Below are 57197 nucleotides of genomic sequence, written 5' to 3'. Positions count from 1 at the left end.
CGCTGCGCCACACAGGATGGGCATACCCACCGCAATCGTCTTAATTCTCGCGTATATCCCTGTACCTCGCCGTTTCGCTTCAGGGCGAACGGCATAGAGATGGCCTACGGGTCGCGGAGTTAATAAAAATGAAACGCATGTTGTTTAATGCTACGCAGCAAGAAGAGCTGCGCGTAGCGATTGTCGACGGTCAGAAACTGATCGATATCGACATCGAAACCGCCGGACGCGAACAGCGTAAGTCCAACATCTACAAAGGCGTGATCACCCGCATCGAGCCGTCGCTGGAAGCGTGCTTCGTCAGTTACGGCGAAGATAGGCACGGTTTCCTCCCTTTCAAAGAAGTAGCCCGCACTTATTTCCGTGAAGGCGTCGACGTTCGCACCGCCTCCGTCAAGGAAGCGCTGCGCGAAGGCCAGGAAATCATGGTCCAGGTCGAGAAGGAAGAGCGCGGCAACAAAGGCGCCGCCCTGACCTCGTTCGTCTCGCTGGCCGGCCGCTATCTGGTCTTGATGCCTAACAACCCGCGCGGTGGTGGTGTATCCCGCCGCGTCGAAGGTGAAGAGCGCCAGGAATTGCGCGAAACCATGGACAAGCTGGATCTGCCGCCAGGCATGTCGGTCATCGCCCGCACCGCCGGCATCGGCCGCAACGTCGACGAGCTGCAGTGGGACTTGAACTACCTGATGCAACTGTGGCGCGCGATCGAAGGCGCCGGCAAATCGGCCTCGGGCGCATTCCTGATCTACCAGGAGTCGTCGCTGGTGATCCGCGCGATTCGCGACTACTTCCAGCCCGATATCGGCGAGATCCTGATCGATACCGACGATATCTACGAACAAGCGCACCAGTTCATGAGCCACGTGATGCCCGACATGGTGCACCGTGTAAAGCGCTACAGCGACGACGTGCCGCTGTTCTCGCGTTTCCAGATTGAACATCAGATTGAAACCGCGTACTCGCGCACCGTGCCGCTGCCATCGGGCGGCGCCATCGTCATCGACCACACCGAAGCGCTGGTCTCGGTCGACGTCAACTCGGCCCGCGCCACGCGCGGTTCGGACATCGAGACCACCGCCTTCAACACCAACTGCGAAGCGGCCGAAGAAGTGGCCCGCCAGCTGCGCCTGCGCGACTTGGGCGGCCTGATCGTGATCGACTTCATCGACATGGAAGTGGCCAAGAACCAGCGCGAAGTCGAACAGCGCCTGAAGGACGCGCTGCACCACGACCGCGCCCGCGTTCAAATGGGCAAAATTTCGCGCTTCGGCCTGATGGAACTGTCGCGTCAACGCCTGCGTCCGTCGCTATCCGAAGGTTCGCACGTGACGTGCCCGCGCTGCTCCGGCACCGGCCACATCCGCGACACCGAATCGTCGGCTCTGCAAGTCCTGCGCATCATCCAGGAAGAGGCGATGAAGGAAAACTCGGCTACCATCCACGTGCAGGTTCCCGTGGACGTCGCCGCCTTCCTGCTCAACGAAAAGCGCGGCGAAGTGCTGAAGATCGAAAACCGCCATCGCATCGCCGTCATCCTGATCCCGAACAAGCATCTGGACACGCCGCACTACAAGCTCGAGCGCATCAAGCACGACGACCCGCGTCTGGAAGACAGCCAGGCCAGCTATACCCTGGCCGAGACCGCCGAAACCGACATGGCCTACAGCAAGCGCCAGAAGGAAGAAGCCAAGCCGCGCCAGGAAGCCATGGTCAAGACCATCACCCCTGACCAGCCGGCCCCGCTGGTCGAGCGCAAGCCTGCCGAAACCGTCATCACGCCGGCGCCCGCCCCTGTGCCGGCCCCGGCCGAGCAAGGCTTCTTCGCCAAGCTGTTCAGCTTCCTGAGCCCGAAACCGGCCCCCGTCGCGCAGCCGCAGCAGCCAACCATCGTTGTCAAGGCGCCATCGCCGGACCGCGGCGACCGCAACGCTCGTGGTCCGCGCGGCCGCAGCCGTAACGGCAAAGGCGCCCGTGGCGAGCGCGAAGAGCGCGAACCAGGCGCGGCCCGTCCGGTAGCGGACGAAGCCAAGCCGGTCGACGCCACCGGCCGCCCTGCCCGTCCACCACGTCCGCCGCGCGAGCCGCGCGAGCCGCGTGAAAATGCCGGCGCCGGCGTCGGCGTGACCGCCGAAGGCCAGGCACCGCGCGAGCGCGCCGAGCGTCCTGAACGCGCAGAGCGTCCGGAACGTGCCGAGCGCACCCCGCGTCCACCACGCGAGCCGCGCGCCGACAAGGCACCGGTTGAAGCCAAAGTGGAAGAGCTGGCATTGAACACCGGTCTGGCATCGACCGGTCCGGTGACCGGCGCCGACGCCGCCACCAGCATCCTGAAAACCGCGCCGAACGCCGGTCCAGAGGGCGATGAGAACGAAGTGACGGCCGACGGCGAAGAGCCGCGCCGCCGTCGTCGTCGTGGCGGTCGCAACCGCAATCGCCGCGACCGCGAAGGTGGCGAGGGCGTCGAAGGTGTTGACGGCCAGGAAAACGAAGTCGCCGGCGAAGCTGGTGAGCAAGGCGAGCACAAAGCGCCGAGCTTCAACGTCGCTCCGGTCGCCGAGGCTGACGCCGCGGCATCCGCCCCAGCACCAGTCGAAGCATCCGTAGCCGCCGAGCCGGTCGCCGCGAAAGTGGAAGCGGCAGAGCCAGCGCCAGCCGTCGAGGCCGCCGTTGCACCTGCACCTGCACCTGCACCTGCTCCAGCCCCGGCCATCGAATCGGCCAAGGCTGCCGAGCCGGTAGACGCCGGCGTGGAAGGCACCGTAGTTATGCAAGCCGAATCGCCACTCGCAGCGGCAACTCCGGTTCAAACCGAGGACGCCTTTGCCGCACCGGTCGCCGAGCCGGTCACCGCACCGGCAGTGGTTGCCGAAGCCGCCGCGCCAGTGGCAGCCGAGGTCGCTCCGGTTGAAGCGCCAGTGGAAGCCAAGGTCGAAACTCCGGTGCAAGCCGAAGTCGAGACTGCGGTGGCCGCGCCAGTGGTTGCCGAGCCAGTCGCTGCCGCGCCTGCGCCTGTGCCAACCCCGGCACCGGTGGCAGCACCGGCACCGGCACCAGCCCCTGCGCCAGCCCCGGTAGCTGCTCCTGCAGCCGCCCCGGTCGACCTGCAAGCAGTGCTCGGTTCCGCCGGCCTGACCCTGGCAGCCACCGATCCGGCCAAGCTGCGCGCGGCGCAGGAAGCCGCCGCCAAGGTAGCGGCCCCGGTGCGCGTTCCACGCGAGCGCAAGCCACTGCCTCCTCAAGCTGACGAACCGCTGGTTCAAGTCGACACCCGCCGCTAACCGTTAAACCGGTCCGGTAGCAACAAAAAAGGGAAGCCGCGTGCTTCCCTTTTTTCATCCGGCACGGCAATTGCGCGGTCGTGCTATCGTAGCTCCTTCGCGGTAAGCGAATTTCCTAAACAGCAATAGTGTAGAGTCATGGCAGAAAAAATCATCATGATGGCCGAGCAGCGCCGCAGCGCGCCCGCCATTCCCGCGATCCTGGAAGCGCCGACCGGCTTGCTGAGCGATCAGCTGGCCCGGCCGCTGCACGACCTGCGCATCTCCGTGACCGATCGCTGTAACTTCCGCTGCGTGTACTGCATGCCGAAGGCGGTGTTCGACAACGATTACCAGTACCTGCCGCATACGTCGCTGCTGTCGTTCGAGGAAATCACGCGGCTGGCGAAAACATTCATCGCCCACGGCGTCGAGAAAATCCGCCTGACCGGCGGCGAGCCGCTGCTGCGCAAGAACCTCGAGCGCCTGATCGGCATGCTCGCGGAACTCAAGACCATCAACGGCAAGCCGCTCGACCTGACCTTGACCACCAACGCCTCGCTGCTGGCGCGCAAGGCGCAGTCGCTCAAGGACGCCGGCCTGCAGCGCGTGACCGTGTCGCTCGATGCCCTCGACAACGCCACCTTCCAGCGCATGAACGATGTCGATTTCTCGGTCGACGATGTGCTCAAGGGCATAGATATGGCGCACCAAGTGGGACTGGGACCGATCAAGATCAACATGGTGGTCAAGGGCGGCATGAACGACGACCAGATCCTGCCGATGGCGCGCCACTTCAGGAACACGCCGTACATCCTGCGCTTCATCGAATACATGGACGTCGGCGCCTCCAACGGCTGGAAAATGGACGAGGTGATTCCGTCGGCCGAGGTGGTGCGCCGCATCCAGGCCGAGATGGCGCTCGAGCCGGTCGCCGCCAACTATGCCGGCGAAACGGCCTCGCGCTGGCGCTACAGTGACGGCGGCGGCGAAATCGGCCTGATCTCCAGCGTCACGCAAGCGTTCTGCGCGGACTGCTCGCGCGCGCGCCTGTCGACCGAGGGTAAGCTCTACACCTGCCTGTTCGCCACCAGCGGCCACGATCTGCGCGCGCTGCTGCGCGAAGGCCGCAGCGACGCGGAAATCAGCACCGTGCTGGCGCACCTGTGGCGCGCGCGCGGCGACCGCTATTCCGAACGACGCACCAACAATACCGACGGCCTGCCGCGCAGCGCCAACAAGGTCGAAATGTCCTACATCGGAGGCTAGTGTCGTGAAGAGCAAGATCACCGGGTTGATACTCGCGGGCGGACGCGGCACCCGCATGGGCCGCGTCGACAAGGGCTTGCAGCCATTCCGCGGCACGACCATGATCGCCCATGTGCTGCGACGCCTGGCGCCGCAGGTCGACACCGTCGCCATCAACGCCAACCGCAATCTGCCGCAATACCAAGCCGCCGCCGGCGCCGACACCGTTGTCATGCCCGATCGGATGATCGGCTTCGAAGGCCCGTTGGCCGGCCTGCAGGCGGGCCTGCATTACTGCGCCACCGAACTGCTGCTGACGGTACCGTGCGACTCGCCCTTCCTTCCGGCCGACCTGGCCGCGCGCCTGTACGCCGCGCTGGAGGCGCAGGAAGCCGACCTGGCCGTCGCCGTGACCATGGAAACCGACGAACAGGAAGGTGGCGAGCCGTATCGTCAGCCGCATCCCGTATTCAGCCTGCTCAAGGCCAGCCTGCTGCCGCAGCTGGAGACCTACCTGGCCACCGGCGCGCGCCGCGTGGAGGGCTGGCACAAATCGCTGCGCGTGGCCGAAGTCATGTTCGACGACGCCTCCGCTTTCCGCAATATCAATACGCTGGAAGACCTGAAGCGCCACGAGCCCGAGCAGGTGCCAGCCGCCGCGCCACAAGCGGCTGCGGCGACGATGTCTGGCGACCCGGACGCCCTGCCCGTCGACGACGCGCGCCGCCTGATCGCACAGCGCATCACAGCGGTCGCCGCAACCGAAAAAGTGGCCTTGTTCTCCGCGCTGGAACGGGTGCTCGCCGAAGACATCATCTCGCCGATCAACGTCCCGGCCTACGACAACTCGGCGATGGACGGCTACGCGCTGCGCGGAGCCGACTTGCCGCTCGATGCCGGAGCCGGCCCGGTCACGCTGAAGGTCATCGGCGCCGCCTACGCCGGCCGCCCGTTCGACCAGCCGGCGGCGCCCGGCGAATGCGTCCGCATCATGACTGGCGCCGCCATGCCACCCGGTTGCGACAGCGTGCTGCCGCAGGAACTGGCGGCGGCCATCGGCGAATCGGACGTCACCATCGCGCACGGCACAATCCGCGCCGGCGCCAATCGCCGTTTCGCGGGCGAGGATTTGAAAGCCGGCGGTGTCGCGCTGGCGCAGGGAAAAATCCTGCGCCCCGCCGATCTGGGACTGGTGGCATCGCTCGGCATCGCCGAAGTGACGGTGAGGCGCCGCCTGCGCGTGGCGTTCTTCTCCACCGGCGACGAACTACGCTCGCTGGGCGACACGCTCGATACCGGCTGCGTCTACGACAGCAACCGCTACACCCTGTTCGGCATGCTCACGCGCCTCGGCTGCGAGGTGGTCGACCTTGGCATCGTGCGCGACGATCCGGCGGCGTTGCAGGCGGCGCTGCAGGCGGCCTGCCGCGACGCCGACGCCATCATCACCTCGGGCGGCGTGTCCGAGGGCGCGGCCGACTACACGCGCGACATCATGGCGCTGCTCGGCGACGTCGCCTTCTGGAAGCTGGCGATGCGGCCGGGCCGCCCGCTGGCTTTCGGTGAGGTGCGCAACGGCGGCGACGCCGCCTGGCTGTTTGGATTGCCGGGCAATCCAGTGGCGGTGATGGTGTCGTTTTATATGTTCGCGCGGCCGGCGTTGCTGCGCATGATGGGTGTCGGCGAAGCCCAGGCGATGCCGCAGACTGTGCGGGCGCGCGCCACGGAGGCAATCCGCAAGCGCCCCGGCCGCACCGAGTACCAGCGCGGCATCGTCACCACCGGCCCTGGTGGCGAGGCCTTGGTACGTCTCACCGGCGCGCAGGGCTCGGGGATACTGAGCTCGATGACGGAGGCGAATTGCATCGTCGTGCTGCGGCATGAGCAGGCCAGTGTCGCCGTTGGCGACGCGGTCGATATCATCCTGTTCGACGGTTTGATTTAACGCGGCGACTATCCATCCTGCCGCAACCGCAGCAGGGCCTCCGCCGAGTTGGCGAACAACGCCGCGTCCTTCTCGATGCGGCGGAATGCCCGCCCCAGGCTGGCGCGCATGAAGGTGCTGTGCGCGTAGCGCGTGACCTTGCTGTAGTAGCGATCCGAGAGCTTGTCGACCGCCTCCACATATTGATCCATCAAATCCGGCGCGATCGAGAAGTTATCGTAGTTGATCACCGCTGGCACCTTGCGTCCCAACGGCGACAGGCGCTCCGACACCAGCTCGCAAATACGCTCGATGGTGGCCGCGTCGCCGACCTCGAAGCCTTCGAAATTCACGAAGAACAGTTCCTGCCTGTCGTCATACACCAGCCGCTGCTCCAGCGGCTGCGCCAGGAAGTCGACCCGCCAGTTCATCGGCGATGGCCCGAAAATACGCGCGTCCATCAACTTCAGCTCCGCGCTGATCGAAGGCTTGAAATCCATCTGCGCCAAAATGTCGCGCTCCAGATCGACGCCGGGCGCGATCTCGATCAACTCCAGTCCCGACACCCCATCCTCCAGCACCAGTTTGAACACGCAACGCTCGGTGACGAACAAGGCTTCCTGGCCGCGCCGCGCGGCATACTCGCCGCTATAGGTGCGATGCTCGACTTCGTCGATGAATTTACGCGTGCGTCCCTTGTCGGCGGTGAAGGTGCCGACAAATACCACCTTGCGCGCGTTCTGGCTGATGTTGATGAAGCCTCCGGCGCCGGCCAGCTTGCTGCCGAATTTGCTGACGTTCAGATTCCCATGCCGGTCGGCCTGCGCCAGGCCGAGAAAAGCCACATCGAGCCCGCCGCCGTCGTAAAAATCGAACTGGTAAGGCTGGTCGATGACCGCGTCAGCGTTGGTGGCCGCGCCGAAGTTCAAGCCGCCGGCGGGCAGGCCGCCGATCACGCCCGGTTCGGCCGTCAAGGTCACCAGGTCGAGCAGCTTCTCCTCCGCCGCGACATTGGCCACACCCTCCGGCATGCCGATGCCCAGATTGACGACATTGTTCGGCCGCAGCTCCATCAAGGCGCGGCGCGCGATGATCTTGCGCTCCGACAGCGGCATCGGCGCCACCGCCGACAAGGCCGCCCGCAGTTCGCCGGCGAACGCCGGGTTGTAAGGCTCGGCGAAAGTCTGCATGTGATATTCGGGCTTTTCGGCCACCACCACGCAGTCGACCAGGATGCCGGGGATCTTGACCTGGCGCGGATTGAGCGTGCCGCGCTCGGCGATCCGCTCGACCTGCACGATGACGATGCCGCCCGAGTTGTGCGCCGCCATCGCGATCGCCAGCGCCTCCAGCGTCAGCGCCTCGCGCTCCATGGTGACGTTGCCGTTGGCGTCCGCCGTCGTGCCCCGGATGATCCCCACGTGCACCGGCTGCGCCTTGTAGAACAGGTACTCGTTGCCGCCCATGGTCGCCACCTCCACCAGCTCCTCGGTGGTGCGGTCGTTGATCTTGCCGCCGCCGTGGCGCGGATCGACAAACGTCCCCAGGCCGACGTGCGTCAGCAAACCGGGTTTGCCGGCTGCGGTGTCGCGAAATAGCTGGCTGATGACGCCTTGCGGCAGGTTGTACGCTTCGATCTTGCCGTCGATGGCCAGCTGCTGCAGCTTGGGCACCAGGCTCCAGTGACCGCCGACGACCCGTTTGAGCATGCCCTCGTGCGCCAGGTGATTGAGGCCGCGATCCTTGCCGTCGCCCTGCCCTGCCGCGTAGACCAGGGTCAGGTCGCGCGGATGGCCGCCGCCGTCGGACGACGGCGCGAGGAAGCGCCGCTCCAGCGCCACCGCGATATTCTCGGCGAATCCGACGCCGACAAAGCCGCCGGTGGCGATGGTGTCGCCGTCGCGTATCAGCCCGACCGCGTCGGCCGCGCTGACGATCTTGTCGCGTTGGACGGCCGGCATGCCGACGGTGGAAAAATCAAGGCTGCGTCCTGGCATGATCGGCTCCGTTATTTAGTCCGTTTCAAGATCGGTTTTATCGACTTCAGGCCCCAGCAGCAGCTGCGCCGCCTCGCTCGGCAGCGCCTCCACCGTCTTGAGCTTGCGCGCCATTTGCCGGCTGCGGGTTTCGGCCGATTCGATGTTCTTGGCGGCGCGCTCGAGGGTCAGCTTGGTCGCCGCCAGCACGTCGCCGAACTTGGCGAACTCCGTCTTCACCGCGCCCAGCACCTGCCACACTTCCGACGAGCGCTTCTCCAGCGCCAGGGTGCGGAAGCCCATCTGCAGGCTGTTGAGCAGCGCCGACAAGGTCGACGGCCCGGCGATGCTGATGCGGTGTAGCCGCTGCAGTTCATCGGCCAGGCCGGGACGGCGCATCACTTCCGCGTACAGGCCCTCGGTCGGCAGGAACAGGATGGCGAAATCCGTGGTGTGCGGCGGCGACACGTATTTTTCCGAAATCGTTTTGGCCTCGCCGCGCACCGCCCGTTCCAGCTCGCGCCCGGCCAACGCCACGCCCTCGGCGTCGGCGCGGTCGGCGGCGTCCAGCAGCCTTTCGTATTGCTCCTTGGGGAACTTGGCGTCGATCGGCATCCACACCGGCGCCCCACCCTCGATTTGCCCCGGCAGCTTGAGCGCGAATTCAACGCGCGCGCCGCTGCCAGCGATGGTTTCGACGTTCTTGCCGTACTGCTCCGGCGTCAGCACCTGCTCGAGCAGCATCTCCAGCTGCACCTCGCCCCAGGTGCCGCGCGTTTTAACGTTGGTCAGCACCCGCTTCAAATCGCCGACGCCCAGCGCCAGCTGCTGCATCTCGCCCAAGCCCTGGTGAACGCGCTCGAGCCGCTCGGACACCTGCTGGAACGAGGCGGTCAGCCGCGTCTCGAGGGTCGCGTGCAGCTTCTCGTCGACGGTTTTGCGCATCTCTTCGAGCCGGGCGCCGTTGTCGGCCTGCAGATCCTTGATCTTGGCCTCCAGGGTCGCGCGCACCTCCTGCATGCGCGCCGCGTTCGACTCGGTCAGCCGGGCCAGCGCCTGGTTCATGCTGTCGGCGAACTGCTTCAGGCCCCGGCTCTGTTCTTCGCGCCCGACCAGCCCCTGCGCCTGCAACTGGCGGCGCATGTCCTCGAACTGCTGCACGCTGGCCGCGTGCGTGGTTTGGGCGGTGGTTTGCAGCTGCATGCGCACTTCGCGCTCGACCCGCTCGATGCGCTCGGCGAGGCCGCCGTCGGCCTGGGCGCCACCGGCGCGCGCGCGCAGCAGCGCGACCAGCTGAAGCACCAGCACCAGCGCCAGCGCCGCCAGCAGGACAATAAATTCGGTGTGGGTCATGGCGTCAATCCGGCTTGTTGCGCATCCAGTCGGCGGTCTGGTAGAACGACTCCATCAGCCGCACCCTGAGCGCCTCGTCGATGCCGACATCCTCCATCGCCCACGCCATCGCGCGCAGCCACTGGTCGCGCTCCTGCGTGCCGATGGCGAACGGCATGTGCCGCATCCGCAGGCGCGGATGGCCGTGCGCTGCGATGTACAGGTCCGGCCCGCCCATCCAGCCGCTGAGAAACATGAACAGCCGCTCGCGCGCGTTGTCCAGCGTGGGCGGATGGGCGGCGCGCAGCAGCGCGAACTCGGGCTCGAGTTCCATCAGGTCGTAAAAACGGTCGACCATCTCGCGCACGCGCGATTCGCCGCCGATCACTTCATACAGGGTTTGTGGTTCAGTCATAGCCGCCATGATAGCGCACCATAGCGCACGTTGCCGCACCGCGCCGCCCCATGCGCGCGCTCACACCAGCGCCAGCCGGTTCAAGCGCCGCGTCGACGACCAGCTCTCCAGATCGACGCGCGAGCGGATGTCCTCGCACGCCTGGACGATGCGCGCCAGTTGCGTATCGTCCAGGCCCGAGTTGAGCGTGAGCCGCACCAGCGAGCGGTTTTTGGCCGTGGCCGGCGCGCAAAACATGGCGCCGTAGATGCCGTGCGACTCCAGCAGCTTGCGCAGCGCCAGCGTCTTCGGCTCCGGTCCCGGTTCCAGCGCGATGATCTGTTCGCTGCCCTCGCCGACGTTATAGCCTAGCGCACCCAACTCCTCGCGCAACGCCAGCGAATGTGCGCGCAGCGCGGCGCGGCGGTCGTCGGCGGCCGCGACAAAATCGATGGCGGCGTCGAACCACGCCAGTTCGTGACCCAGCAGGCAGGAGCTGAAAATGGCCGGCCGCGATTCCGACAGGAAGTAACCTTTGAATTTGCTGGAACAGGTGATGAAGCCGGCGCGCCCGGCAAACGCCTTGGCCAGCGACGCGGTGCGGAAATGGACGCGCTCGCCAAGCCCCTGCGCCGCCACCAGCCCGGCGCCGCGCGGCCCGTGCGTGCCCAACGAATGCGATTCGTCGACGATCAGCAGGCAGCCGTGCTCTTCCGCGATCTCCACCAGCGCGCGCAGCGGTGCCAGGCTACCGTTGGTGCTATACAGCGCGTCGACGGCGATCAGCCCGCGTCCATGGCGCGCCAGCTGCTTGCGCAGATGCTCCATATCATTGTGCAAAAAGGACACCGGCGTCGCCGCAGCCGACTGCACGCCCTCCCATAACGACGCGTGGGCTTGCATGTCCAGATACACCGGGATGCCGGGCGCGGCCAGCGTCTGCACCAGGCCGACATTGGCGGCCCAGCCCGATTGCGCCAAAATGCCGTCCTGCGCCCCCATCAGCGCGGCGAACTTGCGCTCGAGGCGATGCTGGGCGCTGCCCTCCTGTAAATACACGGCCGACATCAGCATTTGCCCATGGCTGTCGCGCAGCGCGGCGATCTGCGCGCCCACCAGCGCCGGCTCCCCGCCCAGGCACAGGTAGTCGTTGCCGGCTAAAAACACAGCGCCGCGCGGCGTCGGCTGCCACGCATGCGGATGCTCGCCTGCCAGCAGCCGGGCGATACGGGTCACGTAGTGCTCGTCCATGCGGGCGTTTACATAATCGGGCATCACCTGCTCGGCGGACAAGGTGAAGGCGCGCGCGGCGGACAGGGCGGAAGCGGCCAGGCCGCGCGGGAGGTTGCCAGCAATAGCGTTTGACATCTTGTTATCTCCTTAAAAGTTGAAAGGTTGCTATTTTGTGAATCTCATGTCGCACCTTGCAGCAAATAAAGAGCGAGAGATTGATACAAATCAACTTTGGATTTGATATGGCTGAGGACGCTTGGGTTTCAGGCGATGATGCAAGCTTGATATACGTCACATCGACCATGAAGCATCCCCTGCAAGCACGCTGGAAACGTTGGCAACACGGAGTGGTCCAGTCGCTGCTGCTGTATCATGGCCGTGAGGACCATGCGACCGTGCGCGTGCTGCTGCTCGCTTGCATCGGCACGGTCGGCATGCCGCTGTACTACGTGATCTGGCAGCACTTTTTTCCCCAGGAATACGAAAGCCTGCCGCTGCGCATGCTCGGTATCCTGCTGTGCGCGCTCGGGCTGTTCGCGCGCCAGTTCACGCGCCGCATGCTCGAGCTGTACCTGCTGGTCGCGCTCAGCTACATCTTTCCCTTTTTCTTCACCTTCATGTTCGTGATGAACCATGCTTCGGGCGTGTGGGCGGAGTCGTTGTTGATCGGTCTGGTCGTGCTGTTCCACTTCGACACCAACCTGGCGTTGCGGGCTTATCTGATCGGCACCGCGCTGGCGTGCGCCGCCGCCGTCGCGCTCGGCGAAACCGCCATCCTGCTGAGCAAGCCGGTGCTGCAGCAATTGCCGGTGCACTGGTTCACCATCGCCGTACTGTCGGCGGCCAAGATCAGCCGCAATGTGCTGGCGCAGGAAAAGCTGGCCGGACTCGGCGCCGGGCTGGCCACCGTGGCCCACGAGCTGCGCACGCCGCTGACCAGCGTCGACGCCAACGTGCGTGGCCTACTGAGGTTGTTCTCGGACATCAACGGCCGGGTGGCCGAGGACCGGCTCGGCACGATCGACGCGCTGGCCCGCATCCAGTTCGAGGTGCGGCACATGAACCACATGATCGACCTGTTCCTGCTCAGCGCCACGGCGGTGCGGCAGAACCTGCGGCCGGTCGAGACGGTATCGATGGATACCGTGGTCGAGGCCGTGCTCAAGCGCTACCCGTTTTCCAGCACCGGCCAGCAAAAGATGGTCACGCTGGAGCTGCGCCACAACTTCCGTTTCGCCGGCCAGGCCGAGCTGTCGGTGGTGATCCTGCTCAATTTGCTGCGCAACGCGCTCAAGGCGGTGCAGCGCGCCGGCAAGGGCCGCGTGCGCATCGTCGTCGACGGCGCCCACGAGCCGCCCCGCCTGCTGTTCATCGACACCGGCTGCGGCATTCCGGCGCCGCAAATGGCGCTGATCTTTCGCCGCTTCTACTCCTACCCGCCGCACAACGGCGCCGGCATCGGCCTGGCGCTGTGCCAGGAAATCATGGAAGCGTGGAACGCCAACATACGCTGCGTGTCGCGCGAGAGCGCGTACGCCATCTTCGTGCTGGAGTTTCCCCAGCAGTTGTCCTCTTCAAGGTGAATCAATGCATCTGCCCGTCTACTCCCATCCGACGCTGACCGTGCTGGTCGACGACAGCGACTCCTTTCTCAAAAGCCTGTCGTTCCAGCTTGATCCCATGCTGGCGAGCAAAACCTTCCACGACACCTCGGCCGCGCTGCAATGGCTGCGCCAAAGCGAGGCGGACGATGGCGTGCTGCTACAAGTGAACTTCGACATGCAAAACCTGACCGGCGACCAGTGCACCATCGCGCTCGACCTGGAGCGCATCTACCGCATCGGCGAGCAGCGCCGGCGCTTCTCGACGCCGTCGGTGCTGGTGATCGATTACTCGATGCCGCAACTGAACGGTCTGGAATTTTGCGAGGCGGTCAGCCAGCTGCCGTGCAAGAAGATCTTGTTCACCGGCACGGCCGACGAAAAAATCGCCGTCAACGCCTTCAACCGCGGCCTGATCGACCGCTACATCAAGAAGAGCGACGACCACGCGCTCGACATCCTGGAAGTGGAGATCGCCGCGCTGCAGCGCAGCTATTTCGACGACAAGTCGGAAACCTTGCGCGAGCTGGTGCTGCTGCACAATTACCACTTTCTCGGCGATCCGGTGCTGGCCGGCCTGGTGCAGCATCTGATGGCGTCGATGGGATTTATCGAGCACTACATTTTCCCGAATCCGACCGGCATCCTGTTCCTCGACAAGCACGGCAAGGCCAAGCTGATGATGATCGAGACCGAGCAAGGCATGTACGCGCAGTATGAAATCGCGCGCGACAGCGACGCGCCGCCGTCGCTGCTGGACGCACTGCTGGCGCGACGGGTGTTGCCGTTCTTTTCGGACGCGCAGGGGGATGGCATGTACTCGCGCCAGGTCGGCGACAGCTGGCATCGCTACTGTGCGGCGCCGCAGGTGTGCCAGGGGCGCGAGACGTATTATTGGGCCTTGTTCGACCTGCCGGCGCATTATTTCGACCAGCAGCCGTATGCGCATGCGCAGTTTTTGAAGGAACACGCGGCGCTGGAAAGCCTCGCCGCGTAGGGCGCTGTTACGCCTCGCGCAAGGTCTGCAGCGGCGGCTGACGCAACACGTTGCGCAAGCCCAGCCAGCCACCGGCAATCGCGCACACTGCGCCGGCCACCAAGCCAACCATCCATACCGACGGACTGAACGCCCACGCGAACTTGAACTGATACGTCGCCAGGGCCCAGCCCATGGCCGCCGCGCCGGTCGCCGCCAGCACACCCGACAGCGCGCCGACCAGCGAGAACTCGATCAACTGCGCCTGCGACAATTGCTTGCGCGTCGCCCCCAGCGCCCGCAACAAACCGGACTCGCGGGTGCGCTCGTCCTGCGAGCCCATCAGCGCCGCGTACAGCACCAGCAAGCCGGACGCCAAGGTGAAGATGAACAGGAACTCGATCGCCGTTACCACCTGGTCCAACACCGACTGCACCTGGCGCAGCAAGCCGCCGACATCGACAATGGTCAGGTTCGGGAAATCGCGCGTCAACGCGTTCATCACCGCGCCCTGCTGCGGCGGCAGGTGGAAGGCGGTGATCCAGCTCTGCGCCACTTCCTTCATCGCCGCCGGATTAATGATGACAAAGAAATTGACCCGCATCGAGCCCCACTCCAGCTTGCGCAGGCTGGTGATGGTCACGTCCACCGGCGCGCCGGCTATGTCGAAGCGCAACTTGTCGCCCAGCTTCCAGCGCAAGGTCTTAGCGATGCCCTCCTCCACCGAGGCCTCGGCCGAGCCTGGCGTGTCGGCAAACCATTTGCCGGCGCTGATCTTGTTCTCTGCCTGCATCTGCGCCATCGTCGACAGGTTGAACTCGCGGTCGGCCAGGCCGCGCGCGCGGTCCTCGGTGTAGGTCTCGGCCGTGACCGGCTGGCCGTTCACCGCCGTCAGGCGGCCGCGTATCATCGGATATTGCGGCGCATAGCTGACGCCGGCCGCCTCCAGCCGTTTGGCGACCTGTTCGCGCTGTTCCGGCTGGATATTGATAATAAAACGATTCGGCGCGTCCGGCGGCGTGGCGTTGCGCCAAGCCGACATCAAATCCTCGCGCACCACGGTCAGCACCAAGAGCGCCATCATGCCCAGCGCCAGCGACACCACCTGAACAATGGTCGCGCCCGGACGCCGTTGCAGCGAGGTGATGGCGAAGCGCCAGCTTTGATGGTCGATGGCGCCGCGCAATGGCTTGAGCGCCTTCAGACCCAGCCAGGCGACCAGCCCGAACACGACAAACGCACCCAGGAAGCCGGCCGCCGTGTAGGCCGCCAGTTGGGCATCGCCAGCCTGCCACAGCAACAGCAAGCCGAAGCCGCCCATGCCGAGTCCGTAAGTGGCCAGCGCGGCGACCTGCGGCGCGTCCTGCTCGCGGCGGATCACGCGGTTGTGCGGCACCTTGCGCAATTGCAGGATCGGCGGCAGCGCGAACGCGGCCAGCAGCAGCATGCCGATGGCCAGGCCCTGCAGCGCCGGATAGATCGTCGGCCCCGGCAGGTCGGCCGACACCAGCTTGCCCAGCACTTCCAGCAGCACGTAGTGCGCGCCGAACCCGACCAGCACGCCGATGGCGCTGCCGGCCAGGCCGACCATCAGGAATTCATACAGATACATGCCGGTGACCTGGTTTTGCGTCAGGCCCAGGCAGCGCAGCATGGCGCAGGCGTCCAGATGGCGCTGCATGAAGCGGCGCGCGGCCATCGCCACCGCCACCGCCGCCAGCATCGCCGACAGCAAGCCCACCAGCGACAGGAAACGGTCGGCGCGGTCCAGCGTGTTGCGCATTTCCGGACGACCGTTTTCCAGCGACTCGACCCGCACACCTTTGATGTTGCCGGCCTTGATCTTGTCATCCAACCATTTCTGCAAGGAAGCGGCCTCGGCGGCACCGTTCTTCAGCGCCGTTGGCGCGGCCACCAGCAAGCGGTACGTCACGCGCGAGCCGGGCTGGATCAGGTCGGTGGCCTGCAGATCCTGCAACGCCAGCATGACGCGCGGCGCGAAGGCCAGGAAGTTGGCGCCGCGATCGGGCTCCGACGCGATCAGCTGGGCGATCTTGAAGTGCTTGTCGCCAAGCTTGAGCTGGTCGCCAACCTTGGCGTTCAGGCTGCCCAGCAAGCCGGCGTCGATCCATACCGTGCCGGGCGCGGGGATATCGGCAGCCGGAGTGCCGTAGCTTTGATCGGCCTGGGCCGGATCGGTGGTCAGTTTCAGCTTGCCGCGCAGCGGATAGCCGAGGCCGACCGCCTTGAGCGAGGCCAGCATCGAGGTCGACTGTTCGCCCTCGCCGGCCTGCGCCATGCTGGGGAAGACCACGGTGTCGGTCACCACCAGGCCGCGACGCAGCGCCTCGGCCCGCCACGCCGGATCGACCGGGTTGTCGGCGCTGACGACGACGTCGGCGCCAAGCAGCTGGTGCGCATCCCGGTCGAGGCCGCTACGCAGGCGGTCGACAAAGAAACCGGTGGCCGACAACGCGGCCACGGCCACCGTCAGCGCGATCAGCAGGAAGCGCAACTGGCCGGCGCGCCAGTCGCGCGCCGTCATTTTTAGGGCAAGCTTGAACATTGGGGTGACCTTGGTGTCTATCTAATAGCGCTTAAACGGCGGCAGCGGCGAAGTACGCATCGACCTCGTCGAGGAACTGCTGTTTTTGCGCCGGCGGCAGGAAGGCGGCCGCAAAACCGTTGCGCGCCAGCCGGTGCGCGTGCGACAGGCCCAGCGGCAAGGCTTCGAAGGTGGCGATGAAGTTGTCGTTCATGTAGCCGCCGAAATAGGCCGGGTCGTCCGAGTTGACGGTGGCCACGATGCCGGCGTCGAGCAGTTCGAGCAGGTTGTGCTCGCCCATGTGCTGGAACACGCACAGCTTAACGTTCGACAACGGACACACCGTCAGCGCGATCTGCTCGCGCGCCAGGCGCTCGGTCAGCGCGGCGTCGTCCAGGCAGCGCACGCCGTGGTCGATGCGTTCGACCTTGAGCACGTCGAGCGCCGTTTCGATATACGCCGGCGGTCCTTCCTCGCCGGCATGGGCGACCAGGTGGAAGCCGAGTTCCTTGCAGCGCGCGAACACGCGGGCGAATTTCTCGGGCGGATTGCCGAGCTCGGATGAGTCGAGGCCGATGCCCAGGTATTTATCGCGGTAAGGCAACGCTTCCTCCAGGGTGGCAAAGGCGTCCTCCTCGGACAGGTGGCGTAGGAAACTCAGGATCAAGGTGGCGCTGACCGGGCTGTCCTGGCAGGCGCGGTGGATGCCGTCGATGACGGTCTTGATTGGCACGCCGCGCGCGGTGTGCGTCTGCGGATCGAAGAAGATCTCGGTGTGGCGCACGTTGTCGGCCTCTGCACGCTTGAGGTAGGCGGCCGTCATGTCGTAGAAATCCTGCTCTTGCAGCAGCACGCTGGCGCCCGCGTAGTAAATATCGAGGAACGATTGCAAGTCGGTGAAGGCGTAGGCCGCGCGCAGATCCTCGACCGAAGCGTAGGGCAAGCTGACGTTGTTGCGCCGGGCCAGCGCGAAGATCAGCTCCGGCTCCAGCGAGCCCTCGATGTGGATGTGCAGTTCGGCTTTGGGCATGCCTTCGAGGATGGCGCGCAATTGTGGATTCAACATGTTCTTTGTCCTGATACGGTGACGATACGGATGACGATACCGGCCATCTTATCTTATCCCGGCGCGGGGCTCACGGCGGCCTTCAACGCGACGTCGAGCGCGGTGCGACAAGGGGCGCGGACTTGCGGCAAACTTTATCTATTTGAGGCGCGATCAGCACGGCGCGCATAGGCATGATACTGTGGCATTAGTGTGGTAAAAACGTGCTAAAAAAATGCCACAAAATCCACGGAAATTCTCGGAGATGACGCAATAATATTCTTTAAAATCAGTATGTTACGAAAGAGTATTAACGATATTACGACATATCTTTTGACTTCCTGCACCAATAGAGCAATAATAAATTTCATAGACGTAAGAAGCATTACGACGAACACATAAAAGCCGTCCACCGGCATGCTGCCAGCGGCAATAAAGCCAGCTCAAAGGCACGGGCAATCCGTGTCATCAAAGGAAGCTGGAGACAAGAAAAATAAGATAGAAGGGAACACACATATTAGGGCCAGGGCAGCCGCAACTGCCGGTGACCCGTGACTAGTAGGCTTACATTAAAGGACACCCAAATGACCATTTTTGACAACTACGCAGCACGGTACGAACGGACCAAGGAGGAAGAGATGTCCATGAAGGAATATCTCGAACTCTGCAAAAAAGATCGACTTACCTACGCGAGCGCCCCCGAGCGCATGTTGGCCGCCATTGGCGAACCAACCCTTGTCGACACCCGCAACGATACCCGGCTGTCCCGCATCTTTGCCAACAAGGTCATCAAGATCTATCCCGCGTTCCGCGAGTTCTACGGCACCGAGGAAGTGATCGAGCAAGTGGTCTCCTACTTCCGCCATGCCGCGCAAGGGCTGGAGGAACGCAAGCAGATCCTGTATCTGCTGGGACCGGTTGGCGGCGGCAAATCGTCGATCGCCGAAAAGCTCAAGTCGCTGATGGAACATGTGCCGTTCTATTGCCTCAAAGGCTCGCCGGTCAACGAATCGCCGCTGGGCCTGTTCAACGAGCAGGAAGACGGCGCCATCCTCGAAGAAGACTTCGGCATCCCGCGCCGCTACCTGCGCAACATTCCCAGCCCGTGGGCCGTCAAGCGCCTGCACGAATTCAACGGCGACATCAACCAGTTCCGCGTGGTCAAGCGCTACCCTTCCGTGCTGAAACAGGTGGCCATTTCCAAGACCGAACCGGGCGACGAAAACAACCAGGACATCTCTTCGCTGGTCGGCAAGGTCGACATCCGCAAGCTCGAGGATTATTCGCAGGATGATCCGGACGCCTACAGCTACTCCGGCGGCCTGTGCCTGGCCAACCAGGGCTTGATGGAATTCGTCGAGATGTTCAAGGCGCCCATCAAAGTCTTGCATCCATTATTGACGGCCACGCAGGAAGGCAACTACAAGGGCACCGAGGGCTTCGGCGCGATCCCGTTCGACGGCATCATCCTGGCCCACTCGAACGAGTCGGAATGGAAAACCTTCCGCAACAACCGCAACAACGAAGCGTTCCTTGACCGTATCTACATCGTCAAAGTGCCGTACTGCCTGCGCGTGACCGACGAGATCAAGATCTACGACAAGCTGGTGGCCAACTCGTCGCTGTACCAGGCGCCGTGCGCGCCCGGCACCCTGAAGATGATGGCGCAGTTCGCGATCCTGTCGCGCCTGAAGGACCCGGAGAACTCCAGTATCTTCAGCAAGATGCTGGTCTACGATGGCGAAAACCTCAAGGACACCGATCCGAAGGCCAAGTCCATGCACGAGTACGTCGATTACGCCGGCGTCGACGAGGGCATGAACGGGCTGTCGACGCGCTTCGCGTTCAAGATCCTGTCCAAGGTCTTCAACTTCGACAACACCGAAGTGGCGGCCAATCCGGTCCACCTCTTATATGTGCTGGAGCAGCAGGTCGAGCGCGAGCAGTTCCCGCCCGAGACCGAGCAGAAATACTTCTCGTACATTAAAGAGCACCTGGCGCAGAAATATGTCGAGTTCATCGGCAAGGAAATCCAGACCGCGTACCTGGAAAGCTATTCCGAATACGGCCAGAACATCTTCGACCGCTACGTCACGTTCGCCGACTTCTGGATCCAGGACCAGGAATACCGCGATCCGGACACCGGCGAGAGCTTCGACCGCGAGTCGCTGAACAACGAACTGGAGAAGATCGAGAAACCGGCCGGCATTTCCAACCCCAAGGATTTCCGCAACGAGATCGTCAACTTCGGCCTGCGGGCGCGCGCCAATAATGGCGGCAAGAATCCCGCTTGGACCAGTTATGAGAAATTCCGCACGGTGATCGAGAAGAAGATGTTCTCCAATACGGAGGAACTGCTGCCGGTGATCTCCTTTAACGCCAAGGCCAGCGCCGAGGATGCCAACAAGCACGCCGACTTTGTCGCGCGCATGGTGGAAAAAGGCTACACGGCCAAACAGGTCCGCTTGCTGTGCGAATGGTATTTGCGCGTGAGGAAGTCGTCCTAAGCAGTATTCCGGCAATCTCGCGCGGCCCTACCGCGCGGCCGCCCGCGCCCCGGTCCGCCGAGCGCGGCGGCCGGCGCGGCGCCGACCCATAGCAGCAGGAGGCATCTTTTGACTTACCTCATCGATCGACGTTTGCAGGGCAAGAACAAATCCGCGGTCAACCGCGAACGATTCTTGCGGCGCTACAAGTCGCAGATCAAGGACGCGGTGGGACGGGCCATCAAGGGCCGCTCCATCACCGACATTGAAAACGGCGAAAAGGTTTCGATCCCCGTCAAGGACGTGGGCGAGCCTTCGTTCGGACACGCCCATGGCGGCGTGTGGGAAACCATCAACCCCGGCAACCAGGAATACCAGAAAGGCGACCTGATTAATCGCCCCAAGGGCGGTGGCGGCGGCGGCCGCGGCAAGGCAGGCAATAGCGACCAGATGACCGAGGATGACTTCATCTTCGAACTGTCCCGCGAAGAATTCATGAACTATTTCTTCGAGGACCTGGAACTGCCGCACATGGTCAAGACGCAGCTGACCGCGACGACCGAATTCAAGAACCAGCGCGCCGGCTACAACATGTCCGGCACGCCGTCCAACATCCACGTGCTGCGCTCGCTGCGCGGCGCGCTGGGCCGGCGCATCGCCGTCGGCGGCAACTCGCGCAAGCGGCTCGAGGAAGCCGAGGCCGAGCTGGAACAACTGCTGCTCGACGGCGAACCGCTCGACGCCCCGCACGTGGTGGAGCTGAAGAAACTGATCCACCACCTGCACACGCGGCTGCTGGCGATACCCTTCATCGATCCGTTCGACCTGCGCTACAGCAACCGCATCAAGGTGCCCAAGCCGATGACGCAGGCGGTGATGTTCTGCATCATGGACGTCTCCGGCTCGATGGACGAGACCCGCAAGGACACGGCCAAGCGCTTCTTCATCTTGCTGTACCTGTTCCTCAAGCGCGCCTACGACAAGATCGACGTGGTCTTCATCCGCCACCACACGGCCGCGGCCGAGGTGGACGAGGAGGAATTCTTCCACTCGCGCGAGTCCGGCGGCACGGTGGTGTCGTCGGCGCTGCACCTGCTCGACAAGATCATCGAGGAACGCTACGGCGCCGGCGCCTGGAACAGTTACGTGGCGCAAGCGTCGGACGGCGACAACTGGGACAACGACTCGGTGCTGTGCCGCCAGATGCTGATCAACACCATCATGCCCAAGGTGCAGTACTACACCTATGTCGAGATCACCGACGGCCCGCCGCAAAACCTGTGGGAGCAGTATTCGCAGATCCCGGACCACCACGCCAACTTCGCCATGCAGAAAATAGTCACGCCGGCCGATATCTATCCGGTGTTCCGCGAACTGTTCAAGAAACAGCCGAAATAAGGCGGCCGCGCCGGCCGCCCACCTAGCGAGCGCCCCATGAACGACATGACGCACCAGCCTTCCCCCAAGCCGCGCCATCCGCGCGCCCTGCCCGAGCAGTCCGAGTGGACGTTCGAACTGATCGAGCAGGCCCACCAGGAAATCCGCCGCGTGGCCGAGAACTTCGGCCTCGACACCTACGCTAACCAGCTGGAAATCATCACCGCCGAGCAGATGATGGACGCCTACACGTCGGTCGGCATGCCGGTGTCGTACAACCATTGGTCGTTCGGCAAGCATTTCCTGTCGACCGAAAAGGGTTACAAGCGCGGCCAGATGGGCCTGGCCTACGAGATCGTCATCAACTCCGATCCGTGCATCGCCTATTTAATGGAGGAAAACAGCCTGACCATGCAGGCGCTGGTGATCGCGCACGCGGCCTACGGCCACAACTCCTTCTTCAAGGGCAATTACCTGTTCCGCACCTGGACCGACGCCGAGGCCATCGTCGACTACATGGTGTTCGCCAAGAACTACATCGCCGAATGCGAGCAGCGCCACGGCATCGACGCGGTCGAAACCCTGCTCGACTCCTGCCACGCGATCCAGAACTACGGCGTCGACCGCTACAAGCGGCCGGCCAAGCTGTCGATGATGGAGGAACGCGCGCGCCAGAAGGAGCGCGAGGCCTACGTGCAATCGCAGATCAACGACCTGTGGCGCACCCTGCCGCGCCGCGAAGAGGAGGAAGCGGAGAAAGCAGCGCCGCGCTTCCCGCCCGAGCCGGAGGAAAACCTGCTGTACTTCATCGAGAAGTACGCGCCGCTGCTGGAGCCCTGGCAGCGCGAGATGGTGCGCATCGTGCGCAAGATCAGCCAGTACTTCTATCCGCAGCGCCAAACCCAGGTGATGAACGAGGGCTGGGCCACGTTCTGGCACTACACCATCCTCAACCAGTTGTACGACGAGGGCGTGGTGGCCGACGGCTTCATGATGGAGTTCCTCAAGAGCCATACCAACGTGGTCTACCAGCCGCCCGTCAACAGCCCCTACTACAGCGGCATCAACCCGTACGCGCTGGGCTTCGCGATGATGACCGACATTCGCCGCATCTGCGAGAACCCGACCGCCGAGGACCGCGAATGGTTCCCCGACATCGCCGGCAGCGACTGGCGCAAGACCTTGGACTTCGCCATGCGCAACTTCAAGGACGAGAGCTTCATCGCCCAGTATTTGTCGCCCAAGCTGATCCGCGAGTTCCACTTCTTTGCCGTGCTGGACGACGACAACAACGAGAAGCTGGCCATCTCCGCCATCCATGACGACCTCGGCTATCGTTACGTGCGCCAGCAGCTTGCAGAACAATATAATCTTGGCAATCGGGAACCCAACATCCAGGTCTGGTCGGTCAACACCCGCGACGACCGGGCACTGACCTTGCGCCACACGCAGTTCCAGCGCCGTCCGCTCAACCAGCAGGCCGGCGAAGTACTCAAGCATGTGGCGCGCCTGTGGGGCTTCGATGTCCATCTGGACACCGTGGCGCCGAACGGCGAAGTGGTCAGCACGATGGAGGTCAAACGGGAGAAACGTGCCCGGGGAAGTTGACCGACATATATATAGTACTGTCGCGAGCGCCGTGCGATGTCAGGCACGGCTCTTGCAAGGTATGAATCGGGGTCAGGGGCGGTGCTCTGGCCCCGGTTTTTTTTGGGGAATGCATGACGTGATCGGGATGTCAACAGGTTTTTGAATGTTTCCACTAATTACCTCCCGCAATAATTTCGTGCATGAAACTTTCCCGGCCAAATTATCAACTGTTGGTAGTAAAATTACCTTGATAATATTCCGTGAATGGCCTTAAGGGAAAACTAAGTAACGTGATAGTGACCTGTGCCCCATTTATGCGCCGCGCACGCTTGCCCGGTGAACCATTCTGGTGCAAAGTGAGCGCTACCACATAGGAAAACCCTATGAAATTTAACCGGTTTTAGGGATGAAAATTCTATGTAAAATCAAGAATTCGTATGTATAATTCGCCGACGTCCCGGATGCGGCTGTTGTTTTATGTCGCCATTTTGGGGTTTAGTAGCAACAAAAAGAGTTGGTATTGGAGAAAGCAGGCATGAATTTCACGCACAACGAGAAAAGCACCGGGAAGAACTTTACAGGCATTACCATTGTCGTTTTGTTGCACGTCCTGGTTGCTTATGGAATCATAACGGGCCTGGGAACCCGCCTGGTGGCAAAGATGGTCGCCCCAGTGGAGACAAAGATCATCGAGGAAGTAGCGCCTCCTCCACCAAAAGAACTCCCACCACCGCCACCTCCGCCAGAGATGAAGGCTCCCCCGCCACCATTCATCCCGCCAGTCGAGGTGAACGTGCAGCAGCCGCCGCCGCAGCAGAACGTGATCGCTAACGCGACCAACGTGAAGCCGCCGTCGAACGACCTGCAAAAAGCGCCGCCAGCACCACCGGCGCCGCCAGCACCAGGCCCAGCGAAGGCGGTCAGCGTCGCCGCTGTCGCCGACTTCAGCACTTGCGCCAAGCCGGAATGGCCGAAGTCGTCGCTGCGTAACGAGGAAACAGGTACGGTGACGTTATCGTTCCTGATTGCCGCCGACGGCCGCGTTGCCGACTCCAAAGTCGTCAAATCGAGTGGTTTTAGGGATCTGGACAAGGCAGCGGTTAGCGGCATCAGCAAGTGCCGTTTCAAACCGGGTCTGACCGACGGGAAACCGACGGAAGCGTGGATGCAGATGCAATACGTCTGGACGCTGGAGTAAAAACCGAGACAGCTGTTACGTCTCACTTAGTAAGTTTCGTTGTCATACATTCAGCGATCTGATTATTTTATCAATTTGGAGGAAGCATGTTTAAGAATACCCGTTTGTCCGCTGTACTGGCCGCTGTGCTGTTTTCCGTGACCGCAGCCACCGCCCTGGTAAGCGCTCCAGCTTTCGCTGATGCGCCAGCCTCGGCAGCTTCGGCTCCAGCAGCCGCTCCAGCGGATGCGGCAGCAGCACCAGCACCGGCAGCCGACGCAGCTGCTGCTCCAGCAGCCGACGCAGCAGCACCAGCGGCCGCTCCAGCAGCCGCCGGCGGCCATGAGGAAGTGGAGAATCCATACGGCTTCAAGGCAGTGTGGGATGCAGGTTTCGTTTCGCGCGGCACCCTGATCATTCTGTCGATCATGTCGATGGGTTCGTGGTACATCATCATCACCAAGCTGATCGACCAGGCTAAAATCTTCAAGCAGTCGAAAGAAACCTCGGCCAAGTTCTGGAAAGCATCGTCGATTGCTGCTGGTTCGGCTGCCCTGAAAGAAGGCTCGCCATTCCGCTTCATCGCCGAGACCGGCACCAAGGCAACCGTGCACCACGACGGCGCCCTGCTGGAACAAATCGATCTGTCGACCTGGGTGACGATGTCGATCCAGCGCGCTGTCGATAAAGTTCAGTCGCGTCTGCAAGATGGCCTGTCGTTCCTGGCAACCGTCGGTTCGACCTCGCCGTTTATCGGTCTGTTCGGTACCGTTTGGGGTATTTACAATGCACTGATCGCCATCGGCATGTCCGGTAACGCATCGATCGACAAGGTTGCAGGTCCGGTCGGTGAAGCGCTGATCATGACCGCCTTCGGTCTGTTCGTCGCCGTTCCAGCCGTTCTGGGTTACAACTGGCTGGTGCGTCGTAACAAGTCGGCCATGGAAGATGTCCGTTCGTTCTCGGCTGACGTGCACTCGGTGCTGATCTCGGGCGCCATGTCCACCAGCGAAGCTGGCCGTCTGGCTGGCGCTAAAAAGATTGGATAATTAATCATGTCGATGTCCGTAGGCTCCGATAGCGGAGACGAAGATCAAGTCATGTCGGAAATCAACACGACGCCCCTCGTGGACATCATGTTGGTTCTGCTGATTATCTTCCTGATCACGAGCCCGGTTGTTCTGAAGCTTATCAAGATCAAGCTGCCAGAAGAAACCAACCAGGTCATTCAGACTAAGCCGGAAGATGTCAACATCGTTGTGAGCAAAGATGGCGACATCTACTGGAACCAGAAGAAGATGCGCGACGCGAATGAGTTGTTCGACAATCTGAAGGTGGAAGCAGTGAAATTGCCGCAGCCGGAAGTACACGTTCGTGGCGACCAAGAAACACGCTACGAAGCGATCGGCAAGGTTATTTTCACTACCCAGCGCGCTGGTATCCAGAAGGTCGGTTTCATCACCGAACCGCCTGATAAGGGTTAATACCCGTTAGTGCATCGCAGGCCTGAAACATGGCCTGCCCTTCTTAAAAGGAAACATCATGAGTATGAATGTCGGCTCTCCGGCTGCCGCAGGCGCGGATCCGGAACCAATGATGGAAATGAATATGACGCCCCTCATCGACGTGATGCTGGTGCTGATTATCATGATGATCATTACGATTCCGAAAGCCAACCACTCGGTCAACTTGAACATGCCGGTCGGCACCCCGCCGCCACCGACCAAGGACCCTGTGGTGATCACGATCGACGTTGACTTCGACGGTACGATTCTGTGGGATAACGCGGTGGTTCCCAACCGTGCGGCCCTGGAAGCGAAACTGACCGAAGTCGCGGCCCAAGCCGATCAGCCGGAGGTGCATCTGCGTCCGAACAAGCTGGTCGAATACAAGGCCGTGGCAGGCGTCATGGCTGCCGCACAGCGTCTCGGCGTGACCAAAATTGGCCTGGTCGGCAACGAACAGTTCCAATAAATTTGTTCTATGTTCAACGATAGGCAGGACCATTCCTGCCTATTTCGCATTTTGAAGAAAGAAAACTTACCCATGACCAAGTTTCGTCTCGCTCATCTCGGCCTGGTAATGGCCGCTATTGGTTTTACAGCAGCAGCTCCTATTGCAGGTTTTTCGTCGGTCGCCTACGCTGCCGAAGCGGTGCGCGCTGAAATCGGCAAACCATTGCAGGAAGCACAGAAACTGGCTGCGGCAGGAAAGAACAAAGAAGCAGTAGCAAAACTGAAGGAAACGGACTCCGTCGGCAACAAAAGCGCCAACGAGACCTATCTGATCGAACGCACCCGCGCCTCGGCCGCCGCTTCCGCTGGCGATTACGACACCGCCGCGCGCGCCTTTGAAAGCGTGATCAACTCCGGCAAGCTGTCCGCTGCCGAACAACCGAAATTCACCCAGGCGCTGGCCGGTATCTACTACCGCATCAAGGATTACCCGAAAGCCATCACCTGGATCCAGCGCGCGCTGAAAGACAATCCGAACGACGGCGCCATGCACGAACTGCTGATCCAGACCTACTACATCAGCGGCAAGTACCCGGAAGCGGCCAAGGAACTGCAAGCGTCGAAGAACCTGAACGAAGCCCAACTGGGCATGCTGGCCAACATCCAGCTCAAGCAGAACGATAAAGCCGGCTACGTGCAGACCCTGGAACGCATGGCCGCCAGCTATCCGAAGCCACAGACCTGGGCCGACCTGCTGCAACGCGTGCAAGCCAAGCCTGGTTTCTCGCCGACGCTGTCGCTCGACGTGCTGCGCCTGCGCCTGGCCAACGGCCTGCTGACCAAGCCTTCCGAATACATGGAAATGAGCCAGCTGTCGCTGCAAGCGGGCAACCCTGCCGAAGCGATCAAGATCATCAACGAAGGCTACAAGAAAGGCGCGCTGGGCACCGGTTCCGACGCCGCCCGCCATCAACGCCTGAAAGATCTGGCCGCCAAGACCCAGACCGAGTTCGACGCCAAGCAAGCCGCCGAGGAAGCCGAAGCCGTCAAGAACAAGGACGCCGACGCGCTGGCCAACATGGGCTACGCGCTGGTTTCCGCCGGCAAGGCCGACAAGGGCCTGCCGCTGATGGAACAAGCCGTCAAGCTGGGCACCGGCCGCAATCCGGAAGCGATCAAGCTGCACTACGGTATCGCACAAGCGGTCGCCGGCAAGAAATCGGCTGCGCTGACGACCCTGAAATCGGTCAAAGGCACGGACGGCACCGCCGACCTGGCCCGCTACTGGACCCTGGGCCTGAACAAAGCCGCGTAATCGGCTTGGTTTTGCGCTCGGTTGGCGTCAACTAAGCGCTGTCTGCTTCGGCAGGCAGCGCTTTTTTCCATTTCAGGGCCCGGAAAACGGCCAAAATGCCCCTTCCCGCCCCCGCCCATGCCCATTGCGGATGTGCATCCCCTAAACAAACCGTATAATCCTCCATTTAGCGACAGTTCCCCCAGATTCCCATGAAGGTATTTCGAGGTCTCCCCAACGCAGCGGCGCGCGCCCCGTGCGCGCTTACGATCGGCAACTTTGACGGTGTCCACCTCGGCCACCAGGCATTGCTGGCGCGCGTGCGCGGCGCCGCCACCGGCCTCGGCCTGGAAGCGGCGGTGATGACCTTCGAGCCGCATCCGCGCGAATTCTTCGCCAACAAGGCCGGCGACCCGTCCAAGGCGCCGCCGCGCATCGCCAACCTGCGCGACAAACTGCAATCGCTGTCCGACAACGGCATCGACCGCGTTATCGTCGAGCACTTCTCGGCGCCGTTCGCCGCCCTGACGCCGCAGGAATTCACCGAAAAAGTGCTGGTCGAGGGCCTGCACGTCAAATGGCTGATGGTCGGCGACGACTTTTGCTACGGGGCGCGCCGCGCCGGCAATGTCCAGATGCTGCTGGAAGCGGGCAAACAATATGGCTTCCACGTCGAGACGCTGCCGACCGTGATGAACGGCACCACCCGCATTTCGTCGTCGGCCGTGCGCGCCGCGCTGGCAGACGGCGACTTCGGCCACGCCGAGGCGCTGCTGGGCCACCCGTACGCCATCTCCGGCCACGTCATCCACGGCCAAAAACTGGGCCGCACGCTCGGCTTCCCCACCCTCAACCTGCGGGTCGCGCACCGGCCGGCGCTGTCGGGCATCTTCATCGTCCAGGTGCATGGCCTGGCCGAGCAGCCGCTGGCCGCCGTCGCCAGCCTCGGCGTGCGCCCGACCGTCGACGACAGCGGCCGCGTGCTGCTGGAAGTGCACGTGTTCGACTTCAACCAGGGCTGCTACGGCAGGCAGGTGCGGGTCGAATTCCTGCAAAAGATCCGCGACGAGGAAAAATACATCGACCTGCCGACCCTGACGGCCGCCATCCACCGCGACGCCGACATCGCCCGCGCGTACTTCGCGCAGCGCGACGGCGCCAGCGCCATGAACGCCAGTTCGGCCACCAACGCCACCGACCGAATTTGAGCGCGCGACCAGCTACGCGCGCCGGCTATCGAGAATTCCCGAATACACCACTGAAGAAAAACCATGTCCGATAAAAGCAAAGCCCCGAAGAAGCCTGAAAGCAAATACCCGGTCAACATGACCGAAACCCCGTTCCCGATGCGTGGCGACATGGCCAAGCGCGAGCCGGGCTGGGTGCAGCAATGGCAGGATAAGAAAATCTACGAACGCGTGCGCAAGGCCGCCGCCGGCCGTCCGAAATTCATCCTGCACGACGGTCCGCCCTACGCCAATGGCGACATCCACCTGGGCCACGCCGTCAACAAGATCCTCAAGGACATGGTGGTCAAATCGCGCTCGCTGGCCGGTTTCGACGCACCCTACGTGCCGGGCTGGGATTGCCACGGCATGCCGATCGAGATCCAGATCGAAAAACTGTACGGCAAAAACCTGCCGACCGCCGAGGTGCTGACCAAGGCCCGCGCCTACGCGCTGGAACAAGTCGACCGCCAGCGCAAGGACTTCATCCGCCTCGGCGTACTGGGTGAATGGAACAATCCTTACCTGACGATGAACTTCTCGAACGAGGCCGATGAACTGCGCGCCCTCGGCAAGATGCTCGACAAGGGCTACGTCTACCGCGGCCTGAAGCCGGTCAACTGGTGCTTCGATTGCCAGTCCGCCCTGGCCGAGGCCGAAGTGGAATACCAGGACAAGCGCGACCCGGCCATCGACGTCGGCTTCAAGTTCGCCGAGTTCGACAAGCTCGCCAGCGCCTTCGACCTGGTTCAGTTGCCCACGCATGAAGGTTATATCGTCATCTGGACCACCACGCCATGGACCATCCCGTCCAACCAGGCGCTCAACGTCAACCCGGAGGTCACCTACGCGCTGGTGCAAACCGCGCGCGACGGCCAGCCGCTGCTGCTGATCCTTGCGCAGGACCTGGTCGAATCGTCGCTTGCGCGCTTCAAGCTCGAAGGCGTCACCATCGCCACCTGCAAGGGCGAGGACCTGGCCGGCATCAGCTTCCTGCATCCGCTGCACGGCGCCGACACCTTCTACAACCGCCTCTCGCCGATGTACCTGGCCGACTATGTGACCACCGAGAGCGGCACCGGCGTGGTCCATTCCGCACCCGCCTATGGCCTGGACGACTTCATTTCCTGCAAAGCGCACGGCATGGCGGACGACCAGATCCTGACCCCGGTCATGGGCGACGGTAAATTCGTCCCGACCTTGCCGCTGTTCGGCGGCATGACCATCTGGGAGGCGTCCAAGCCGATCTGCAACGCGCTGCGCGAGGCTGGCGCCCTGTTCGAGGTCAAGATGTTCGACCACAGCTACATGCACTGCTGGCGCCACAAGTCGCCCATCATCTACCGCGCGACCTCGCAATGGTTCGCCGGCATGGACATCAAGCCAAAGGACGGCGGCGCCTCGCTGCGCGAAACCGCGCTCAAAGGCATCGCCGAGACCAAGTTCTTCCCGGACTGGGGCCAGGCACGCCTGCATGGCATGATCGCCAACCGTCCCGACTGGACCTTGTCGCGCCAGCGCCAGTGGGGTGTGCCGATGGCCTTCGTGGTGCACAAGGAAACCGGCGCGCTGCATCCGCGCACGCCGGAACTGCTTGAGCAAGTAGCGCAGCTGATCGAAAAAGGCGGCATCGACGCCTGGCTGGCGCTCGACCTGAAAGACCTGATCGGCGAGGAAGCGGCTGTCTACGCCAAGAACAAGGACACGCTCGACGTCTGGTTCGATTCCGGCACCACCCACCAGACGGTGTTACGCGGCTCGCACAAGGAGCAGTCGGCCTTCCCCGCCGACCTGTATCTGGAAGGTTCGGACCAGCACCGCGGCTGGTTCCACTCGTCGCTGCTGACGTCCTCGATGCTGAACGGCACACCGCCGTACAAAGCCCTGCTCACGCACGGCTTCACCGTCGACGGCGAAGGCAAGAAGATGTCCAAGTCGCTCGGCAACACCCTGGCACCGCAAAAAATCTCCGACACGCTCGGCGCCGACATCCTGCGCCTGTGGATCGCCTCGACCGACTACACCGGCGAGCTGTCGATCTCCGACGAAATCCTCAAGCGCGTGACCGAAGCGTACCGCCGCATCCGCAACACGCTGCGCTTCCTGCTGGCGAACATCTCCGACTTCGATCATGCGCGCGACGCCGTGCCGGTGGCCGAGCTGCTCGAGATCGACCGCTACGCGATCGCCAACATGGCCGCGCTGCAAAAGGAGATGGAAGCGCACTACGAACAGTACGAGTTCCAGCCTGTGTACTCCAAGCTGCAGAACTACTGCTCCGAGGACCTGGGCGGCTTCTACCTCGACATCCTCAAGGACCGCCTGTACACGTCAGCCGTCGGCTCGCATGCGCGCCGCTCGGCGCAGACCGCGCTGTGGCACATCACGCAAAGCCTGCTGCGCTTGATGGCGCCGGCGCTGTCGTTCACGGCGGAGGAAGCGTGGGCCATTTTCGCCGGCGAACAGGCGTTCAAGGCCAGCGACGAAACGATCTTCACGCAAACCTGGTGGCAGCTGCCGCAAGCGGCGGACGCCGAAGCGCTGCTGGCCAAGTACAGCGCCTTGCGCGCAGTGCGCACCGACGTCACCAAGCAGCTGGAAGATTTGCGCACCTCGGGCGCGATCGGTTCGTCGTTGCAGGCGGAGCTGACCATCAAGGCCGCCGGCGACAAGTACAAGCTGCTGGCCAGCCTGGAGGACGACCTCAAATTCGTCTTCATCACGTCGCTGGCGCAAGCTGTCGAAGTGGCCGCAGAAGCCGATGAAGCGGTCGAAGTGACCGCCTCCACGGCCGAAAAGTGCGAGCGCTGCTGGCACTATCGCGCCGACGTCGGCGCGCACGCGGATCATCCGACGCTCTGCGGCCGTTGCCACAGCAATCTGTTTGGTGCGGGCGAAAAACGCAAGTTCGCTTAATATTGGGCCCGCCGATTCCCGACCGCGCTGTGTTGGTCGGGACCCGGCGGCGCCGTCGCCACGAACCTCTCTGATATTTTATGGCCACTAAAAAAATCTTCCCGACCAAGTCGTCCTCCAGTCTGATCCCTTGGCTCGGCATCGCCTTCATCATCGTGCTGATCGACCAGCTGTCGAAGATCACCATCACGCGCACCTTCCAGCTGGGCGAGGAAAAATTCGTCACCTCGTTCTTTAACCTGGTGCTGGCGTATAACAAGGGAGCCGCGTTCAGTTTCCTGCACAGCGCCGGCGGCTGGCAGCGCTACTTCTTCACCGGCATCGGCATCGCGGCCGCCGCCTACATCATCTACCTGTTGAAAAAACACGGCGGCCAACGCATGTTCTCGTGGGCGCTGTCGCTGGTGCTCGGCGGCGCGGTCGGCAATGTCATCGACCGCGTGCTGTACGGCCACGTGGTCGACTTCCTCGACTTCCACCTAGCCGGCTGGGGCCACTTCCCGGCGTTTAACATCGCCGACGCGGCCATCTGCATCGGCGCGGCGCTGTTCATCCTCGACGAGCTGCGGCGCGTGAACAAATAAGCGGGAGAGCGGCATCATGGAATTGACTGGTAAAAAAATCGTCCTCGGCCTGTCCGGCGGCGTGGCTTGCTACAAGGCGGCGGAACTGTGCCGCGCGCTGACCAAGGCCGGCGCCTCGGTGCAGGTGGTGATGACCGACGCCGCGGCCCACTTCATCACCGCCGTCACCATGCAAGCCCTGTCGGGCAACAAGGTGTTCAGCAGCCAGTGGGATCCACGCGTCGACAACAACATGGCGCACATCGACGTCACCCGCGACGCCGACGCGATGTTGATCGCGCCCTGCTCGGCCGACTTTATGGTCAAGCTGGCGCACGGCGTCTGCGACGACCTGCTGTCGACCATGTGCCTGGCGCGACCGCGCCGCGTGCCGCTGCTGGTGGCCCCGGCGATGAACGTGGAAATGTGGCAGAACCCCGCCACCCAGCGCAACGCGCGCCAGCTCGAAGAAGACGGCATCGTCATCTTCGGCCCGGCCGCCGGCGACCAGGCCTGCGGCGAAGTGGGCATGGGCCGCATGCTGGAACCGGCACAGCTGCTGGAGGAATTGATCGCGTCGTTCCAGCCGAAAGTCCTGGCCGGCAAACGCATCCTGATCACCGCCGGTCCGACCTTCGAGCCGATCGATCCGGTACGCGGCATCACCAACCTGTCGTCCGGGAAAATGGGTTACGCGGTGGCGCGCGCCGCGCGCGAAGCCGGCGCCGAAGTGGTGCTGGTGTCCGGCCCGACCGCGCTGCCTGCGCCTTTCGGCGTGCAGCGCATCAACGTCCAAAGCGCGGTGCAGATGCACGACGCGGTGCTCGCCAATGTCGACCACCAGCATATCTTCATCGCCGTGGCGGCCGTCGCCGACTGGCGCGTGTCCAACGCCAGCGAGCAGAAACTGAAGAAAAATCCGGACGGCTCGGTGCCGGACCTGAAGTTCGAACAGAATCCGGACATCCTGGCCACGGTTGCCGCCCGCACCTCGCTGGCCGGCCATCCGTACTGCGTCGGCTTCGCCGCCGAATCGGAAAACCTGATCCAGTTCGGCGCCGACAAGCGCGAGAAAAAAGGCATTCCCCTGCTGGTCGGGAACATCGGCCACCACACCTTCGGCCAGGACGACAACACCATTATCCTGTTCGACGAAAACGGCCATACCATCCTGCCGCGCGCCGACAAACTGACCTTGGCGCGCCAGCTGATTTCCGAAATCTCCAAACGCATCTCGCAGCACTCGCTGTTCGCAAAATAGTTTGAATAAAAGCACACGTAAACGCATGAAAAACATCGACGTCAAAATCCTCGACCCGCGCATGAAAGACCAGTTGCCGGCCTACGCCACCCCGGGTTCGGCCGGCCTCGATCTGCGCGCCTGCATCGACGCGCCGATCACCATCGAAGCCGGCCAGACGGTGCTGATTCCGACCGGCCTGGCGATCCACGTCGCCGATCCTGGCTACGCCGCGATGATCCTGCCGCGCAGCGGCATGGGCCACAAGAACGGCATCGTCCTGGGGAATCTGGTAGGCTTGATCGATTCCGATTACCAGGGCCAGTTGATGATCTCGACATGGAACCGGGGCAACAGCGCCTTTACCCTGAACCCGATGGAGCGCCTGGCGCAGCTGATAATCGTCCCGGTCCTGCAAGTCGGTTTCAACGTCGTCGAAGAATTCGACACCAGCGAACGCGGTGCCGGCGGTTTTGGAAGCACCGGAAAACACTAAAAAAATACGGAGACTAGGGATGGTCCAGCAAAACAATCCGAAGAAATTCGCCACGATATCCATCCTTGCCGCAGCCATGCTGCTGTCGGCCTGTTCGACCTTCACCTCGCGGCCGCCCGAACCCGAACAGGGTCCGGTGGTCGCACGCACCGTCGACGAAGGCGCGCCTGTGGTCACCGCCAAGATGGCCGCCGCACGCCAGGCGCTGGGACAGATGGTCGCGCTGCAGGACCGCTTGTACCGCATCGCCGGTCCGCTGTTGATCAACAACGCGGACCTGTGCCGCAACCAGGCCCGCAACCTGCTCGGCTTCACGGCCAAGAACAAATATTCGTACTCCGGAGAGTTCGTCGACGCCGCGCAGGCGGTGCTGAACTACGGCGACCGGCTGGAAGTGGCCAGCGTGCTGGCCGGCAGCGGCGCCGCGCGCGTCGGCTTGCGCAAGGGCGACGTGCTGCTGGCGGCCGAAGGCAAAAGCCTGCCCACCGGCCAGCACGCCGAGACCGAGGCGGCCGGCGTGCTTGGCCCGCTGGTGGCCAACAACCAGTCGCTCAACCTGATCGTCGAACGCAACGGCACCAATCAGGCGCTCAAGGTGCCGGTCACGCGCGCCTGCGCGTTCAAGATCGACATCGGCAACTCCGACAATATCAACGCGTACTCGGACGGCCAGCGCGTGATGATCACGCGCGGCATGGTCAACTTCGCGCAGACCGACGAAGCCATCGCCTACGTGCTGGCCAAGGACATCGCCCACAATGTGCTGGGCCACGCCGCCAAAACACGGTCGGCCTACACGGTCGGCAGCATCATCGACAATCTGGTCGCGGTGCGGCCGGACCTGTCGATGCTGATCGGTACAGGCGGCATCAAGCCGATGCCGCAGGAGCTCGACGCGGCGGCCGATTCGCTGTCGCTGTACATGGTGGCGCGGGCCGGCTACAGCACGGCGCAGGCGCGCGCCTTCTGGCAGCGGCTGGCCAGCCAGTATCCGGCCTCGGTGCTGAACGGTTATACCGCCAACCACCCGGGCGTCAACTACCGCCTGTCCGCCATCGACAAAACCGTCGCTGAAATCAAGAGCAAGCAAGCGGCCAAAAAGCCGCTGGTGCCGTGACGCTCATGGTCAAGCCCGCGCTGATCGCGCTGCTGCTGGTGTCGACGGCCGTATCGGGCCTGGCCCACGCGGCGCAATGGCGCAAAGTGAGCGCCGCGCCGGGGGACGTCTTGTACATCGATAGCCGCGTCGTCAAAAAAGACAAGACCCGCAAAGTCTGGTCGCTGCACTCGTATACCAAGGCGCAGCAGACGCCGGACGGCAAGCCTTACCGCTCGGTCAAGGCGCAGCACCTGTATTCCTGCCAAGACCGGACGGCCGTGATGCTGTCGCAGGTGTTCTATCCCGAAACGATGGGCAGGGGCGAACCGGTCGAGAACTATATCTACGAAAAATTCAGCCCCGAGGAAGTGACGCCGGGCAGCCCGTTCGACAAAGCGCTGGCGAAGGTGTGCAAGCGCTAGTTTCAGCGGTGCTGCTGGACGTTACCGGATGTTGGGGAAATCCGGGAACACGGTGCCCATCAACCAGGTCAGCAGGCCGCAAAACACCACGGCGAGTATCAGCACGATCAGCAGGCGGCCGAATTTGGGTGAGCCGTCGTCTTCCTTGTGGTCGGTCATGGCAGTTCCTGCAAGCTTTGTAGAGCCGTAGTATATTCCATCCATGGACAGTATCGATCTCGAAGTACTCAAAACCAGCGCCGCGTGGATCGCCTCCGGGCGCCGCTGCGAACTTATCACCGTCATCAAGACCTGGGGCTCAAGTCCCCGTCCGGTCGGCGCGACCCTGGCCATCTGCGAAGATGGCACGGTGATCGGCTCCGTCTCGGGCGGCTGCATCGAGGACGACCTGATCGCCCGCGTGCGCGACGAAGGCATCAGCCGCAGCTTGCCCGAAATCGTCAGCTACGGCATCACCGCCGACGAGGCGCACCGTTTCGGCCTGCCCTGCGGCGGCACCATCGAACTGTCGATCGAACCGCTGTCGGAGCGCAGCCGCGTCGCCGAGCTGCTGGAACGGCTGGAACGGCACGAACTGGTGCAGCGCCGGCTCGATCTGCAGAGCGGCGACGTCGAGCTGTCGCAGGCGGCGCCGGGCGCGCAGATGCAGGTGAGCGAGCGCGCCATGGTCACCCTGCACGGACCGCGTTGGCGCCTGCTCATCATCGGCGCCGGCCAGCTATCGCGCTTCCTGGCGCAAATCGCCACCGCGATGGACTACCACGTCATCGTCTGCGACCCGCGCGAGGAATACCGCGCCGGCTGGCAGGTCGACGGCGTGCAGTTGGTGCACGACATGCCGGACGATATCGTACTGTCGATGAAGCTGGACCACCGCAGCGCCGTGGTCGCGCTGACGCACGATCCCAAGCTCGACGACCTGGCGCTGATGGAGGCGTTGAAGTCGGACGCGTTCTACGTCGGCGCGATCGGTTCGCGGCTGAACAACAGCAAACGCCGCGAGCGGCTGCTGGAATTCGACCTGACGCCGGAACAGCTGGCGCGGCTGCATGGGCCGATAGGGCTGTACATCGGCAGCAAAACGCCGTCGGAGATCGCGATATCGATACTGGCGGAGCTGACGGCGATTAAAAACGGCGTACCGACGGCGATGCTGATCCCGCACGCCGCCTCGCCGGTGGCGCCGGGTGACACTGTGTGTGCGGTCGACAGCGGCGCGGTATAAATTCATTAGCAAGAAGCGGAGAGACGGAACCACGTAGGGCGGATTAGCGTAGCGTAATCCGCCCTACGAACATCGAAAAAACAACCACTCGAAACTCCATGAGCACCGCTAATCTTCTCCGCCTGATCTTCCTCGCCGCCATCTGGGGCGGCTCCTTCCTGTTCATGCGGATCGCCGCGCCCGTGCTGGGCGCCGCCGTTTTGATCGAATACCGCGTGCTGTTCGCCTCCCTCTTCCTGGCGGTGATCGCCGTCGTGCTGAAAAAACCGCTCAAGCTGCGCAGGCACTGGAGGCACTACTTCATCCTCGGCCTGTTCAACTCCGCGCTGCCGTTCCTGATGTTCGCCTTCGCCGCGCGCACGCTGTCGGCATCGCTGCTAGCGGTGCTGAACGCCACCACGCCGCTGTGGGGCACCCTGATCGCCGCCGTCCTCACGCGCCAGATGGTCGGCGCCAAAGTCATGCTCGGCCTTGTGCTGGGCGCGTGCGGCGTCGCGCTGCTGGTCGGCTTCGACCATGTCAGCACCAAGCCCGGCGCCGGCCTGGCCATCGCCGCCGTGCTGTTCGCCTCCTTCAACTACGGCATCGCCAGCAACTACGCCAAATCGGTCAAGGACGTCGAACCGCTGTCCAACGCGCACGGTTCGATGTGGGCCTCCACGCTGCTGGTGCTGCCGATTGTCCCGTTCTTCCCGGCGCCGGGCGAACCGACCATCGGCATCATGGGCGCCGTGATCGCGCTCGGTGTTCTTTGCAGCGGCGTCGCCTACCTGATCTACTTCCGTTTGATCCAGGATGTCGGCCCGGCGTCGGCGCTGACGGTGACCTTCCTCAGCCCTTTGTTCGGCATCCTGTGGGGCACGCTGTTCCTCGGCGAGACGGTCGGCTGGTACACCATCGTCGGCGCCGCCATCGTCATCGCCGGCACGGCGCTGGTCACCGGGTTCCGTCCCAACTTTGGTCCGCTGCGCAAAACCAAGCCCGTATGAAAAGCTTCACACTCGACCTGCCGGCCAACTACCGCCTGCACGACGTGCTGGCCTTCCACAGCCGCGATACAGAAAGCGTGGCCGAAGAAGTCGGCGACAGGAGCCTGCACAAAGGCATAGTGGTGGACGGCGTACCGGTGGTACTGGCGGTGGTGATCGATAGCGCGCTGGCACCCACCAGCGCCAGCTGCACCGTGCACGCCGACGGCAAGCTATCCAAGGCATCGCAACAGCGCGTGCGCGAAGCGGCGCTGAGCATCCTCGGTCTGCGCATCGATCCCGAACCGTTTTGCGCCTTCGCCGCCAAGGACGACATGTTCGGCCCTTTGACCTTGGCGCAGCCGGGCCTGCGCATCGTGCAATCGGCCACCGTCTTCGAAGCGCTGACCTGGGCCATCATCGGGCAACAGATCAACCTGTCGTTCGCCATTGCGCTGCGCCGCACCTTCATCCTGCAAGCAGGCCGTCAGCACAGCAGCGGCTTGTGGTGCTACCCGGAGGCGGCCGACGCGATAAAACTGAGCATGGAAGATCTCACCAGCCGCAAATTCTCGCGCGCCAAGGCGGAGACTTTGCTGCGGCTGGCGAACCTGGTCGCCAGCGGCGGCCTGCAACTGGACATCACGCCGGCCAACAGCATCGAGCAGATCTCGGCGGCCCTGCTGGCCGTCAAAGGCATCGGCCCGTGGACGGTCAACTACGGGCTGCTGCGTGGCTATGGCTACGCCGACTGCTCGCTGCACGGCGACGTCGCCATCCGCGCGGCGCTTCAGCAACTGCTGGGCGAAGAAACCAAGCCCGATATGGCGCGCACCGAACAAATCCTGGCCCGCTACGCGCCCCACCGCACGATGGCCGCCGCCCACCTGTGGGCCAGCTTGCATCCGCGCGGCGACACCGACGACAAAGATACCGCTTGATCCTGACGTAACGTCAGGCTTTACGATTCCGGCATCTCCGACACTATCAAGGATGCCATGAGCTGGATCGAAAAACTGCTGCCGCCACGTTTCAACCGCAATGGCGCCGAACCACGCCAGTCGATACCGGCCGGCCTGTGGATCAAGTGTCCCGCGTGCGAGGCGGTGCTGTACCGCGCCGACCTCGAAGCGAACCTTCACGTCTGCCCCAAATGCAGCCACCATCTGCGCATTCGCGCGCGCGCCCGCCTCGACGCCCTGCTCGACACAGGCGGCCGGCACGAGATCGGCCAGGAAGTGCTGCCTGTCGACCCGCTCAAGTTCAAAGGCAGCAAAAGCTATCCGGCGCGCCTGCAAGCGGCACTGGAGGCCACCGGCGAGACCGACGCGATCATCGTCATCGGCGGCGCGATTCTGTCGGTACCAATGGTGGTGGCGTGCTTCGAGTTCGACTTCATGGGCGGTTCGATGGGATCGGTGGTCGGCGAACGTTTCGTGCGCGGCGTGCAGGCCGCCATCGACCAGAACGTGCCATTCATCTGCATCACCGCCAGCGGCGGCGCGCGCATGCAGGAGGGCCTGCTGTCGCTGATGCAGATGGCGAAAACCACCGCCATGCTGGCCAAATTGGCCGAGAAGAAGCTGCCCTTCGTCTCGGTGCTGACAGATCCCACGTCGGGCGGCATCTCGGCCTCGTTCTGCTTCCTGGGCGATATCGTGATCGCCGAGCCGAAAGCGCTGATCGCCTTCACCGGCGCGCGCGTCATCAAAAGCACGCTGGGGGTGACGCTGCCGGAAGGCTATCAGCGTTCCGAGTTCCTTTTGGAGCGCGGCGCCATCGACATGATCGTCGACCGCCGTGACATGCGCGCCGAACTGGCGTCGCTACTGGCGTTGCTACTCAAGCTGCCGAAGGACGCGGTGGCCTGAACCGCCGGGTCGGCGTACACTATCGCGCATGAAAGAACATCGCAACCACGCCGTGTTGAAAATCGGCGAACTGGCCGCGCGCTCAGGTTTGACGGTACGCGCGCTACACCACTACGACAGTATCGGCCTGCTCACGCCATCGGCGCACACCGATTCCGGGTATCGCCTCTACAACCGTGCCGACGTCGCCCGCCTGCACCAGATCCAGGCGCTACGCCGCTTCGGCATGTCGCTGGCGGATATCGGCACCTTTCTCGCCAGTCCCGACGCGCCGTTCGCCGACGTCGTCGCCCAGCAGATCGCCACGCTGGACCAGCAGATCGCACAAGCGAGCGCGCTGCGCGAGCAGCTCTCGCACCTGCACCGGCAGATGGCCGGCGGCGGCGAGCCGGAACTGGCCGACTGGCTGTCCACGCTGGAGCTGATGAACCTCTACGACAAATACTTCAGCAAGGACGAATTGCACCGCCTGCCCTTCTGGCAGCAGGACGCGCGCCGCAACAGCGGCTGGGCCGCGCTGGTGGCGCAGATACAGGAGCTGATGCAGCAAGGCGTGCCTCCGGCCGACGCCCAGCCGCGTCAACTGTCCGAGCGCTGGATGCAGATGCTCGAACGCGACACCGCCGCCAATCCCGACTTCGCGCGCCGCATCACTGTCATGATGGACATGGAGCCGGCGGCGCAACTGCACACCGGGATTACGCCGCAGTTGAAGCATTACGTGATCGAAGCGTTCGGAGAACACAAACTGGCGCTGTACGCCGACCACCTCGACGAGGACGAAATACAGCGCATGCGCGTTGGCGCCAGCCAGCATGGCGCGCAATGGATGGCGCTGGTCGCGGCGGTCCACCGGCAGCTCGAAGCCGGCGCCGATCCCGCCGATCCGGCATCGCAAGCGCTGGCGCGCGGGTGGATGACATTATTCAGCGCCCGCATCGGCGACAACCCGGAGACCTTGGAAAAAATCCGCAACGCCCACGCGCGCGAACCGCGATTACTCATCGGCACATGGGTCACGCCCGCGATGCTCGATTTCATCCGCGCATCCTGCGCCACGGTGCCACCGGGGTGACTTGCCCGCCCGTTTGAGCGGGGTTAAAGTGAAGCTCCGACGACGGCATTAGGCTGGCGGAGGTGCCCCATGGACGATCACATCAAAACCGATTACGAGACGGACTTTCTCGTCTGGCTGCAAAGCCAGGCCGAGCTACTGCGCGCCAAGCAATTCGACCGACTGGACCTTGAACATTTGATCGAGGAGCTCGAGAGCATGGGGAGCAATGAAAGGCAAGAGTTCAAAAACCGCATCGTGCAACTAATGATGCATCTGCTGAAGTGGAAGTTACAACCTGACCACATCACAGGCAGTTGGCTACGTTCGATCAGGGAGCAGCGCTATGGCATCGCAGATCTCATGGAAGAGATGCCCAGTTTGAAACCGCTGCTGAAGAACTATGCAACGCGGAACTACGCCAGGGCGGTAGCGCTCGCCGCAGACGAAACGCACTTACCCAAGTCGGCCTTTCCCACTGCAATTCCGTTCACAATGGAACAGTTGCTCGATCCCGACTACCTTCCATAGGCAAAGGTGCAACATGGACGATCACATCAACACCAACCACGACGCCGACTTCCTCGTCTGGACCAGTGCGCAAATAGAACTGCTGCGCTTCAAACAATTCGACCGGCTTGACCTGGAAAACATCATCGAGGAGCTTGAGAGCATGGCGCGCGCGGAAAGACGTGAATTCAAGCATCGAATTGAACAGTTGATTATGCATTTGTTGAAATGCAAGCTGCAGCCCGACCGTATCTCAGGCAGTTGGCTCGGCACCATCTTTGATCAACGCCGCAGCATCACTGATCACGCGAAACGCAGCTCCCGAAGTCGGCGTTCCCCTCCACGATGCCATTCACCAAGGAACAATTGCTCAATCCTGATTACCTGCCATAAACCGCCGCACAATAGAAAAAGCCGCTGACCCCTGCGAAGGAATCAACGGCTTTCGAATTTGGTTGCGGGGACAGGATTTGAACCTGTGACCTTCGGGTTATGAGCCCGACGAGCTGCCAGACTGCTCCACCCCGCGTCTGTGCGATCATTATAGGGCAGTTCACCAATTTAGGCAATGTTAATCCTGAAATCGTGCGCGATAGTCCGAATATATGCATTCACCGAGCGCTGTAGTCAATGCCGTGCGCGGCGCAATCGGTGTAAAGTAACCAATATGATCAAAAACTTCCACCCCGAGCAACTCCCCCTATGAAATTCTGTTCCGAATGCGCCTCCCCCGTCAGCCTGCTGATCCCAGCCGGCGACAACCGTCCCCGTTACGTCTGCGAAAGCTGTGGCACCATCCATTACCAGAATCCGAAAATGGTGCTGGGCACGATCCCCGTATGGGAAGGCGATGGCGAACTAAAGGTCCTGTTATGTAAGCGCGCGATCGAACCACGCCTCGGCTACTGGACCCTGCCCGCCGGCTTCATGGAAAACGATGAAACCACGGCCGAGGCGGCGATGCGCGAGACGCAAGAGGAAGCCGGCGCCAACATCGAACTGGGTAAATTGTTTTCACTGTTGAACGTCTCGCGCGTGCACCAGGTGCACATGTTCTACCTGGCCACCTTGCGCGACCTCGACTTCGCGCCCGGCGAGGAAAGTCTGGACGTGCAAATGTTCAGCGAGGCGGAGATCCCGTGGGACGACCTGGCCTTTCCCACCATCCGCACCACGTTGGAACTGTTCTTCGCCGACCGCGCGGGCATGCGCGAAGACGCCACCAGCGGCTACGGCTTCCACGCGCAGGACATCACCCGCGCCATGCGCTCGGACGCGGAACCGACGTGATCCCCTGGCTCGAACGCGACACGCCGTTCCCCGACGTCTCGCAGGCGCTGACGTCCGAGGCGCCCGGCCTGCTGGCCGCTGGCGCCGACCTGTCGCCGCAGCGCCTGCTGATGGCCTACCGCAACGGCATCTTCCCATGGTTCTCGGAAGGCCAGCCGATCCTGTGGTGGAGCACCGACCCGCGCATGGTGCTGATGACCGACCGCTTCCGCATCTCCGACAGCCTGAAGAAGACACTGCGCAAGGTCGAGCGCGAGATGGCGGTTGGCGGGCGCTGGCAGGTGCGCTTCGACAGCGCCTTCGAGGACGTGATGCGGGCCTGCGCCGCGCCGCGCAAAGACGGCCCCGGCACATGGATCTCGGAGGACATCATCGACGGCTACACCGGCCTGCACCGGCTCGGCTACGCGCACTCGGCCGAGGTCTGGCTGGACGGCGAACTGGTCGGCGGCGCCTATGGCGTTTCGATCGGGCGCATGTTCTACGGCGAGTCGATGTTCGCGCGCGTGACGGACGGTTCCAAGATCGCGCTGGCCTATCTGGTGGGCTTCCTGCGCGGACACGGCGTCAAGATGATCGATTGCCAACAGGAGACCGGCCACCTGGCCTCGCTGGGCGCGGCGCCGATCCCGCGCGCACAATTCCTGGCGCATCTGCGCAACAATATTGAATTGCCTCAAATCGCCGTGTGGGAACCCGTTGCACCGCTGGCCCCGGCCAGTTAAGCTGAAGGTGACAAGCGCCATCGACAAACAAGCGCTATCATAAGGATTAGAACCGGACCAGAACCTCGCCATCGATAGGACGTGCATGACGCACCTGAACGATCTGCCTTTCGCGACGCTGCAGTTTTACACCACGGCGCCCTACCCTTGCAGCTACCTCGACGCGCGCCAGGCGCGCTCGCAGGTGGCCACGCCTTCCCACTTGATCAACGCCGACGTCTACTCCGAGCTTGTCAAAAACGGCTTCCGGCGCAGCGGCATCTTTACGTATCGACCATATTGCGATGGCTGCCAGGCCTGCATTCCGGTGCGCGTGGTGGTCGACCAGTTCGCGCCCAACCGTGGCCAGCGCCGCGCCTGGGCCAAACACAGCGACCTGCGCGCCGGCGTCGCCACGCTACAATTCTCCGACGAACACTACGAACTGTATCTGCGCTACCAGAGCAAGCGCCACGCCGGCGGCGGCATGGACCAGGACAGCCGCGACCAGTACGCGCAGTTCCTGCTGCAAAGCCGGGTCAACACGCGGCTGGTGGAGTTCCGCGAGCCCGGCGGCACCTTGCGCATGGTCAGCATCATCGACGTGCTGTCGGACGGCCTGTCGTCGGTGTACACCTTCTTCGATCCCGATGTCGAAGGCGCCTCCTACGGCACCTTCAATGTGCTGTGGCAAATCGCCCAGGCGCGCGAGCTGAGCCTGCCCTACATTTATCTGGGCTACTGGATCAGGGAAAGCCCGAAAATGTCTTACAAAACCAACTTCAAACCGCTGGAGGCGCGCATCAAGGGCGTGTGGAGCGTGCTGGAGGCCTGATAAAATACCGGGGCCAACAACCAGAGCCCCCTCATGTCCGAAAAATTCCTGTATTCCCTGGCCCGTCCGATGCTGTTCTCGATGGACGCCGAAGCCGCGCACCACTTCACCCTTCCCGCACTCAAACGCGCCGCCGCGCTGGGGCTGACCAAGCTGGTCAAGCAACCGGCGGCCGACCCGCGCACGGTGATGGGTGTCACGTTCAAGAACCCGGTCGGCCTCGCCGCCGGTCTGGACAAGGATGGCGCCTTCATCGACGCGCTGGCGGACCTGGGCTTCGGCTCGATCGAGGTGGGCACCGTCACGCCGCGCGGCCAGGCCGGCAATCCCAAACCGCGCATGTTCCGCCTGCCGGCCGCGCACGCCATCATCAACCGCATGGGCTTTAACAACGGCGGCGTCGACGCCTTTGTCGCCAATGTGCAGGCATCGCGCTTCTACCAGAACAAGGCCGGCGTGCTGGGCCTAAACATCGGCAAGAACGCCGACACGCCGATCGAGCGCGCGGCCGACGACTATCTGCACTGCCTGGAAAAAGTCTATCCCTACGCCAGCTATGTCACGGTCAACATTTCCTCGCCCAACACCAAGAACCTGCGCCAGCTGCAAGGCGGCTCCGAGCTCGACGGCCTGCTGGCGCAACTGAAGGACGCGCAGGCGCGCCTGGCCGACCAGCACAAGCGCTACGTGCCGCTGGCGCTCAAAATCGCGCCGGACATGGACGGCGACCAGGTCAAGAACATCGCCGACGCGCTGCTGCGCCACAAGATCGACGGCGTCATCGCCACCAACACGACATTGAGCCGCGACGCCGTGGCCGGCATGCGCCACGGCGCCGAGGCGGGCGGACTGTCGGGCGCGCCGGTATTCGAGCTGTCCAACACCGTCATCCGCCTGCTCAAGGCCGAACTGGGCGACGCCCTGCCGATTATCGGCGTTGGCGGTATCATGCGCGGTGCGGACGCCAAGGTCAAAATGGATTGCGGCGCGCAACTGGTGCAGTTGTATAGCGGCCTGATCTACGCCGGCCCGGCACTGGTCAACGATTGCGCGCAGGCCGTGCGCGGACATTAAGGAGCGGGCATGCAGAAGATACAACTTGGTTCCAGCGATCTGAAGGTCACAAAGATTTGCCTGGGCACGATGACGTTCGGCGAACAGAACACCGAGGCCGACGCCCACAGCCAGCTCGACTACGCGGTCGAACGCGGCATCAACTTCATCGACACCGCCGAGATGTATCCGGTCATGCCGCGCGCCGAAACGCAGGGCGCGACCGAGCGCTTCATCGGCACCTGGCTGAAGAAATCGGGCCTGCGCGACAAGGTGGTGCTGGCGACCAAGGCCGCCGGACCCAACCCGAATATCAGCTGGGTGCGCGGCGGCAAGCAGAACTTCGACGCGGCCAACCTGCGCGCGGCGGTCGACACCAGCCTGCAGCGCCTGCAAACCGACCATATCGATTTATACCAACTGCACTGGCCCAGCCGCAACGTGCCGATTTTCGGCGCCAGCGTCTTCAATCCGCAGCTCGAACGCGACTGCGTGGCCGTCGAGGAAACCCTGGCCGCGCTGGCCGAGCTGATCAAGGAAGGCAAGATCGGCGCGATTGGCGTCTCCAACGAATCATGCTGGGGCGTGAGCGAGTTCATCAAGCAATCGGAAATGAAAGGCTTGCCGCGCATCGCCGCGATCCAGAACCTGTACAACCTGACGGCGCGCCACTACGAAACCAGCCTGCTCGATGAAACGTGCTTCCGCGAAAACGTCGGCCTGCTCGCGTACAGCCCGCTCGCCTTCGGCCAACTGACGGGCAAATACCACGACGACCCGAACGCGCGCGGCCGGCTGACGATCTTCCCGCCGACGTGGAGTCCGCGCTACCTGCGGCCGACGGTGCTGGCGGCGGTCGCGCAATACACCGAGCTCGCGCGCGACAACGGCCTGACGCCGACGCAACTGGCGCTGGCGTGGTGCTACGGGCGCTGGTGCGTGGCCTCGACCATCATCGGCGCCACCAGCCTGGCGCAACTGAAGGAAAACATCGACGCCTACGACGTCACGCTGACGCCGGAGATCATCGCGCAAATCGACGCCATCCACGCCAGCTTTCCCAACCCCGGCCAGTAACCCCTGCCGGGGTCAAGTCTGTCATTCGGACACGAGCTGAACGGTCAGGCACCGTCGGCAGCGTTCTTACACATCGGTCCGTGTCCGAATGACAGACTTGACCCCGGGGGGGTGTCGTATTTGCGTTTAGATATATGGTTAGACGCAATGGTTCGTTGGTGTTCAATTGTGTGACTGCTATCCTGTGTCACTACCATCGCCCACGAGACCGTCACATGACTTCACGCCACATCGCCACACCGCTCCTGCTGAGCACGCTGATCTCCACCATTGTCATCCCCGCCTTCGCCCAGAACGCGCCCGCCGACGGCGAACTGCAGTCGGTCGTGGTCACAGGTACTTACGCCAAGAACCGCCGCACCATCGATTCCGAGTCGCCGGTCGACATCATCGGCGCGCGCGAATTGCAGGCCAGCGGCTCGACCGAACTGGCCACCGTGCTCGCCCGCCTGGTGCCGTCGATGAACTTCCCGCGCCCGTCCGGCGCCGACGCCAGCGACGCCGTGCGTCCGGCCCAGCTGCGCGGCCTGTCCCCCGACCAGACCCTGGTGCTAGTCAACGGCAAGCGCCGCTACACCTCGGCCGTAGTCAACGTCAACGGCACCCAGGGACGCGGCTCGGCACCGGTCGACCTCAACGCCATCCCGCTGGCGGCGATCGAACGCATCGAGGTGCTGCGCGACGGCGCGGCGGCCCAATACGGCTCCGACGCGATCGCTGGCGTGATCAACATCATCCTGCGCAAAGGCGCGGAAGGCGGCGACATCGAAGTCGGCTACGGCGAGTACAAGGAAGGCGACGGCAAGCAGCGCACCCTGCGCGGCTCGACCGGCTTCGCCCTCGGCGACCAAGGCTGGGTGCGCGTGGCCATCGAGGCCGCCGAACGCGATCCGACCAACCGCGCCGGCGCCGACCTGCGCAACCCGCGCGAGCCGCGCTATGGCGAAGTGAGCCAGCGCTACGGCGAGCCGGAAAGCCATCCGCGCAGCATCTTCGTCAACAGCCAGTACCGCATCAGCGACGATATCGACTGGTATGCCTTCGCCAACCTGGGCGAGCGCAAGACCTCAGCCGCCGCCACCTGGCGCACCGCCTACGCCAGCACGGCGGCCAACGCGCCGCTGCGCTCGCCGCTGTATCCGGAAGGCTTCCTGCCGCTGCAAAACAGCACTTCGACCGACCAGTCGCTGGTGACCGGCCTGCGCGGCGAGCTGTCCGGATGGCGTTGGGACGCCAGCCTGAACTACGGCAGCAACCGCTTCCGCCTCAATCTCGACGACACCGCCAACCTGGACCTGGGCGCCGCCAGCCCGACCCACTTCTACGCCGGCATGCTGGAAAACACGCAAGGGCTGTTCAACTTCGATATCGCCAAGGAATTCCCGGTGGCCGCCTTCAGCGGTCCGCTGACGGTGGCGCTGGGCGTGGAAGCGCGCCACGAACAGTATGAAATCGGCGCCGGCGACGTGGCGTCGTACAGCGGTTCCGGAGCGCAGGGTTTTTCCGGCTTCCGTCCGGTCAACGCCGGCAAGAACAGCCGTAACAACAAGTCGATCTACGCCAACTTCGAGGCCGACATCACCAAGCAGTTCTCGGCGTCGGCCGCCGTGCGCCACGAACGCTACAGCGACTTCGGCAACACCACCTCGGTCAAGGGCTCGACGCGCTATGCGTTCACCCCGCAGGTGTCGCTGCGTGCGACGGCCTCGTCCGGCTTCCGCGCGCCGTCGCTGGCGCAGCAGTTCTACACGATCACCACCACCAACTTCTCGGTGATCAACAACGTCAACACCCCGATTGAAACCGGTACCTTTGCGGTCGGCAGCGCCGCCGCCGATGCGCTCGGCGCGCAACAATTAAAGGCCGAGAAAGCCCGCAACTACAGCGTCGGCCTGCAAGTGCAGCCGACCCGCAACTGGAGCGCCAGCGTCGACGCCTACCGTATCGACATCGACGACCGCATCGCGCTGTCGACCAGCATGACGCTGTCGCCAGCCTTGCGCAATACGCTGGCCAACCAGGGCCTGCTGGTGGGCGCGGCCCGCTACTTCACCAACGCCATCGATACCCGCACCACCGGCGTGGACGTGGTCAGCACTTACCGTTGGGATCTGGCCAGCGCCGGCCGTTACGACTTCACCCTGGCGTACAACCGCAACAAGAGCTCGGTGCAGCACGTCAACGACAATCCGGCCATCCTGACGGCCAACGGCCTGACCCTGATCGACCGCCAGACCGTCAACCGCCTGACGGTCGGTTCGCCGAAGGACAAGTTCAGCCTGGCGACCGACTACACTTTGGGCGCGTGGAACGCACGCGGCGTCATCACCCGCTACGGCCGGTTCACGGTGCCGCAAAACGTTCCGGCGCAGGATCAGGTGTACGATCCGCAATGGGTGCTGGACCTGTCGGCAAGCGTCAAGCTGAGCAAGAACTGGCGCCTGAGCGTGGGCGTGGACAACGTGACCGACAAGTATCCGGACACGATCACGTCGGTGGCCAACCTCAACCTCAACGGCATCAACCAGTACAGCGGCTGGGCGCCGAACGGCTTCAACGGACGCTATTACTACGCCAAGGCCGGTTACAGCTGGTAATCGATCGGCCTCGAAACCGTAGGGCGGATTAGGCGGAACGCCGTAATCCGCCATCGATGAGCCGACGGCGGAGCACCATTGGTTCAGAAGTTCTCAGACGGGAGTTGATTGCAAAAAAAAGGGCCGCTTCAGCGGCCCTTGTTGCGTCAGACGAGCTCGCCGCCGTTTAACGCGGCGTCGATTTCCGCCCGTGTCAGGTCGGGCGCGAACTGCTGGATGAAGTGGTACGCGTACGAGCGCAGATAGGCGCCCTTGCGCACCGCCAGCCGCGTGGTGTTCGACGCGAACAGATGCGACGCCTCGACCGCGCGCATGCCCTTGTCGCGGCCGTGGTCGAAGGCCATCGAGGCGACAATCCCCACGCCCAGACCGAGCGCGACATACTGCTTGATGACGTCCGAATCCATCGCCGTCAGCACGATATCGGGCTTGACGCCGGCCTGCAAAAACGCCGCGTCGATATGCCCGCGACCGGTGAAGCCGACATCGTACGTAATCAGCGGGAACTCGGCCAGGTCCTCGAGCTTGATCGGCGAGCGGCCCAGCAAGGGATGGCCATCCGGCACCACGATCAAATGGCTCCAGCGGTAGCAAGGGAAGGACACTAAATCCGGGAACTGCGACAAGCCTTCGGTGGCGATGCCGATATCGGTCTTGCCCGACAAAATCCACTCGGCGATGTGCTCCGGTGCGCTCTGCTGCAAGGCGATGCGCACGTCCGGATACGCGGTGCGGAAACTCTGCACCACCTTCGGCAGCGCATAGCGCGCCTGCGTGTGCGTGGCCGCAACGCTGAGCGTGCCGCTTTGCTGGCCCGTGTACTCGAGGCTGGCTTGCTGCAAATTCTCCGCCTCGATCAGCAGGCGGTCGATGATCTTGAGGATACCCTTGCCCGGCTCGGTCATGCCGGTCAGGCGCTTGCCGTTGCGTTCGAAAATCACCACGCCCAGTTCGTCTTCCAGCTCGCGGATCTGGCGGCTGACGCCAGGCTGTGAGGTGAACAGGGCATTGGCCACTTCGGTCAGATTGTAGCCGCGGCGGGCCGCTTCGCGGATCGACCGCAGTTGTTGAAAATTCATATGGAAGCTCCAGCGTCAACGAACACATGCAGGCGTTTTGGACGCACCACCAACGTCTCGCCCTCTTTCAATTGCAGATGGCTGAAACGCTCGTTCGACATCACCGCCTCGATCAGCTCGGATGTATCGTCGCGCTCCAGATCCAGTTGCGCCAGCGGACCGATCGCGTGCGCGCGCCGCAGCTTGACGACGATGCCTTCGGCGCCTGGCGTGTAGCGTTCGATATCCAGATCGTGCGGGCGCACATAGGCGGTGCCCTTGCCGTCGGCGTCGGGCTGGCCCGGCACCTGGAAGGTCGCGCCGCCACTGGCCAGCACGCCGTCCTGCACGCGGCCATGGAACATATTGACGTTGCCCAGGAAGCCGTACACGAACGGCGAGGCCGGATGGTTGTAGACCTGGTCCGGCGCGCCGATCTGCTCGACGTTACCCTTGTTCATCAGCACCACCTGGTCGGCCACTTCCAGCGCCTCCTCCTGGTCGTGGGTGACGAAAATCGACGTCACGTGCAGATCGTCGTGCAGGCGGCGCAGCCAGCGGCGCAGTTCCTTGCGGACTTTCGCGTCGAGCGCGCCGAACGGCTCGTCGAGCAGCAGCACGCGCGGCTCGACGGCCAGCGCGCGCGCCAGCGCGATCCGCTGACGCTGCCCGCCCGACAGTTGCGGCGGATAGCGGTCGGCCAGCCAGTCCAGCTGCACCAGCTCCAGCAGTTCCTTGACCTTGCGGCGGATCTGGTCTTCCGACGGCCGCTCGGCGCGCGGCTTGACGCGCAGCCCAAAGGCGACGTTTTCGAACACGGTCATGTGCTTGAACAGCGCGTAATGCTGGAACACGAAGCCAACCTGGCGTTCGCGCACGTGGCGGTGGGAAGCGTCGTTCGAGTCCAGCAGCACCTGACCCGAGTCCGGATGCTCCAGGCCGGCGATGATGCGCAGCAGCGTGGTCTTGCCGCAGCCGGAAGGTCCCAGCAGCGCGGTCAGCTCGCCCGCCGGAAAGTCCAACGAGACATTGTTGAGGGCGACGAAATCGCCGAATCGCTTGTGGATGTTTTTAACTTCGATCGTCATGTCAGTGCTCCTTGGAACGTGCGTCATCGGCGATCGATTCGTTCAAGCGCCAAGAGATAAAGGATTTCAGGGCCAGCGTCACCAGGGCCAGCAAGGCCAGCAGCGACGCCACGGCAAAGGCGGCGGCGAAGTTGTACTCGTTGTACAGAATCTCGACCTGCAGCGGCACGGTATTGGTCTCGCCACGGATGTGACCGGACACCACGGACACCGCGCCGAACTCGCCCATCGCGCGGGCGTTACACAGGATCACGCCGTACAGCAGGCCCCACTTAATGTTGGGCAAGGTCACGCGGCGGAAGGTATCCCAGCCGGAGGCACCCAGCACGATGGCGGCCTCTTCCTCTTCGCTGCCCTGCGCCTGCATCAGCGGGATCAGCTCGCGCGCGACAAACGGGAAGGTGACGAAAATGGTCGCCAGCACGATGCCCGGCACGGCAAACAGGATCTTGATGTCGTGCTCCTGCAGCCACGGTCCCATCCAGCCCTGCGCGCCGAACAGCAGCACGTAGATCAGGCCGGAAATCACCGGCGACACCGAGAACGGCAGGTCGATCAGCGTCAGCAAAAAGCTCTTGCCGCGGAATTCGAACTTGGCGATGCACCACGAGGCGGCCACGCCGAACACCAGGTTCAGCGGCACGGCGATGACCGCAGTGATCAGGGTCAGCTTGATGGCCGAGATCGCGTCTTCCTCGACGATGGCGGCCAGATACGCTTCCCAGCCCTTGCGGAACGCTTCGGCAAACACCGCCACCAGCGGCACGAACAGGAACACGGTCAGGAACAGCAGCGCGATGGCGATCAGCACGCCGCGCACCCACAATGGCTCCAGGGTTTTCGGCGCCGACGGCAGTTCGCCGCGACGCACCGGGACGGGAGGCAGTCCGCTCATATTATTTACCCGACTTTCCGCGAGCCCAGGCTTGCAACAGGTTGATGGTCAACAGCATGATGAACGACACCACCAGCATCACCACCGCGATCGCGGTGGCGCCGGCATAGTCGTACTGCTCGAGTTTGGTGATGATGAACAGCGGCGTGATCTCGGAGATCATCGGCATGTTGCCGGCGATGAAGATCACCGAGCCGAACTCGCCGGTGGCGCGGGCGAAGGCCAGCGCGAAGCCGGTCATCAACGACGGCATAATGGTCGGGAACACCACGCGGGTGAAGATCTGGAAGGCGTTGGCGCCCAGGCTGGCGGCGGCCTCTTCCAGCTCGCGCTCGGCGTCCTCCAGCACCGGCTGCACCGTGCGCACCACGAACGGCAGGCCGATGAAGGTCAGCGCGACGACTACGCCGAGCGGCGTGAACGCCACTTTAATGCCTAGCACGCCCTCGATGAACTGGCCGAACCAGCCGTTGGCCGAATACAGCGCAGTCAGGGTGATGCCGGCGACGGCGGTCGGCAGCGCGAACGGCAGGTCGACCAGCGCGTCGATGATGCGCTTGCCGGGAAACTCGTAGCGCACCAACACCCAGGCAACGATGCCACCGAACACCACATTAATAAAGGCGCCGATCAGCGAAGCGCCAAAGGTCAGCCGGTAAGACGCCATCACGCGGTCGGAAGTGACGGCGGCCCAAAAACCTTCCCATGTCATCGTGAACGTCTTCAGGAAGACCGCCGACAACGGGATCAGCACGATCAAGGTCAGGTAGAAAATGGTGAATCCCAGCGAGAGCCGGAAACCCGGCATCACGCGGAATGGCGCGCCCCGGGCGGCCACGGGTGGCGCGGCGGGCGCTGCAAGAACTGCTGACATGAATGCTCCCTTATTACAAATTCTTCTATAAGGGCTGCATAATCTCATCTGTGCTTCATATTACAAACGAAGCATTTTTCATTAAGTTAGATGAATAGGCTATATAGCTACTCACATTATGAGTTTGGCCGCGACCGCTACCAAAATGAAAGCCAGCAGGCCGCGCAGCAGGCGTTCCGGCACCGATTTGGCGAAGTAAGAACCGATGGTGATGCCCGGCACCGAGCCTACCAGCAGCGTTAGCAACAACATCCAGTCGATCGAGCCGAGCCACCAGTGGCCGACCGCCGCGATCGCCGTCAGCGGCACGGCGTAGGCGATGTCGGTGCCTGCCACCTCGGCCGGGGTCAGCTTCGGGTACAGCATCACCAGCACGGTCGCGCCTACGGCGCCGGCGCCGATCGACGAAATGGTGACCAGCGTGCCGAGCACGGCGCCGGCGAAGATGGTCGCGCCGGTCAGCTTGGCGCCCTGCAGGTGGCGCTCTGGACGGGCGTTGATCCACGCCAGCATCTTGCGGCGGAACAGCAGCGCGCACACGGTCAGCATGACCGAGCCGGCGATGGAATAACGAATGACCTGGCCCAGTTCCGGGCTGAGGGTGCCGAAGTATTTGAGGCCGAGGCTGGCGAGGACGGCAGCGGGCAAGGCGCCGATGCACAGGCGCCGCACGATGTCCCAATGGACGGTGCCGCGCAGGCGGTGGGTGAAGGTGCCGACGCCCTTGGTCAGCGAGGCGAAGGCCAGGTCGGTGCCGACGGCGACCGCAGGCAAGACGCCAAACAGCAACGTCAGCAGAGGCGTCATCAGCGAACCGCCGCCGACACCGGTCATTCCCACCAACAAGCCTACCGCGAATCCCGACACGACAAACGATACATCCATGCAATTCCCCAAGAGTAACCCGCAGGGTACCTACTCGAGGGAAATTTCCAAACAACGCAATCCTTATTTGCTTATGCGCTTTTTATCCCGATCACTTGTTCGGTTGTGGCGTGACGCGCAGGTAAGGCTTGGCGGCGGTAAAGCCTTTCGGATACTTTTGCTTCAGCACTTCCGGGTCTTGCACGGTCAGCGGGATGATGACGTCGTCGCCATCTTTCCAGTTGCCCGGCGTGGCCACGGTGTGGGCGTCGGTCAGTTGCAGGGCGTCGATGACGCGCAGCACTTCGTCGAAGTTGCGGCCGGTGCTCATCGGATAGGTCAGGCTCAGGCGGACTTTTTTGTTCGGGTCGATGACGAACAAGGTGCGCACCGTGGCCGTGGTCGAGGCGTTCGGGTGGATCATGTCGTACAAGGTAGCGACCGTGCGGTCTTCGTCGGCGATGATCGGGAAGCCGACCACGGTGTCCTGGGTCTCTTCGATGTCGGCGATCCAGCCCTTGTGCGATTCGGCCGGGTCGACCGACAGCGCGATCGCCTTGACGTTGCGCTTGTCGAATTCCGGTTTCAGCTTGGCGGTCAGGCCCAGCTCGGTGGTGCAGACGGGCGTGAAGTCGGCCGGGTGCGAGAACAACACCACCCAGGAATCGCCCGCCCATTCGTGGAACTTCAGCTTGCCGATGGAGGAGTCTTGTTCAAAATCGGGGGCGGTATCGCCGAGTCGCAGTGTCATGGTGGTCTCCAGAAGTTAGCACGTTAAATGGCAAGGGCGTCAATGCGCCGCGAGGGCTCCATTCTGCACCTTATCTATCAAAAAATACAAGATTTCCAGTCCCTCGGGCCAATCGCCGAGGCCGGATTCGGCGTTGATGTGTCCCAGCGATCCGCCGTTGATGAATTCGCTGTGCCAGCGTTCGGCCCACAAGGCCGCGCGCGGCGCCGCCATCCACGGGTCGTTGGTGCTGCCGATCATGATCGACGGGACCGGCAACGCCTGCCTGGGCAATTGGTCGGCGACGTTGAACTTGTCCGGATCGGCCGGCGCCACCAGCAGCAGGCCGGCCACGCCGGACGGATCGCGCGCCACGCTGTGCACACTGGCCAAGCTGCCGAAACTATGCGCGACGATCAGCGTCGGACGCGCGTCGCCGGGTTTGGCCCTGCGATGTTCATCGACGCGGGCCGACCAGCGCGCCAGATCCGGCGCTTCCCAATCGTCCTGCTCGACGCGCTCGAAGGATGGAAACAGGCGCTGCCAACGGCTTTGCCAGTGATCCGGACCGCTGTTATGCAAGCCCGGCGCGATCAACACCCGAAAGTCCGCAGTGGTGAGGCCGGGCATGGTGATTACTTCGGCTGGTAGATCTGGTCGAACAGGCCGCCGTCGGCGAAGTGGGTCTTCTGCGCCTTGGCCCAATCGCCGGCGATGTCGGCGATCGTGAACAGTTTCACCGCAGGGAATTGCGCGGCGTATTTCTTCGCCTCTTTCTCGACTGCCGGACGGTAGTAATTCTTGGCGATGATTTCCTGCGCGGCATCCGTGTACAGGTAGTTCAGGTAAGCCTCGGCCACCTTGCGGGTGCCGCGCTTGTCGACCACCTTGTCGACCACGGCCACCGGCGGTTCGGCCAGGATCGAGACCGATGGCGCGACGATGTCGAACTTGCTCGGGCCCAGTTCCTTGATGGCCAGCAGTGCCTCGTTTTCCCATGCGATCAGCACATCGCCGATGCCGCGTTCAACGAACGTGGTGGTGGCGCCGCGCGCGCCGGAATCGAGCACCGGCACGTTTTTATACAGCTTGCCGAGGAATTCCTTGGCGCTCGCTTCGCTGCCGCCCGGCTGGCGCAGCGCGTAGCCGTAGGCGGCCAGGTGGTTCCAGCGGGCGCCGCCGGAGGTCTTCGGATTCGGGGTGATGACGGCCACGCCCGGCTTGACCAGATCGTTCCAGTCCTTGATGCCCTTCGGGTTGCCCTTGCGGACCAGGAACACGATGGTCGACGTGTACGGGGTGCTGTTGTGCGGCAGTTTCTTCTGCCAGTCCGGCGCCAGGATCTTGCGTTCGGCGATGGCGTCGATGTCATAGGCCAGCGCCAGCGAGACCACGTCCGCTTCCAGGCCGTCGATGACGGCGCGGCCCTGCTTGCCGGAACCGCCGTGCGATTGCTTGATTTTCACCGTATCGCCGGTCTTGGCCTTCCAGTCTTTGGCGAAGGCGGCGTTGACGTCCTGATACAGCTCGCGCGTCGGGTCGTACGACACGTTCAGCAAAGTGATTTCGGCGGCAATGACGGATGAGGCGGCCGTAGCGGCAAAAATGGCTGCGGCGATGATTTTTTTGGACAGCATTTGAATCCCCTAGTTATGTTAGAGCAGAGAGTAATGCCGTCCCTTATAAATGAGAACTAAGCTTTTATCAGTTCTATATACAGTAAACGCATAAGGATTAGTAGAAGCGATTGAACAGCACCACGGCCCAGGTCGCCGCTGCCAGCAAGCAGGCCAGCAGCACAGCCGCGCTGCCGAAGTCCTTGGCGTTCTTGGACAGCGGGTGGCGTTCCAGCGAAATCCGGTCGACCACCGCTTCGATCGCTGAGTTGATCAGTTCGACGATCAGCACCAGCACCAGCACCGCGATTAACACCAGCTTCTCGAACGCCGACACCTTGAGCAGCAGCGCCACCAAGGTGCCGGCGACAAACAAGCCCAACTCCTGGCGGAACGCGTGTTCATGTTTCCACGCGGACTTCAAGCCGTCGATCGAGTAGAAAAAGGCGGAAAAGATCCGTTTCAGGCCGCTCTTGCTTTTGAATTCGCTGACAGGTTCCATAGGGCGATGACGAGATAAAGATGACGCATTATGCATCAATTCCTATTTTTTTCACATTATGGTATAACGTAGTTACCGATTACTGCACTGCACCAACCACATCATGAAAATCGAAACCGTTCCTGAGCAAAAGACCACTATCCAAGTGATCGAACGCATGGTGGCGTTATTAGACGCTCTCGCCAAATACCCCGATCCCGTCAGCCTGAAGGAATTGTCCAAGGTTTCCGGGCTACACCCGTCCACCGCGCACCGCATCCTCAACGATATGGTGCTGACGCGCTTTGTCGACCGCATCGAGCCGGGCACGTATCGGCTCGGCATGCGGCTGCTGGAACTGGGCAACGTGGTCAAAAGCCGGCTGTCGGTGCGCGAGGCGGCGCTCGATTTCATGCGTGCATTGCACAAGAAGACCCAGCAGACCATCAACCTGTCGGTGCGCCAGGGCGACGAGATCGTCTACATCGACCGCGCCTTCTCCGAGCGTTCGGGCATGCAGGTGGTGCGCGCGATCGGCGGCCGCGGTCCGCTGCACCTGACGTCGACCGGCAAGCTGTTCCTGTCGGTGGACGAGCCCAAGGCCATCCGCGCCTACGCCACGCGCACCGGACTGGCCGGGCACAACAAGAATTCGATCACGGATTTGTCCAAGCTCGAGCGGGAACTCAGCCTGGTGAAGTCGCGCGGCTATGCGCGCGATAACGAGGAATTGGAACTGGGGGTGCGTTGCATGGCAGCCGGCATCCATGACGACAGCGGCAAGCTGATTGCCGGGCTGTCGATCTCGGCGCCGGCCGACCGTCTGCAGGAAGACTGGCTGGAAGATCTGGTCACAACCGCCAACCAGATCTCCGCCACGCTCGGTTACATGCCGGTCGAATAAACCGGCGCGCTGCCGCTGTTGGTCAATGCCGCAGGTTTGAGCGCCTGCAGCCAGGTGCGCATGCGGCCGGCATCGGCGGTACGCGACTGCTTGCCTTTGGAATCGAGGAACACCATGATCACCGAACGGCC

51 protein-coding genes and 1 tRNA gene (1 of these 52 only partly in view) are annotated in these 57197 nt (G+C 63.1%); 34 read left to right on the top strand and 18 right to left on the bottom strand.

From position 1 onward, the window contains the following. The first annotated feature begins 128 nt into the window (after positions 1–128). The 3 genes from ACZ0BA_RS29240 to moeA all read left to right on the top strand — a co-directional run bounded on the left by ACZ0BA_RS29240 (position 129) and on the right by moeA (position 6450). Positions 129–3278 carry an Rne/Rng family ribonuclease gene (locus ACZ0BA_RS29240; protein WP_463454638.1) on the top strand — a complete coding sequence of 1050 codons (3150 nt, stop codon included), beginning with the start codon at positions 129–131 and terminating at the stop codon, positions 3276–3278. Positions 3279–3416: 138 nt separating this feature from the next. Next, positions 3417–4526: a GTP 3',8-cyclase MoaA gene (gene moaA / locus ACZ0BA_RS29235; protein ID WP_463454637.1), complete on the top strand. Its 1110-nt coding sequence runs from the start codon at positions 3417–3419 to the stop codon at positions 4524–4526. Between the two features lie 4 nt (positions 4527–4530). After that, a complete protein-coding gene (gene moeA, locus ACZ0BA_RS29230; RefSeq protein ID WP_463454636.1) occupies positions 4531–6450 on the top strand; it encodes a molybdopterin molybdotransferase MoeA in 1920 nt (639 codons plus the stop codon). 8 nt (positions 6451–6458) lie between these two features. On the opposite strand, the gene ACZ0BA_RS29225 is transcribed toward moeA, so the two are convergent. From ACZ0BA_RS29225 to cqsA, 4 genes are read right to left on the bottom strand one after another with little or no spacing between them, the layout of a single operon-like run. Then, on the bottom strand, positions 6459–8426 hold the full coding sequence (locus ACZ0BA_RS29225; protein ID WP_463454635.1) for an acyl CoA:acetate/3-ketoacid CoA transferase: 1968 nt from the start codon (positions 8424–8426) through the stop codon (positions 6459–6461). Between the two features lie 15 nt (positions 8427–8441). Then, positions 8442–9758, bottom strand: coding sequence for a DNA recombination protein RmuC (locus ACZ0BA_RS29220; protein ID WP_463454634.1), 1317 nt, complete (start codon positions 9756–9758; stop codon positions 8442–8444). A 4-nt stretch (positions 9759–9762) separates the two neighbouring features. Then, positions 9763–10161 (bottom strand): group II truncated hemoglobin, encoded by a 399-nt coding sequence (locus ACZ0BA_RS29215; protein WP_463454633.1) that lies wholly within the window; start codon positions 10159–10161, stop codon positions 9763–9765. A gap of 51 nt (positions 10162–10212) precedes the next feature. Further along, on the bottom strand, positions 10213–11499 hold the full coding sequence (gene cqsA / locus ACZ0BA_RS29210) for an alpha-hydroxyketone-type quorum-sensing autoinducer synthase (RefSeq protein ID WP_463454632.1): 1287 nt from the start codon (positions 11497–11499) through the stop codon (positions 10213–10215). Positions 11500–11666: 167 nt separating this feature from the next. Between cqsA and ACZ0BA_RS29205 the strand changes: the two genes are divergently transcribed. Together ACZ0BA_RS29205 and ACZ0BA_RS29200 are read left to right on the top strand one after the other, a co-directional pair. After that, positions 11667–12947, top strand: a complete 1281-nt coding sequence (locus ACZ0BA_RS29205) for a sensor histidine kinase (RefSeq protein ID WP_463454631.1) — start codon at positions 11667–11669, stop codon at positions 12945–12947. A gap of 4 nt (positions 12948–12951) precedes the next feature. Next, complete coding sequence (locus ACZ0BA_RS29200) at positions 12952–13962, top strand: response regulator (protein WP_463454630.1); 1011 nt, start codon at positions 12952–12954, stop codon at positions 13960–13962. 7 nt (positions 13963–13969) lie between these two features. Here the strand turns inward: ACZ0BA_RS29200 and ACZ0BA_RS29195 are convergent, their stop codons facing one another. Both ACZ0BA_RS29195 and ACZ0BA_RS29190 read right to left on the bottom strand, forming a co-directional pair. Beyond that, positions 13970–16507, bottom strand: coding sequence for an ABC transporter permease (locus tag ACZ0BA_RS29195; RefSeq protein ID WP_463454629.1), 2538 nt, complete (start codon positions 16505–16507; stop codon positions 13970–13972). Between the two features lie 31 nt (positions 16508–16538). After that, complete coding sequence (locus tag ACZ0BA_RS29190) at positions 16539–17552, bottom strand: adenosine deaminase (RefSeq protein WP_463454628.1); 1014 nt, start codon at positions 17550–17552, stop codon at positions 16539–16541. Positions 17553–18115: 563 nt separating this feature from the next. Here ACZ0BA_RS29190 and ACZ0BA_RS29185 point away from each other — a divergent pair. The 15 genes from ACZ0BA_RS29185 (at position 18116) to ACZ0BA_RS29115 (ending at position 35372) form a co-directional block, all read left to right on the top strand. Further along, positions 18116–20038, top strand: a complete 1923-nt coding sequence (locus ACZ0BA_RS29185) for a PrkA family serine protein kinase (RefSeq protein WP_463454627.1) — start codon at positions 18116–18118, stop codon at positions 20036–20038. A gap of 108 nt (positions 20039–20146) precedes the next feature. Further along, complete coding sequence (locus ACZ0BA_RS29180) at positions 20147–21415, top strand: YeaH/YhbH family protein (RefSeq protein ID WP_463454626.1); 1269 nt, start codon at positions 20147–20149, stop codon at positions 21413–21415. Between the two features lie 36 nt (positions 21416–21451). After that, positions 21452–23002, top strand: a complete 1551-nt coding sequence (locus ACZ0BA_RS29175) for a SpoVR family protein (RefSeq protein ID WP_463454625.1) — start codon at positions 21452–21454, stop codon at positions 23000–23002. 517 nt (positions 23003–23519) lie between these two features. Further along, positions 23520–24182 carry an energy transducer TonB gene (locus ACZ0BA_RS29170; protein WP_463454624.1) on the top strand — a complete coding sequence of 221 codons (663 nt, stop codon included), beginning with the start codon at positions 23520–23522 and terminating at the stop codon, positions 24180–24182. 86 nt (positions 24183–24268) lie between these two features. Further along, positions 24269–25210 (top strand): MotA/TolQ/ExbB proton channel family protein, encoded by a 942-nt coding sequence (locus tag ACZ0BA_RS29165; protein WP_463454623.1) that lies wholly within the window; start codon positions 24269–24271, stop codon positions 25208–25210. 6 nt (positions 25211–25216) lie between these two features. Beyond that, positions 25217–25645 carry an ExbD/TolR family protein gene (locus ACZ0BA_RS29160; RefSeq protein WP_090322587.1) on the top strand — a complete coding sequence of 143 codons (429 nt, stop codon included), beginning with the start codon at positions 25217–25219 and terminating at the stop codon, positions 25643–25645. Between the two features lie 58 nt (positions 25646–25703). After that, positions 25704–26135 carry an ExbD/TolR family protein gene (locus tag ACZ0BA_RS29155; protein ID WP_463454621.1) on the top strand — a complete coding sequence of 144 codons (432 nt, stop codon included), beginning with the start codon at positions 25704–25706 and terminating at the stop codon, positions 26133–26135. 72 nt (positions 26136–26207) lie between these two features. Continuing rightward, positions 26208–27431 (top strand): tetratricopeptide repeat protein, encoded by a 1224-nt coding sequence (locus ACZ0BA_RS29150; RefSeq protein WP_463454620.1) that lies wholly within the window; start codon positions 26208–26210, stop codon positions 27429–27431. Positions 27432–27622: 191 nt separating this feature from the next. Continuing rightward, complete coding sequence (locus tag ACZ0BA_RS29145) at positions 27623–28618, top strand: bifunctional riboflavin kinase/FAD synthetase (RefSeq protein WP_463454619.1); 996 nt, start codon at positions 27623–27625, stop codon at positions 28616–28618. 63 nt (positions 28619–28681) lie between these two features. After that, complete coding sequence (gene ileS / locus ACZ0BA_RS29140) at positions 28682–31552, top strand: isoleucine--tRNA ligase (protein ID WP_463454618.1); 2871 nt, start codon at positions 28682–28684, stop codon at positions 31550–31552. 80 nt (positions 31553–31632) lie between these two features. After that, positions 31633–32136: a signal peptidase II gene (gene lspA, locus ACZ0BA_RS29135; RefSeq protein ID WP_463454617.1), complete on the top strand. Its 504-nt coding sequence runs from the start codon at positions 31633–31635 to the stop codon at positions 32134–32136. 16 nt (positions 32137–32152) lie between these two features. Beyond that, positions 32153–33376: a bifunctional phosphopantothenoylcysteine decarboxylase/phosphopantothenate--cysteine ligase CoaBC gene (gene coaBC, locus ACZ0BA_RS29130; RefSeq protein ID WP_463454616.1), complete on the top strand. Its 1224-nt coding sequence runs from the start codon at positions 32153–32155 to the stop codon at positions 33374–33376. Positions 33377–33401: 25 nt separating this feature from the next. Beyond that, entirely contained in the window at positions 33402–33851 is a 450-nt protein-coding gene (gene dut, locus ACZ0BA_RS29125; protein ID WP_315218741.1) for a dUTP diphosphatase, read from the top strand. A 19-nt stretch (positions 33852–33870) separates the two neighbouring features. Continuing rightward, complete coding sequence (locus tag ACZ0BA_RS29120) at positions 33871–34968, top strand: M48 family metallopeptidase (RefSeq protein ID WP_463454615.1); 1098 nt, start codon at positions 33871–33873, stop codon at positions 34966–34968. Between the two features lie 5 nt (positions 34969–34973). Beyond that, positions 34974–35372 (top strand): surface-adhesin E family protein, encoded by a 399-nt coding sequence (locus ACZ0BA_RS29115; RefSeq protein WP_463454614.1) that lies wholly within the window; start codon positions 34974–34976, stop codon positions 35370–35372. Between the two features lie 21 nt (positions 35373–35393). On the opposite strand, the gene ACZ0BA_RS29110 is transcribed toward ACZ0BA_RS29115, so the two are convergent. Then, on the bottom strand, positions 35394–35531 hold the full coding sequence (locus ACZ0BA_RS29110) for a hypothetical protein (RefSeq protein WP_463454613.1): 138 nt from the start codon (positions 35529–35531) through the stop codon (positions 35394–35396). Between the two features lie 43 nt (positions 35532–35574). On the opposite strand from ACZ0BA_RS29110, the gene ACZ0BA_RS29105 reads away from it, so the two are divergent. The 7 genes from ACZ0BA_RS29105 (at position 35575) to ACZ0BA_RS29075 (ending at position 41421) form a co-directional block, all read left to right on the top strand. Beyond that, a complete protein-coding gene (locus tag ACZ0BA_RS29105; RefSeq protein ID WP_463454611.1) occupies positions 35575–36597 on the top strand; it encodes an XdhC family protein in 1023 nt (340 codons plus the stop codon). A 98-nt stretch (positions 36598–36695) separates the two neighbouring features. Next, a complete protein-coding gene (locus tag ACZ0BA_RS29100) occupies positions 36696–37586 on the top strand; it encodes a DMT family transporter (protein ID WP_463454610.1) in 891 nt (296 codons plus the stop codon). Continuing rightward, the gene (locus ACZ0BA_RS29095; protein WP_463454609.1) at positions 37583–38506 is read left to right on the top strand and encodes a DNA-3-methyladenine glycosylase 2; all 924 of its coding nucleotides are present in this window, start codon (positions 37583–37585) and stop codon (positions 38504–38506) included. Before ACZ0BA_RS29100 ends, ACZ0BA_RS29095 begins: the two co-directional genes overlap by 4 nt. A gap of 57 nt (positions 38507–38563) precedes the next feature. Next, on the top strand, positions 38564–39436 hold the full coding sequence (accD, locus tag ACZ0BA_RS29090) for an acetyl-CoA carboxylase, carboxyltransferase subunit beta (RefSeq protein WP_463454608.1): 873 nt from the start codon (positions 38564–38566) through the stop codon (positions 39434–39436). Positions 39437–39464: 28 nt separating this feature from the next. Further along, positions 39465–40511, top strand: a complete 1047-nt coding sequence (locus tag ACZ0BA_RS29085; protein WP_463454607.1) for a MerR family transcriptional regulator — start codon at positions 39465–39467, stop codon at positions 40509–40511. Between the two features lie 69 nt (positions 40512–40580). Continuing rightward, positions 40581–41021 (top strand): DUF29 domain-containing protein, encoded by a 441-nt coding sequence (locus tag ACZ0BA_RS29080; protein ID WP_463454606.1) that lies wholly within the window; start codon positions 40581–40583, stop codon positions 41019–41021. Between the two features lie 13 nt (positions 41022–41034). Beyond that, on the top strand, positions 41035–41421 hold the full coding sequence (locus ACZ0BA_RS29075) for a DUF29 domain-containing protein (RefSeq protein WP_463454604.1): 387 nt from the start codon (positions 41035–41037) through the stop codon (positions 41419–41421). 31 nt (positions 41422–41452) lie between these two features. Here ACZ0BA_RS29075 and ACZ0BA_RS29070 read toward each other — a convergent pair. Further along, a tRNA-Met gene (locus ACZ0BA_RS29070) sits at positions 41453–41529 on the bottom strand. 173 nt (positions 41530–41702) lie between these two features. On the opposite strand from ACZ0BA_RS29070, the gene ACZ0BA_RS29065 reads away from it, so the two are divergent. From ACZ0BA_RS29065 to ACZ0BA_RS29040, 6 genes are all read left to right on the top strand, one after another. Beyond that, positions 41703–42290, top strand: coding sequence for an NUDIX hydrolase (locus ACZ0BA_RS29065; protein ID WP_463454603.1), 588 nt, complete (start codon positions 41703–41705; stop codon positions 42288–42290). Further along, the gene (aat, locus tag ACZ0BA_RS29060) at positions 42287–43015 is read left to right on the top strand and encodes a leucyl/phenylalanyl-tRNA--protein transferase (RefSeq protein WP_463454602.1); all 729 of its coding nucleotides are present in this window, start codon (positions 42287–42289) and stop codon (positions 43013–43015) included. The genes ACZ0BA_RS29065 and aat overlap by 4 nt, the downstream gene beginning before the upstream one ends. Before the next feature lie 85 nt (positions 43016–43100). Further along, the gene (locus tag ACZ0BA_RS29055) at positions 43101–43829 is read left to right on the top strand and encodes an arginyltransferase (protein WP_463454601.1); all 729 of its coding nucleotides are present in this window, start codon (positions 43101–43103) and stop codon (positions 43827–43829) included. Between the two features lie 33 nt (positions 43830–43862). Continuing rightward, a complete protein-coding gene (locus tag ACZ0BA_RS29050) occupies positions 43863–44903 on the top strand; it encodes a quinone-dependent dihydroorotate dehydrogenase (protein WP_463454600.1) in 1041 nt (346 codons plus the stop codon). Positions 44904–44912: 9 nt separating this feature from the next. Next, on the top strand, positions 44913–45959 hold the full coding sequence (locus tag ACZ0BA_RS29045) for an aldo/keto reductase (protein ID WP_463454598.1): 1047 nt from the start codon (positions 44913–44915) through the stop codon (positions 45957–45959). 215 nt (positions 45960–46174) lie between these two features. After that, entirely contained in the window at positions 46175–48556 is a 2382-nt protein-coding gene (locus ACZ0BA_RS29040; protein ID WP_463454596.1) for a TonB-dependent receptor plug domain-containing protein, read from the top strand. A 146-nt stretch (positions 48557–48702) separates the two neighbouring features. Here ACZ0BA_RS29040 and ACZ0BA_RS29035 read toward each other — a convergent pair whose 3' ends face one another. The 9 genes from ACZ0BA_RS29035 to ACZ0BA_RS28995 all read right to left on the bottom strand — a co-directional run bounded on the left by ACZ0BA_RS29035 (position 48703) and on the right by ACZ0BA_RS28995 (position 56183). Beyond that, positions 48703–49635 carry a CysB family HTH-type transcriptional regulator gene (locus tag ACZ0BA_RS29035; protein ID WP_463454595.1) on the bottom strand — a complete coding sequence of 311 codons (933 nt, stop codon included), beginning with the start codon at positions 49633–49635 and terminating at the stop codon, positions 48703–48705. Beyond that, positions 49632–50702, bottom strand: coding sequence for a sulfate/molybdate ABC transporter ATP-binding protein (locus ACZ0BA_RS29030; RefSeq protein WP_463454594.1), 1071 nt, complete (start codon positions 50700–50702; stop codon positions 49632–49634). The genes ACZ0BA_RS29035 and ACZ0BA_RS29030 overlap by 4 nt, the downstream gene beginning before the upstream one ends. Before the next feature lies 1 nt (position 50703). Next, the gene (gene cysW, locus ACZ0BA_RS29025; protein ID WP_463454593.1) at positions 50704–51597 is read right to left on the bottom strand and encodes a sulfate ABC transporter permease subunit CysW; all 894 of its coding nucleotides are present in this window, start codon (positions 51595–51597) and stop codon (positions 50704–50706) included. Between the two features lies 1 nt (position 51598). Next, entirely contained in the window at positions 51599–52405 is an 807-nt protein-coding gene (cysT, locus tag ACZ0BA_RS29020) for a sulfate ABC transporter permease subunit CysT (protein ID WP_463454852.1), read from the bottom strand. Positions 52406–52582: 177 nt separating this feature from the next. Further along, complete coding sequence (locus tag ACZ0BA_RS29015; protein ID WP_463454592.1) at positions 52583–53356, bottom strand: sulfite exporter TauE/SafE family protein; 774 nt, start codon at positions 53354–53356, stop codon at positions 52583–52585. Between the two features lie 91 nt (positions 53357–53447). Continuing rightward, a complete protein-coding gene (locus tag ACZ0BA_RS29010; RefSeq protein ID WP_463454591.1) occupies positions 53448–54086 on the bottom strand; it encodes a peroxiredoxin in 639 nt (212 codons plus the stop codon). Between the two features lie 39 nt (positions 54087–54125). After that, positions 54126–54695, bottom strand: coding sequence for an RBBP9/YdeN family alpha/beta hydrolase (locus ACZ0BA_RS29005; RefSeq protein ID WP_463454590.1), 570 nt, complete (start codon positions 54693–54695; stop codon positions 54126–54128). Between the two features lie 5 nt (positions 54696–54700). Next, positions 54701–55702: a sulfate ABC transporter substrate-binding protein gene (locus ACZ0BA_RS29000; protein WP_463454589.1), complete on the bottom strand. Its 1002-nt coding sequence runs from the start codon at positions 55700–55702 to the stop codon at positions 54701–54703. A 97-nt stretch (positions 55703–55799) separates the two neighbouring features. Next, positions 55800–56183, bottom strand: a complete 384-nt coding sequence (locus ACZ0BA_RS28995) for a diacylglycerol kinase (protein WP_463454588.1) — start codon at positions 56181–56183, stop codon at positions 55800–55802. A gap of 103 nt (positions 56184–56286) precedes the next feature. Between ACZ0BA_RS28995 and ACZ0BA_RS28990 the strand changes: the two genes are divergently transcribed. Further along, positions 56287–57066, top strand: coding sequence for an IclR family transcriptional regulator (locus tag ACZ0BA_RS28990; RefSeq protein WP_090323796.1), 780 nt, complete (start codon positions 56287–56289; stop codon positions 57064–57066). On the opposite strand, the gene pbpG is transcribed toward ACZ0BA_RS28990, so the two are convergent. After that, on the bottom strand, positions 57048–57197 hold the 3' portion of the coding sequence (pbpG, locus tag ACZ0BA_RS28985; RefSeq protein WP_463454587.1) for a D-alanyl-D-alanine endopeptidase. Its footprint extends 927 nt past the window's final position; the window shows 150 of its 1077 coding nt (coding positions 928–1077); its start codon lies off the right edge, out of view — the gene reads right to left on this strand; its stop codon occupies positions 57048–57050. The two genes, ACZ0BA_RS28990 and pbpG, sit on opposite strands and share 19 nt — an antisense overlap.

Source organism: Duganella sp. AC917 (genome assembly GCF_979258245.1).
Note: the sequence above shows the minus strand (reverse complement) of the source record. Positions and strands in the feature narration are given on the sequence as shown.

Excerpts from the sequence above, each read along its gene's own strand:
- ACZ0BA_RS29240 (WP_463454638.1), top strand. The coding sequence starts at position 129 with ATGAAACGCATGTTGTTTAATGCTACGCAGCAAGAAGAGCTGCGCGTA.
- moaA (WP_463454637.1), top strand. The coding sequence starts at position 3,417 with ATGGCAGAAAAAATCATCATGATGGCCGAGCAGCGCCGCAGCGCGCCC.
- ACZ0BA_RS29225 (WP_463454635.1), bottom strand. The coding sequence starts at position 8,426 with ATGCCAGGACGCAGCCTTGATTTTTCCACCGTCGGCATGCCGGCCGTC.
- ACZ0BA_RS29220 (WP_463454634.1), bottom strand. The coding sequence starts at position 9,758 with ATGACCCACACCGAATTTATTGTCCTGCTGGCGGCGCTGGCGCTGGTG.
- ACZ0BA_RS29215 (WP_463454633.1), bottom strand. The coding sequence starts at position 10,161 with ATGGCGGCTATGACTGAACCACAAACCCTGTATGAAGTGATCGGCGGC.
- cqsA (WP_463454632.1), bottom strand. The coding sequence starts at position 11,499 with ATGTCAAACGCTATTGCTGGCAACCTCCCGCGCGGCCTGGCCGCTTCC.
- ACZ0BA_RS29205 (WP_463454631.1), top strand. The coding sequence starts at position 11,667 with ATGAAGCATCCCCTGCAAGCACGCTGGAAACGTTGGCAACACGGAGTG.
- ACZ0BA_RS29200 (WP_463454630.1), top strand. The coding sequence starts at position 12,952 with ATGCATCTGCCCGTCTACTCCCATCCGACGCTGACCGTGCTGGTCGAC.
- ACZ0BA_RS29195 (WP_463454629.1), bottom strand. The coding sequence starts at position 16,507 with ATGTTCAAGCTTGCCCTAAAAATGACGGCGCGCGACTGGCGCGCCGGC.
- ACZ0BA_RS29190 (WP_463454628.1), bottom strand. The coding sequence starts at position 17,552 with ATGTTGAATCCACAATTGCGCGCCATCCTCGAAGGCATGCCCAAAGCC.
- ACZ0BA_RS29185 (WP_463454627.1), top strand. The coding sequence starts at position 18,116 with ATGACCATTTTTGACAACTACGCAGCACGGTACGAACGGACCAAGGAG.
- ACZ0BA_RS29175 (WP_463454625.1), top strand. The coding sequence starts at position 21,452 with ATGAACGACATGACGCACCAGCCTTCCCCCAAGCCGCGCCATCCGCGC.
- ACZ0BA_RS29170 (WP_463454624.1), top strand. The coding sequence starts at position 23,520 with ATGAATTTCACGCACAACGAGAAAAGCACCGGGAAGAACTTTACAGGC.
- ACZ0BA_RS29165 (WP_463454623.1), top strand. The coding sequence starts at position 24,269 with ATGTTTAAGAATACCCGTTTGTCCGCTGTACTGGCCGCTGTGCTGTTT.
- ACZ0BA_RS29160 (WP_090322587.1), top strand. The coding sequence starts at position 25,217 with ATGTCGATGTCCGTAGGCTCCGATAGCGGAGACGAAGATCAAGTCATG.
- ACZ0BA_RS29155 (WP_463454621.1), top strand. The coding sequence starts at position 25,704 with ATGAGTATGAATGTCGGCTCTCCGGCTGCCGCAGGCGCGGATCCGGAA.
- ACZ0BA_RS29150 (WP_463454620.1), top strand. The coding sequence starts at position 26,208 with ATGACCAAGTTTCGTCTCGCTCATCTCGGCCTGGTAATGGCCGCTATT.
- ACZ0BA_RS29145 (WP_463454619.1), top strand. The coding sequence starts at position 27,623 with ATGAAGGTATTTCGAGGTCTCCCCAACGCAGCGGCGCGCGCCCCGTGC.
- ileS (WP_463454618.1), top strand. The coding sequence starts at position 28,682 with ATGTCCGATAAAAGCAAAGCCCCGAAGAAGCCTGAAAGCAAATACCCG.
- lspA (WP_463454617.1), top strand. The coding sequence starts at position 31,633 with ATGGCCACTAAAAAAATCTTCCCGACCAAGTCGTCCTCCAGTCTGATC.
- coaBC (WP_463454616.1), top strand. The coding sequence starts at position 32,153 with ATGGAATTGACTGGTAAAAAAATCGTCCTCGGCCTGTCCGGCGGCGTG.
- dut (WP_315218741.1), top strand. The coding sequence starts at position 33,402 with ATGAAAAACATCGACGTCAAAATCCTCGACCCGCGCATGAAAGACCAG.
- ACZ0BA_RS29120 (WP_463454615.1), top strand. The coding sequence starts at position 33,871 with ATGGTCCAGCAAAACAATCCGAAGAAATTCGCCACGATATCCATCCTT.
- ACZ0BA_RS29115 (WP_463454614.1), top strand. The coding sequence starts at position 34,974 with ATGGTCAAGCCCGCGCTGATCGCGCTGCTGCTGGTGTCGACGGCCGTA.
- ACZ0BA_RS29110 (WP_463454613.1), bottom strand. The coding sequence starts at position 35,531 with ATGACCGACCACAAGGAAGACGACGGCTCACCCAAATTCGGCCGCCTG.
- ACZ0BA_RS29105 (WP_463454611.1), top strand. The coding sequence starts at position 35,575 with ATGGACAGTATCGATCTCGAAGTACTCAAAACCAGCGCCGCGTGGATC.
- ACZ0BA_RS29100 (WP_463454610.1), top strand. The coding sequence starts at position 36,696 with ATGAGCACCGCTAATCTTCTCCGCCTGATCTTCCTCGCCGCCATCTGG.
- ACZ0BA_RS29095 (WP_463454609.1), top strand. The coding sequence starts at position 37,583 with ATGAAAAGCTTCACACTCGACCTGCCGGCCAACTACCGCCTGCACGAC.
- accD (WP_463454608.1), top strand. The coding sequence starts at position 38,564 with ATGAGCTGGATCGAAAAACTGCTGCCGCCACGTTTCAACCGCAATGGC.
- ACZ0BA_RS29085 (WP_463454607.1), top strand. The coding sequence starts at position 39,465 with ATGAAAGAACATCGCAACCACGCCGTGTTGAAAATCGGCGAACTGGCC.
- ACZ0BA_RS29080 (WP_463454606.1), top strand. The coding sequence starts at position 40,581 with ATGGACGATCACATCAAAACCGATTACGAGACGGACTTTCTCGTCTGG.
- ACZ0BA_RS29075 (WP_463454604.1), top strand. The coding sequence starts at position 41,035 with ATGGACGATCACATCAACACCAACCACGACGCCGACTTCCTCGTCTGG.
- ACZ0BA_RS29065 (WP_463454603.1), top strand. The coding sequence starts at position 41,703 with ATGAAATTCTGTTCCGAATGCGCCTCCCCCGTCAGCCTGCTGATCCCA.
- ACZ0BA_RS29055 (WP_463454601.1), top strand. The coding sequence starts at position 43,101 with ATGACGCACCTGAACGATCTGCCTTTCGCGACGCTGCAGTTTTACACC.
- ACZ0BA_RS29050 (WP_463454600.1), top strand. The coding sequence starts at position 43,863 with ATGTCCGAAAAATTCCTGTATTCCCTGGCCCGTCCGATGCTGTTCTCG.
- ACZ0BA_RS29045 (WP_463454598.1), top strand. The coding sequence starts at position 44,913 with ATGCAGAAGATACAACTTGGTTCCAGCGATCTGAAGGTCACAAAGATT.
- ACZ0BA_RS29040 (WP_463454596.1), top strand. The coding sequence starts at position 46,175 with ATGACTTCACGCCACATCGCCACACCGCTCCTGCTGAGCACGCTGATC.
- ACZ0BA_RS29035 (WP_463454595.1), bottom strand. The coding sequence starts at position 49,635 with ATGAATTTTCAACAACTGCGGTCGATCCGCGAAGCGGCCCGCCGCGGC.
- ACZ0BA_RS29030 (WP_463454594.1), bottom strand. The coding sequence starts at position 50,702 with ATGACGATCGAAGTTAAAAACATCCACAAGCGATTCGGCGATTTCGTC.
- cysW (WP_463454593.1), bottom strand. The coding sequence starts at position 51,597 with ATGAGCGGACTGCCTCCCGTCCCGGTGCGTCGCGGCGAACTGCCGTCG.
- cysT (WP_463454852.1), bottom strand. The coding sequence starts at position 52,405 with ATGCCGGGTTTCCGGCTCTCGCTGGGATTCACCATTTTCTACCTGACC.
- ACZ0BA_RS29015 (WP_463454592.1), bottom strand. The coding sequence starts at position 53,356 with ATGGATGTATCGTTTGTCGTGTCGGGATTCGCGGTAGGCTTGTTGGTG.
- ACZ0BA_RS29010 (WP_463454591.1), bottom strand. The coding sequence starts at position 54,086 with ATGACACTGCGACTCGGCGATACCGCCCCCGATTTTGAACAAGACTCC.
- ACZ0BA_RS29005 (WP_463454590.1), bottom strand. The coding sequence starts at position 54,695 with ATGCCCGGCCTCACCACTGCGGACTTTCGGGTGTTGATCGCGCCGGGC.
- ACZ0BA_RS29000 (WP_463454589.1), bottom strand. The coding sequence starts at position 55,702 with ATGCTGTCCAAAAAAATCATCGCCGCAGCCATTTTTGCCGCTACGGCC.
- ACZ0BA_RS28995 (WP_463454588.1), bottom strand. The coding sequence starts at position 56,183 with ATGGAACCTGTCAGCGAATTCAAAAGCAAGAGCGGCCTGAAACGGATC.
- ACZ0BA_RS28990 (WP_090323796.1), top strand. The coding sequence starts at position 56,287 with ATGAAAATCGAAACCGTTCCTGAGCAAAAGACCACTATCCAAGTGATC.